The organism is Curtobacterium sp. PhB172 (assembly GCF_003752545.1).
GTDB lineage: Bacteria > Actinomycetota > Actinomycetes > Actinomycetales > Microbacteriaceae > Curtobacterium.
On record NZ_RKIF01000006.1, the window covers coordinates 485,715 to 542,952 of the forward strand.

The 57,238-nt window shown below is 72.4% G+C and carries 51 protein-coding genes and 5 tRNA genes (2 of these 56 only partly in view); 23 read left to right on the plus strand and 33 right to left on the minus strand.

The features are described from left to right. The 5 genes in view from EDF42_RS06585 to EDF42_RS06605 are tightly spaced (at most 59 nt apart) and all read left to right on the plus strand, a layout consistent with a single transcriptional unit that may run on beyond the window. Window positions 1-518 carry the 3' portion of a glycosyltransferase gene (locus EDF42_RS06585; RefSeq protein ID WP_123671789.1) on the plus strand. It extends 484 nt beyond the left edge of the window, so only the last 518 of its 1,002 coding nucleotides appear in the window; its start codon lies off the left edge, out of view; the stop codon is at window positions 516-518. Next, window positions 515-1,846, plus strand: a complete 1,332-nt coding sequence (locus tag EDF42_RS06590; protein WP_123671790.1) for a glycosyltransferase — start codon at window positions 515-517, stop codon at window positions 1,844-1,846. The genes EDF42_RS06585 and EDF42_RS06590 overlap by 4 nt, the downstream gene beginning before the upstream one ends. After that, window positions 1,843-2,463 (plus strand): SIS domain-containing protein, encoded by a 621-nt coding sequence (locus EDF42_RS06595; RefSeq protein WP_123671791.1) that lies wholly within the window; start codon window positions 1,843-1,845, stop codon window positions 2,461-2,463. The genes EDF42_RS06590 and EDF42_RS06595 overlap by 4 nt, the downstream gene beginning before the upstream one ends. A 59-nt stretch (window positions 2,464-2,522) precedes the next feature. Then, complete coding sequence (locus tag EDF42_RS06600; RefSeq protein WP_123671878.1) at window positions 2,523-3,905, plus strand: PfkB family carbohydrate kinase; 1,383 nt, start codon at window positions 2,523-2,525, stop codon at window positions 3,903-3,905. A 35-nt stretch (window positions 3,906-3,940) separates the two neighbouring features. After that, complete coding sequence (locus EDF42_RS06605; RefSeq protein WP_123671792.1) at window positions 3,941-4,645, plus strand: SDR family oxidoreductase; 705 nt, start codon at window positions 3,941-3,943, stop codon at window positions 4,643-4,645. Between the two features lie 339 nt (window positions 4,646-4,984). Here EDF42_RS06605 and EDF42_RS06610 read toward each other — a convergent pair whose 3' ends face one another. Beyond that, on the minus strand, window positions 4,985-6,082 hold the full coding sequence (locus tag EDF42_RS06610) for a glycosyltransferase family 9 protein (RefSeq protein WP_123671793.1): 1,098 nt from the start codon (window positions 6,080-6,082) through the stop codon (window positions 4,985-4,987). A 146-nt stretch (window positions 6,083-6,228) separates the two neighbouring features. On the opposite strand from EDF42_RS06610, the gene EDF42_RS06615 reads away from it, so the two are divergent. The 5 genes from EDF42_RS06615 to EDF42_RS06635 all read left to right on the plus strand — a co-directional run bounded on the left by EDF42_RS06615 (window position 6,229) and on the right by EDF42_RS06635 (window position 11,979). Next, complete coding sequence (locus tag EDF42_RS06615) at window positions 6,229-7,644, plus strand: aldehyde dehydrogenase (protein WP_123671794.1); 1,416 nt, start codon at window positions 6,229-6,231, stop codon at window positions 7,642-7,644. Beyond that, the gene (gene rfaE2, locus EDF42_RS06620) at window positions 7,641-9,224 is read left to right on the plus strand and encodes a D-glycero-beta-D-manno-heptose 1-phosphate adenylyltransferase (protein ID WP_123671795.1); all 1,584 of its coding nucleotides are present in this window, start codon (window positions 7,641-7,643) and stop codon (window positions 9,222-9,224) included. Before EDF42_RS06615 ends, rfaE2 begins: the two co-directional genes overlap by 4 nt. Before the next feature lie 93 nt (window positions 9,225-9,317). Next, on the plus strand, window positions 9,318-10,106 hold the full coding sequence (locus EDF42_RS06625) for a DedA family protein (RefSeq protein WP_123671796.1): 789 nt from the start codon (window positions 9,318-9,320) through the stop codon (window positions 10,104-10,106). Further along, window positions 10,103-11,320, plus strand: a complete 1,218-nt coding sequence (locus EDF42_RS06630; RefSeq protein ID WP_123671797.1) for a sensor histidine kinase — start codon at window positions 10,103-10,105, stop codon at window positions 11,318-11,320. Before EDF42_RS06625 ends, EDF42_RS06630 begins: the two co-directional genes overlap by 4 nt. Continuing rightward, a complete protein-coding gene (locus tag EDF42_RS06635) occupies window positions 11,317-11,979 on the plus strand; it encodes a response regulator transcription factor (RefSeq protein WP_123292794.1) in 663 nt (220 codons plus the stop codon). Before EDF42_RS06630 ends, EDF42_RS06635 begins: the two co-directional genes overlap by 4 nt. A 387-nt stretch (window positions 11,980-12,366) precedes the next feature. Here the strand turns inward: EDF42_RS06635 and EDF42_RS06640 are convergent, their stop codons facing one another. The 8 genes from EDF42_RS06640 to EDF42_RS06675 all read right to left on the minus strand — a co-directional run bounded on the left by EDF42_RS06640 (window position 12,367) and on the right by EDF42_RS06675 (window position 21,563). Beyond that, window positions 12,367-12,867 carry a Dps family protein gene (locus EDF42_RS06640; RefSeq protein WP_111084072.1) on the minus strand — a complete coding sequence of 167 codons (501 nt, stop codon included), beginning with the start codon at window positions 12,865-12,867 and terminating at the stop codon, window positions 12,367-12,369. A 128-nt stretch (window positions 12,868-12,995) separates the two neighbouring features. Further along, window positions 12,996-13,409: an SIP domain-containing protein gene (locus EDF42_RS06645; protein ID WP_123671798.1), complete on the minus strand. Its 414-nt coding sequence runs from the start codon at window positions 13,407-13,409 to the stop codon at window positions 12,996-12,998. 29 nt (window positions 13,410-13,438) lie between these two features. Then, on the minus strand, window positions 13,439-14,155 hold the full coding sequence (locus EDF42_RS06650; RefSeq protein ID WP_260235184.1) for a TetR/AcrR family transcriptional regulator: 717 nt from the start codon (window positions 14,153-14,155) through the stop codon (window positions 13,439-13,441). Next, a complete protein-coding gene (locus EDF42_RS06655) occupies window positions 14,152-16,221 on the minus strand; it encodes a CocE/NonD family hydrolase (RefSeq protein WP_123671800.1) in 2,070 nt (689 codons plus the stop codon). The genes EDF42_RS06650 and EDF42_RS06655 overlap by 4 nt, the downstream gene beginning before the upstream one ends. Then, a complete protein-coding gene (locus EDF42_RS06660; protein ID WP_123671801.1) occupies window positions 16,218-18,059 on the minus strand; it encodes an ABC transporter ATP-binding protein in 1,842 nt (613 codons plus the stop codon). The genes EDF42_RS06655 and EDF42_RS06660 overlap by 4 nt, the downstream gene beginning before the upstream one ends. After that, window positions 18,056-18,940 (minus strand): ABC transporter permease, encoded by an 885-nt coding sequence (locus EDF42_RS06665; protein ID WP_123671802.1) that lies wholly within the window; start codon window positions 18,938-18,940, stop codon window positions 18,056-18,058. Before EDF42_RS06665 ends, EDF42_RS06660 begins: the two co-directional genes overlap by 4 nt. Beyond that, window positions 18,937-19,965: an ABC transporter permease gene (locus tag EDF42_RS06670; protein WP_123671803.1), complete on the minus strand. Its 1,029-nt coding sequence runs from the start codon at window positions 19,963-19,965 to the stop codon at window positions 18,937-18,939. The genes EDF42_RS06665 and EDF42_RS06670 overlap by 4 nt, the downstream gene beginning before the upstream one ends. Beyond that, the gene (locus EDF42_RS06675; protein ID WP_123339597.1) at window positions 19,962-21,563 is read right to left on the minus strand and encodes an ABC transporter substrate-binding protein; all 1,602 of its coding nucleotides are present in this window, start codon (window positions 21,561-21,563) and stop codon (window positions 19,962-19,964) included. The genes EDF42_RS06670 and EDF42_RS06675 overlap by 4 nt, the downstream gene beginning before the upstream one ends. Window positions 21,564-21,718: 155 nt before the next feature. Between EDF42_RS06675 and EDF42_RS06680 the strand changes: the two genes are divergently transcribed. From EDF42_RS06680 to EDF42_RS06690, 3 genes are read left to right on the plus strand one after another with little or no spacing between them, the layout of a single operon-like run. After that, window positions 21,719-22,312: a molybdopterin-dependent oxidoreductase gene (locus EDF42_RS06680; RefSeq protein WP_123671804.1), complete on the plus strand. Its 594-nt coding sequence runs from the start codon at window positions 21,719-21,721 to the stop codon at window positions 22,310-22,312. After that, a complete protein-coding gene (locus EDF42_RS06685; protein ID WP_260235186.1) occupies window positions 22,309-23,148 on the plus strand; it encodes a ferredoxin reductase in 840 nt (279 codons plus the stop codon). Before EDF42_RS06680 ends, EDF42_RS06685 begins: the two co-directional genes overlap by 4 nt. Next, window positions 23,148-23,417 carry a DUF6510 family protein gene (locus tag EDF42_RS06690; protein ID WP_123339595.1) on the plus strand — a complete coding sequence of 90 codons (270 nt, stop codon included), beginning with the start codon at window positions 23,148-23,150 and terminating at the stop codon, window positions 23,415-23,417. The genes EDF42_RS06685 and EDF42_RS06690 overlap by 1 nt, the downstream gene beginning before the upstream one ends. A gap of 273 nt (window positions 23,418-23,690) precedes the next feature. On the opposite strand, the gene EDF42_RS06695 is transcribed toward EDF42_RS06690, so the two are convergent. Then, window positions 23,691-23,762 (minus strand) — tRNA-Gly (locus EDF42_RS06695). A gap of 166 nt (window positions 23,763-23,928) precedes the next feature. On the opposite strand from EDF42_RS06695, the gene EDF42_RS06700 reads away from it, so the two are divergent. Beyond that, entirely contained in the window at window positions 23,929-24,135 is a 207-nt protein-coding gene (locus EDF42_RS06700; RefSeq protein ID WP_111084081.1) for a hypothetical protein, read from the plus strand. On the opposite strand, the gene EDF42_RS06705 is transcribed toward EDF42_RS06700, so the two are convergent. Further along, complete coding sequence (locus tag EDF42_RS06705; RefSeq protein WP_260212668.1) at window positions 24,120-25,877, minus strand: 2-isopropylmalate synthase; 1,758 nt, start codon at window positions 25,875-25,877, stop codon at window positions 24,120-24,122. The genes EDF42_RS06700 and EDF42_RS06705 overlap by 16 nt on opposite strands. An 86-nt stretch (window positions 25,878-25,963) precedes the next feature. Between EDF42_RS06705 and EDF42_RS06710 the strand changes: the two genes are divergently transcribed. After that, window positions 25,964-26,632: a FadR/GntR family transcriptional regulator gene (locus EDF42_RS06710; protein WP_123339594.1), complete on the plus strand. Its 669-nt coding sequence runs from the start codon at window positions 25,964-25,966 to the stop codon at window positions 26,630-26,632. 62 nt (window positions 26,633-26,694) lie between these two features. Here the strand turns inward: EDF42_RS06710 and EDF42_RS06715 are convergent, their stop codons facing one another. The 3 genes from EDF42_RS06715 to EDF42_RS06725 form a co-directional block, all read right to left on the minus strand. Continuing rightward, a complete protein-coding gene (locus EDF42_RS06715) occupies window positions 26,695-28,074 on the minus strand; it encodes a hypothetical protein (RefSeq protein ID WP_148067635.1) in 1,380 nt (459 codons plus the stop codon). 36 nt (window positions 28,075-28,110) lie between these two features. After that, entirely contained in the window at window positions 28,111-30,168 is a 2,058-nt protein-coding gene (locus tag EDF42_RS06720; RefSeq protein ID WP_123671806.1) for a GMC oxidoreductase, read from the minus strand. 75 nt (window positions 30,169-30,243) lie between these two features. Beyond that, window positions 30,244-31,116, minus strand: coding sequence for an oxidoreductase (locus EDF42_RS06725; protein WP_123671807.1), 873 nt, complete (start codon window positions 31,114-31,116; stop codon window positions 30,244-30,246). Window positions 31,117-31,349: 233 nt separating this feature from the next. Between EDF42_RS06725 and EDF42_RS06730 the strand changes: the two genes are divergently transcribed. Continuing rightward, a complete protein-coding gene (locus tag EDF42_RS06730; RefSeq protein ID WP_260212667.1) occupies window positions 31,350-32,801 on the plus strand; it encodes an MFS transporter in 1,452 nt (483 codons plus the stop codon). Here the strand turns inward: EDF42_RS06730 and EDF42_RS06735 are convergent. From EDF42_RS06735 to EDF42_RS06755, 5 genes are all read right to left on the minus strand, one after another. Then, complete coding sequence (locus tag EDF42_RS06735; protein ID WP_123671880.1) at window positions 32,786-33,547, minus strand: SDR family NAD(P)-dependent oxidoreductase; 762 nt, start codon at window positions 33,545-33,547, stop codon at window positions 32,786-32,788. The two genes, EDF42_RS06730 and EDF42_RS06735, sit on opposite strands and share 16 nt — an antisense overlap. Before the next feature lie 147 nt (window positions 33,548-33,694). Beyond that, a complete protein-coding gene (locus tag EDF42_RS06740; protein WP_123671808.1) occupies window positions 33,695-34,222 on the minus strand; it encodes a hypothetical protein in 528 nt (175 codons plus the stop codon). A 91-nt stretch (window positions 34,223-34,313) separates the two neighbouring features. Continuing rightward, a tRNA-Val gene (locus tag EDF42_RS06745) sits at window positions 34,314-34,385 on the minus strand. 48 nt (window positions 34,386-34,433) lie between these two features. Beyond that, a tRNA-Cys gene (locus EDF42_RS06750) sits at window positions 34,434-34,507 on the minus strand. A gap of 82 nt (window positions 34,508-34,589) precedes the next feature. Continuing rightward, window positions 34,590-34,661 (minus strand) — tRNA-Gly (locus tag EDF42_RS06755). A 395-nt stretch (window positions 34,662-35,056) separates the two neighbouring features. Here EDF42_RS06755 and EDF42_RS06760 point away from each other — a divergent pair. The 5 genes from EDF42_RS06760 (at window position 35,057) to EDF42_RS06780 (ending at window position 41,505) form a co-directional block, all read left to right on the plus strand. Continuing rightward, window positions 35,057-35,129: transfer RNA gene (locus tag EDF42_RS06760), tRNA-Val, on the plus strand. Window positions 35,130-35,229: 100 nt separating this feature from the next. Next, complete coding sequence (locus tag EDF42_RS06765; RefSeq protein WP_123671809.1) at window positions 35,230-36,759, plus strand: DUF3375 family protein; 1,530 nt, start codon at window positions 35,230-35,232, stop codon at window positions 36,757-36,759. Next, window positions 36,756-37,544, plus strand: a complete 789-nt coding sequence (locus EDF42_RS06770; RefSeq protein ID WP_123671810.1) for a DUF4194 domain-containing protein — start codon at window positions 36,756-36,758, stop codon at window positions 37,542-37,544. Before EDF42_RS06765 ends, EDF42_RS06770 begins: the two co-directional genes overlap by 4 nt. Next, window positions 37,541-40,906, plus strand: coding sequence for an ATP-binding protein (locus EDF42_RS06775; protein ID WP_123671811.1), 3,366 nt, complete (start codon window positions 37,541-37,543; stop codon window positions 40,904-40,906). The genes EDF42_RS06770 and EDF42_RS06775 overlap by 4 nt, the downstream gene beginning before the upstream one ends. 299 nt (window positions 40,907-41,205) lie before the next feature. Then, entirely contained in the window at window positions 41,206-41,505 is a 300-nt protein-coding gene (locus tag EDF42_RS06780; RefSeq protein WP_123339586.1) for a hypothetical protein, read from the plus strand. 162 nt (window positions 41,506-41,667) lie between these two features. Here EDF42_RS06780 and EDF42_RS06785 read toward each other — a convergent pair whose 3' ends face one another. After that, window positions 41,668-43,131, minus strand: coding sequence for a peptide MFS transporter (locus EDF42_RS06785; RefSeq protein WP_123671812.1), 1,464 nt, complete (start codon window positions 43,129-43,131; stop codon window positions 41,668-41,670). A 215-nt stretch (window positions 43,132-43,346) separates the two neighbouring features. Between EDF42_RS06785 and EDF42_RS06790 the strand changes: the two genes are divergently transcribed. Beyond that, the gene (locus EDF42_RS06790) at window positions 43,347-45,482 is read left to right on the plus strand and encodes an acyl-CoA dehydrogenase (RefSeq protein WP_123671813.1); all 2,136 of its coding nucleotides are present in this window, start codon (window positions 43,347-43,349) and stop codon (window positions 45,480-45,482) included. Window positions 45,483-45,754: 272 nt separating this feature from the next. Here the strand turns inward: EDF42_RS06790 and csrA are convergent, their stop codons facing one another. The 13 genes from csrA to EDF42_RS06855 all read right to left on the minus strand — a co-directional run bounded on the left by csrA (window position 45,755) and on the right by EDF42_RS06855 (window position 56,338). Next, a complete protein-coding gene (gene csrA / locus EDF42_RS06795) occupies window positions 45,755-46,024 on the minus strand; it encodes a carbon storage regulator CsrA (protein WP_111084126.1) in 270 nt (89 codons plus the stop codon). A gap of 4 nt (window positions 46,025-46,028) precedes the next feature. Further along, window positions 46,029-46,961: a hypothetical protein gene (locus EDF42_RS06800; RefSeq protein ID WP_123671814.1), complete on the minus strand. Its 933-nt coding sequence runs from the start codon at window positions 46,959-46,961 to the stop codon at window positions 46,029-46,031. Then, a complete protein-coding gene (locus EDF42_RS06805; protein ID WP_123339582.1) occupies window positions 46,936-48,990 on the minus strand; it encodes a flagellar biosynthesis protein FlhA in 2,055 nt (684 codons plus the stop codon). The genes EDF42_RS06800 and EDF42_RS06805 overlap by 26 nt, the downstream gene beginning before the upstream one ends. Continuing rightward, window positions 48,987-50,180: a flagellar biosynthesis protein FlhB gene (locus EDF42_RS06810; RefSeq protein ID WP_123339581.1), complete on the minus strand. Its 1,194-nt coding sequence runs from the start codon at window positions 50,178-50,180 to the stop codon at window positions 48,987-48,989. The genes EDF42_RS06805 and EDF42_RS06810 overlap by 4 nt, the downstream gene beginning before the upstream one ends. Window positions 50,181-50,186: 6 nt before the next feature. Further along, the gene (locus EDF42_RS06815; protein WP_123671815.1) at window positions 50,187-50,945 is read right to left on the minus strand and encodes a flagellar biosynthetic protein FliR; all 759 of its coding nucleotides are present in this window, start codon (window positions 50,943-50,945) and stop codon (window positions 50,187-50,189) included. Beyond that, on the minus strand, window positions 50,945-51,220 hold the full coding sequence (gene fliQ, locus EDF42_RS06820; protein ID WP_111084131.1) for a flagellar biosynthesis protein FliQ: 276 nt from the start codon (window positions 51,218-51,220) through the stop codon (window positions 50,945-50,947). Before fliQ ends, EDF42_RS06815 begins: the two co-directional genes overlap by 1 nt. Before the next feature lie 9 nt (window positions 51,221-51,229). Beyond that, on the minus strand, window positions 51,230-52,048 hold the full coding sequence (gene fliP, locus EDF42_RS06825) for a flagellar type III secretion system pore protein FliP (RefSeq protein ID WP_123671816.1): 819 nt from the start codon (window positions 52,046-52,048) through the stop codon (window positions 51,230-51,232). Beyond that, window positions 52,045-52,620 carry a flagellar biosynthetic protein FliO gene (locus EDF42_RS06830; protein ID WP_123671817.1) on the minus strand — a complete coding sequence of 192 codons (576 nt, stop codon included), beginning with the start codon at window positions 52,618-52,620 and terminating at the stop codon, window positions 52,045-52,047. Before EDF42_RS06830 ends, fliP begins: the two co-directional genes overlap by 4 nt. A 7-nt stretch (window positions 52,621-52,627) precedes the next feature. Beyond that, window positions 52,628-53,332 (minus strand): flagellar motor switch protein FliN, encoded by a 705-nt coding sequence (fliN, locus tag EDF42_RS06835; protein WP_123292757.1) that lies wholly within the window; start codon window positions 53,330-53,332, stop codon window positions 52,628-52,630. After that, window positions 53,332-54,210 (minus strand): flagellar motor switch protein FliM, encoded by an 879-nt coding sequence (locus EDF42_RS06840; protein WP_123292756.1) that lies wholly within the window; start codon window positions 54,208-54,210, stop codon window positions 53,332-53,334. The genes fliN and EDF42_RS06840 overlap by 1 nt, the downstream gene beginning before the upstream one ends. 88 nt (window positions 54,211-54,298) lie before the next feature. Next, entirely contained in the window at window positions 54,299-55,228 is a 930-nt protein-coding gene (locus tag EDF42_RS06845; protein ID WP_123671818.1) for a flagellar motor protein MotB, read from the minus strand. Between the two features lie 2 nt (window positions 55,229-55,230). Next, entirely contained in the window at window positions 55,231-56,055 is an 825-nt protein-coding gene (locus EDF42_RS06850) for a motility protein A (protein ID WP_123339575.1), read from the minus strand. Window position 56,056: 1 nt separating this feature from the next. After that, a complete protein-coding gene (locus EDF42_RS06855; protein ID WP_123339574.1) occupies window positions 56,057-56,338 on the minus strand; it encodes a flagellar FlbD family protein in 282 nt (93 codons plus the stop codon). A 239-nt stretch (window positions 56,339-56,577) separates the two neighbouring features. On the opposite strand from EDF42_RS06855, the gene EDF42_RS06860 reads away from it, so the two are divergent. After that, window positions 56,578-57,238, plus strand: the 5' portion of a protein-coding gene (locus EDF42_RS06860) for a DUF4397 domain-containing protein (protein ID WP_123671881.1). The gene runs 179 nt beyond the window's last position; only the first 661 of its 840 coding nucleotides appear in the window; it begins with the start codon at window positions 56,578-56,580; its stop codon lies beyond the right edge, outside the window.

Below are 57,238 nucleotides of genomic sequence, written 5' to 3' on the forward strand. Positions count from 1 at the left end.
ACCGCGTCGTCGGCACCGACCTGCTCCCCCGCTTCGCGACCGTGGCCCCCGTCGACGTCTGGGGCATGGGCACCGAACGGCTGCCGGAGCTCGGCTTCGGCGACGCCGTGGTCGCCCGCGGTGACGTGCCCTCGGACCCGATGCACACGGCACTCGCCGAACGCCGCGCGTACGTCCACCCGAACCGGTGGACCTCGCTCGGCCTGTCACTCCTCGAGGCGATGCACCTGGCGATGCCGGTCCTGGTGCTCGCGACGACGGACGCGGCCCGCACGGTGCCGGGCGAGGCCGGCGCGATCGCGACCGACGTCGAGGAGCTGGTGCGGGCCTCCCGGATCCTCGTCGAGGACCCCGACGAGGCGCGCCGACGGGGTGCCGTGGCGCGAGAGGCCGTGCTCGCTCGGCACGCGCTCGGCCGCTTCACCGCCGACTGGGACGACCTGCTCGACGACGCCGTGACCCGCGGCACCGGACGCGACCGTGCCGCTGGCGCCGCGTTCGAGGGGAGCCTCCGATGAAGATCGCGATGGTGTCGGAGCACGCGAGCCCGCTCGCCGTGCTCGGCGGCGTCGACGCTGGTGGACAGAACGTCCACGTGGCCGAACTGTCCGGGGCGCTCGCGGACCGCGGGCACCAGGTGACCGTCTACACCCGGCGCGACGACGCATCAGCGCCAGTCCGGGTGCCGCTGCGTCCGGGGGTCGACGTCGTGCACGTGGACGCCGGTCCGGCACGGCACGTGCCGAAGGACGAGCTGTTCCCCTTCATGGGGACGTTCGCGTCGGTGCTCGCCGCGGAGTGGTTCGTGGACCGGCCCGACGTCGTGCACGCCCACTTCTGGATGTCCGGGCACGCGGCACTCGACGCCGTCGCGCAGGTGCAGGCCCGGACCGGCGGCACCCGCATCGCCGTCGCGCAGACCTTCCACGCGCTCGGCGTCGTGAAGCGTCGGCACCAGGGCTCGGCCGACACGAGTCCCGCGGAGCGTGAGTGGCTCGAACCGGCCGTCGGACGGAGCGCCGACCAGGTCGTCGCCACGTGCTCCGACGAGGCCTTCGAGCTCAAGGCCCTCGGCGTCCCCCTGCAGCGCATCTCCGTCGTGCCGTGCGGCGTCGACGTGGCGCTGTTCCGCCCCGACGGGCCCGTCGAGGAGCGCGACCGTCCGCAGCGGGTGCTCACCGTGTCGCGGCTGGTCCGGCGCAAGGGCGTCGGCACGACCATCGCCGCCCTCGCCGCCCTGGTCGCCGAGGGGCGCGACGTCGAACTCGTGGTCGTCGGCGGTGCCGGCGTCGCCGGGGCCGACCTGGTGGACGACCCCGAGTACCAGCGGCTCGACGCGCTCGCCCGATCCCTCGGGGTCCGTGACCACGTGACCTTCCGCGGACAGCTGGGACAACACGAGATGCCCGCCGTGTACCGGAGCGCCGACGTCGTGGTCTGCGCACCCTGGTACGAGCCGTTCGGCATCGTCCCGCTCGAGGCGATGGCCTGCGGTCGACCCGTCGTCGCGTCGAGTGTCGGTGGGCTCATCGACACCGTCGTCGAGGACGGCACGGGCCTGCACGTCCCGCCGCGCGACGAGGCCGAGGTCGCCGCGGCCGTCGGCTCCCTGCTCGACGACCCGGAACGCCGCGGAACCCTCGGCCGGGCCGGCCGTGCACGCGCGGAGTCGCGGTACACGTGGCAGAAGGTCGCCGCGGACAGCGAGCGCGTCTACGAGCGGCTGCTGGCCGGTGCCGTCGCCGTGGCCGCACCGACCACCACGGCGGGCGCACCGACGCGCACCGCCACCCACGCCGGACGGGTCCCGCCTGCCGCACAGCCGACCGAGAGGACCGCCCGATGACCATCGACCAGCAGCCCGGCATCGACGAGCACACCACCGCGAGTGCACGCATCGTGCTCGACCACGTCGCCGCCTCGGTCCCCGTGATCGCCTCGCTCGTCGACCACCACGACCACATCGCCGCCTGGGCCGACGACATCGCGGCCCGACTCGTGGCTGGTCGCCGCCTGCTCGCGGCGGGGAACGGCGGGTCGGCCGCCGAGGCGCAGCACCTGACCTCGGAGCTCACCGGACGGTTCGACGGCGACCGCCCCGCCTACTCCGCGATCTCGCTGCACGCGGAGACCTCGGCCGTCACGGCGATCGGCAACGACTACGGCTTCGACCAGGTCTTCGCCCGACAGGTGTCGGCGCACGCCCGGGCGGGTGACGTCGTCGTGCTGCTGTCGACCAGCGGCAGGAGCCCGAACCTGCTCCGCGCCGCCGAGGCCGCCCGCGCCGTCGGTGCCCGGACGATCGCGATGACCGGGCCCCGGCCGAACCCCCTGGCCGAGGCCGTGGACGACGCGATCTGCATCGCGGGGCTGCCCGCCAACGTGCAGGAGGCGCAGCTCGTGCTCGTGCACGCCCTGTGCCGGGCGATGGAGCCCGCACTGCGCCGCGGGGTACGGCGATGACGCCGCAGCGACCGGCCGCGCAGCGACCGGCCGGGCCCCACCGCGCGGAGGGTCGTCGCCTGCGGATCGTCGTCGTCGGCGACACGTTGCTCGACGTCGACGTGGCCGGCACCAGCGATCGGCTCAGCCCGGATGCACCCGTGCCCGTCGTCGACGTCACGACCGACGACCGCCGCGCCGGGGGTGCCGGTCTCGTCGCCACGATGCTGGTGCGTGACGGACACGACGTCACCCTGGTCACCGTCCTGGGAAACGACGCCCGCGCGCAGGAGCTCCGCGACCTGCTCCCCGACGTCACCGTGGTCGCCGGGCCCTCCGGTGCGCCGACGCCGGTGAAGACCCGCGTGCGCGTCGTCGACCACGCGCTCGTCCGCATCGACGAGGGCTGTGCGACCCCGCCCGTGCCCGAGGCCACCGACGCCATGACGGCCGCCCTCGACGGCGCCGACGCGATCGTCGTCGCAGACTACGGCCGCGGGGTCGCCGCCGCTCCGGCGCTGCGGGAGGCCCTCGCACGCGTCGCCGAGCACACCCCCGTGGTCTGGGACCCGCACCCGAAGGGCGCCGCACCCGTTCCCGGCATCACCGTGGCCACCCCGAACGCCGCCGAGGCACGCCGGTTCACCGACGTCGACGGCCACGGCGTGCCCGTCGCGACCGTGCCCTTCGCGACCGTGGCCGCCGCGGCCCTCGTCGAGCAGTGGGGCGTCGGCGCCGTCGCGGTGACGCTCGGCGACCGCGGAGCACTCCTCGCCGACGACCGTTCGGACAGCCGCTTCGTGCCAGCGCCCTCCGTCACCGCCGGGGACCCGTGCGGCGCCGGCGACCGGTTGGCGGCCGGTGTCGCCGTGGCGCTGGCCGGTGGAGCGGACGTCCCCGCCGCCGTCGCCGCCGGCGTGGTCGCGGCCTCCGAGTACCTGGCTGCCGGTGGCGTCACCGCGCTCTTCGCCGACGACGGCCCCGCGCCGCTCCGGGTGTCCGGAGCCGACCACGACGCGCTGCGCACCGTGCACGAGGTCCGGAGCGCCGGCGGCACCGTCGTCGCGACCGGCGGCTGCTTCGACCTGCTGCACGCCGGGCACGCCCGCACCCTGTCGGCCGCGCGGGCACTCGGCGACTGCCTGGTCGTGTGCCTCAACTCGGACACCTCGGTCCGGGCGCTCAAGGGTCCGGACCGGCCGATCATGACCCAGGACGACCGCGTCGAACTGCTGCTCGCCCTGGACTGCGTCGACGCCGTCGTGGTGTTCGACGAGCACACCCCCGACGAGGCACTCCGCCGGTTCCGCCCGGACGTCTGGGCGAAGGGCGGCGACTACACCGCGAGTGAGCTGCCCGAGGCCGCGACCCTCGCCGAGTGGGGCGGACGCGTCGTCACCGTCCCGTTCCACCCCGGCCGCTCGACGACCCGGCTCGCCGCGGCCCTCGAACACGTCGGCTGAGCCCGACGGATCCACGCCCCTACGGAAGGAAGTCCATGCCCGTCCCCACCACCCCCATCGGCCGCGTCCTCGTCACCGGCGGCGCCTCCGGACTCGGCGCAGCGGTCGTCGCCGCGGTCGTCGAGGCCGGCGGCACCCCGATCGTCCTCGACCTGCGCGTCGACGCGGTGTCCGAGGGCATCGACGCCGTGGCCGTCGACGTGTCGGACACCGACGCGGTCGAGCAGGCGGTCCGCCAGGCGGCCGAGCGTCACGACGGACTCGACGCGGTCGTGACCGCCGCGGGGATCGACACCCCGGCACCGATCGACGCGATCTCCTCCGGCAACTGGGAGAAGATCGTCGCGGTCAACCTCATCGGCACCGCCTCGGTCGTCCGCGCCGCACTGCCCGCCCTCGAGGCAGCGCACGGACGTGTGGTCACGATCTCGTCCTCGCTCGCCCTGCGCGGCGTCGGCGACGGCACCGCCTACTCGGCCTCGAAGTTCGGCGTCCGCGGCTTCTCGCAGGCCCTGGCCGCCGAGACCGCCGGCCGCATCGGTGTCACCAACGTGATCCCGGCCGGCATGCGCACGAACTTCTTCGCCGACCGCACCGAGCAGTACAAGCCGGGTCCGGACGCGCAGCTCATCGAGCCGGAGTACGTCGCGAACGCGATCCTCTTCGCCCTGTCGCAGCCGGCCGGCTGCGAGATCCGGGAGGTGTCGATCATGCCCGCGACGGAGCCGAGCTGGCCGTAGGCGCTCGCTGCGCGCCGCGCCGTTGCCTGGCGCGTTGGTCGTCGCCTCGGTGCGGCCGGGAGGCGCGGTGCCGGTCGTGCGCCGGGCCTCCCGTCCGGCGGTCTTGTCACGTTGCCTGCACGGTGCGGCTTGCGTCGTCTGGTGCGGGGTTGACGGCGTGGTGCGCGCTTGCAGCGCCGCACGCAGCGGTCAACCGCGCACGGGGTGGGGACGTGCGCACGGTGCGGCTTGCGTCGTCTGGTGCGGGGTTGACGGCGTCGTGCGCGCCTGTGGCGCCGCACGCAGCGGTCAATCGCGCACGGGGTGGCGACGTGCGCACGGTGCGGTCAGACGGTGCTGTCAGACGGTGCGGAGCAGGTCGGCGACGTCGTCGAGGACCAGCTGCGGGTGAACCTCGTCGACGTAGGACGGGTCGTGCGCGCAGCGCTCGGCCGTCCACCCCACCTGCGTGACGTCGATCCCGCAGACCGGGCAGCGCGTGACGCAGGACAGGTGCACGCGGTGGCGCCCGCGGTCGAACGGTCCGGCGTTGACGACGTTGCCGAACCAGAACACGCCGACGGTGGGCGTCCCGACGGCGACCGCCAGGTGCCGCGGACCGGAGTCGTCGCCGACCATGACGTCGGCGGCGGCGAGCACGGCGGGGAGCTCGCGGAGCGGCACGGCACCGGTCAGGTCGTGGACGCCTCCGGCGAGGTCGGCGGGGAGCGCGTCGACGATGGCGGTCGACGCCGGCACGTCGGACGCGTCGCCGACGAGCACCACGTCGTCCCCGGCGGCGAGCCGGACACGGGCGACCTCGGCGAAGCGCGAGGGGCTCCATCGGCGGCGCGGGTCCGTCGCTCCGGGGTGGATCGCCAGGAGCCGGGCGCCGTCCGCGGCGACGCCGAGCCGCTCGCGGACCGCCGCCCGCTCGTCGTCGGACACGCGCACCCGCGGGTCGAGCGTGACGGGGGCGGCACCCGCGAGCGACACGACCTCGAGGGCACGCAGGACCTCGTGCTGGTAGTACACGTAGCGCACCCAGCGCTCGAGGACCTCGGCGTCCTCGGTCGCGGTGCCGACGGTGTGCCGGGCGCCGAGCCGGAGCAGGAACGGGTTCGAGTTGCGGCCCCCACCGTGCAGCTGCACCGCGAGGTCGAACCGGCCGGACAGCCGCGCGAAGAAGTCCTCGGCATCAGGAGCGTCGTCGCCGGCGTCGCGGACACCCGGTGCGACCGGGAGCTCCTCGAAGGCGTGCACGGCGTCGTTCCGGCCGCCCAGGACCGCTGCCGCGGCGGGCGTGCCGAGGAGCGTGGTGCGCGCGTCCGGGTAGGCGGCGGCGAGGGCCTCGAGGGCCGGCACGGCGAACATCAGGTCGCCGAGGCCCCCTCCGCGGAGCACCGCGATCTCGGTCACGCCGTCGAACCGTTCTCCGCCCACACCGATCTGCTGCACGCCTCTCGTCTACCGGTCGGATGCCGGTGGGACGTCCAGCACCGGGCGGCGGACGGCCTACCGATGGACACGAAGCGCGGAGTCGAGTCGGCACACAGCGGTGTCCGAGCACCGTCTGACCCCCGTAAGCCCTCCGGAAGGACACCATGACGATCGCACCCGCTGCTGCCGACGCCGCCACGGACCTGGTGGTGACCGACCCCGTCGACGGAACGGTCGCGTCGACCGTGCCCCGTGCCTCCGAAGCCGAGGTCCGCGATGCGGTCGCCCGTGCCCGGGGAGCTGCCGGCCCCTGGGCGCGCACCGCCCCGGCCGAGCGCGGCGCGCTGTTGCACGCGGCGGCCGAGCAGGTGCGCGCGCACGCCCAGGAGCTCGCCGACCTGAACACCCGCGAGACCGGCAAGGTGCCGGGTGACGCACTCGGTGGGGTCGAGGCGGGCGTCGGGACGCTCGTGCAGTACGCCGAGCTCGGACCGGTGCACCGCGGCGAGGCCCTGCGCGGGCAGTTCGGGGCCGCCGACTGGGCCGTCCCGCACCCCCGCGGCGTCGTGCTCGCCCTGACGCCGTGGAACGACCCGGTCGCCGTGGCCTGCGGCATCCTCGGTGCCGCGATCGTCACCGGCAACACCGTGGTGCACAAGGGCAGCGAGCGGTCCCCCGCCACCATCGCGCGCCTGAACGCCCTGCTCGCCGAGGTCCTGCCCGACGGCGTGCTCGTCGGCGTGGACGGGGACGGCTCGACCGGCGAGCTGTTGCTCGCCCAGGAGGGCATCGATGTGTACGCCCACGTCGGGTCCACCGCGACCGGTGACCGGCTGTCGGAGGTCGCCGTCGTGACGCGTGCCCACGTGGTCCGTGAGAACGGCGGGAACGACGCGGTCGTCGTCGACGGCGACGTCGACCCGGAGTGGGCCGCCGCCCAGGTGGCGCTCGGTGCGTTCGCGAACACCGGGCAGATCTGCACCAGCGTCGAACGCGTCTACGTGCACCGTGACGTCGCCGAGCCCTTCGTCGCCGCCCTCGTGGCCGAGGCGGAGCGACGCACCGCCGCACCCGCGACGACCTACGGCCCGCTGGTCGACGACCGGCTGCGCAGCACCGTGCAGTCCCACGTCGACGACGCCCTGCAGCGCGGTGCCTCGGCGCGGACCGGTGGGGCCACCCCGGACGGCGTCGGGTCGTTCTACCCGGCGACGGTGCTCACCGGGTGCACCGACGACATGCTCGTGATGACCGAGGAGACCTTCGGTCCGATCGCGCCGGTCCGCGTCGTCGACGACTTCGACGAGGGGCTCCGGCTCGCGGCCGCCGACCGGTACGGCCTCGCCGCCACCGTCCTGACGAACGACACCGGTCACGCCCTGCGCGCCGCCGCGGAACTGCCGGTCGGCACCGTCAAGGTCAACGCGGTGTTCGGCGGGGCGCCGGGCGGCAGTGCGCAGCCGCGAGGTTCCTCCGGAGCGGGTTTCGGGTACGGCCCGCACCTGCTCGACGAGATGACCACCACCACGGTCGTGCACCTCGAGCCCGCCCCCGCACGCACCCCCGGCGGCACACGATGAGCGTCGACGTCCGCCTCGTCCGCGACCTGGTCGCCACGATCGACGACCGCGAACCGCTCGTCGTCGTGATCGGCGACTGCATCCTCGACCGGTGGACCGTGGGCGAGGCCGAGCGGGTCTCGCGCGAGGCACCGGCACCCGTCGTCCGGGTCACCGAGACGATCGCGGTGCCCGGTGGCGCCGCGAACACCGCGGTGAACGCCCGCGCGCTCGGCGCCCGGGTCCGGCTCGTCGGACTCATCGGCGACGACGAGGCTGGTGACGTCCTGCGCGCACGGCTCGAGACCGCGGGCGTCGACACCGCGTTCCTGGTCGAGATCGCCGGTGCGCGCACCACCACGAAGTCCCGCGTGGTCGGTGGCGACCGGGTCGTGGTGCGGGTCGACGACCTGGCCGGTACGCCGACCGCCGACCACAACGAACGGCTGGCGCGTGCCGTCGCCCGAGCCGTCCGCTGCGTCGACGCCGCGGTCGTCTGCGACTACGGGCTCGGCGTCCGTGCCGAGGACGTCGTCCCGGTGCTCGACCGCGACCGCCCGGGGTCGATCGTCGTCGACGCGCACGACCTGCCCCGCTGGGCGTCGTTGCGACCCGACCTCGTCACACCCAACGCCGGCGAGGCCGCAGCACTGCTCGGACGCGACCTCGGGACCGGCGCCGACCGGGTGGCCGCCGTCCTGGGCGCACGGGCCGACGTCCTCGCCAGGACCGGTGCCCGCGCGGCCGTCGTCACGCTCGACCGCGACGGCACCGTGCTGCTCGAGCCCGACACGGACGAGGGCTTCCGCACCCGTGCGGTGCCGGCCTCCGAGCAGCAGGCGTCCGGAGCCGGGGACACGTTCTGCGCCGCCGCGGCCGTGGCGCTCGCGGTCGACGCGTCCGTCCGTGATGCCGTGTCCGTGGCACAGGCCGCCGCCGACGTCGTCGTCCGCGAGGCCGGTACGTCGGTCTGCAGCGCCGCCGCGTTGCTCGACTCGGTGACGGCGCCGGCCGCGACCGTCGTCGACCACGACGAACTCGCGGTCGCCGTCGAACGGGCCCGTCAGGTCGGTCGTCGCGTGGTGTTCACGAACGGCTGCTTCGACGTCGTGCACCGTGGGCACACGACGTACCTGCGCCAGGCCCGGGACCTCGGCGACCTGCTCGTCGTCGCGTTGAACGACGACGACTCGGTGCGGCGGCTGAAGGGACCGGAACGCCCGATCAACCCGGCCGAGGACCGCGCCGGGGTGATCGCCGCCCTGGCCTGCGTCGACCTGGTGACGGTGTTCGCGACCGACACCCCGATCCCGCTCATCGAACGGCTGCGCCCCGAGGTCTACGTCAAGGGCGGCGACTACTCGCCCGAGATGCTCCGCGAGACGGCGGTCGTGCGCGGGTACGGCGGTGAGGTGGTCATGGTCGACTACGTCCCCGAGCACTCCACGACGGCCGTGGTCCGGCGCATCCGCGAAGCCGCGGCCGCATCGGCCGGGTCGGCGAAGCCACCCGCGGCGTCGGCCGGGTCCGCGGTGCCAGCCGCCGCGTCGGCCGGGTCGGACCCCGAGGGGACCACCGACGGAAAGGTCATACCGCAGTAGGGGGTCGTCGAGACCCCGGCGGGATGGCAGCGCTCCCAGCGCTCCGTAGCGTCGAACCCGTCGACGAGGTCCGTCGGCGGAGGGAGCGTCGCCGTGTTCGACCAGATCACCCCGTTCGTCGTCGAGTTGGCCGCGAGTCCGCTCGTCTACGTCGTGCTCGTCGCCCTGTGCTTCGTCGACGGCTTCTTCCCGCCGGTCCCGAGCGAGTCCGCGCTCGTCGCCGTCGCCGCCATCGCCGCGACGTCCGGCCAGCCCGTCCTGGCCGGGGTCTTGGTGGCCGCTGCCGTGGGTGCGATCGCGGGTGACTCGGTGGCGTACTGGATCGGTCGCCGGATCGGACTCGCCCGCCTGGCGCAGTCCCGACGGCCGCGGATCGCCGCGGCGTTCGCGTTCGCCGAACGGCAGATGCAGCGCCGGTCCGCGAGCCTGATCTTGGTCGGCCGCTACATCCCCGTCGGCCGGGTCGCGGTGAACACGACCGCCGGCGCGACGCGGCTGCCCTACCGTCGCTTCCTCGCCATCAGCGCGATCGCCGGGACGGCGTGGTCCGCGACCTCGGTCGGGATCGCCCTGGCCGCGTCGCAGGTGCTGCACGAGCCGCTCGTCGCCGCCCTGGTGTCGATGGTGGTCGCGGGCGGCCTCGGCATCGCGGTCGACCGGGTCATCGGTAGCATCAGCCGCAGGCGCGACGCCCGTGCCGCGCGAGTGGCCGCCGCGATCGTCCCCACGACCGACGTGCCCACGACCGACGTGTCCACGACCGACGTGTCCACGACCGACGTGCCCGCGACCGACCTGCCCACCGCGAGCACCACACCCGTCACGCACGCCCCGACCGCCACACCCCGCATCGTCCCCACCGGAGAGATCGTCCGACCGTGACCACCGCCCTGCTCCGCCCGCGACCGACCTGGCTGCCGCTGGCGACCCGGATCGCACTCGTGGTCGCGGTGGTGTCCCTGTTCAGCGTCGCCGCCCCGGTGACCTCGGTGTACTACGCCGTCGCCGTCCCGCTCTCCCTGCTCGTGTCGGCGGTGCTCGCGGTCAGCATCGGCATCGCCCCGTTCGTCCCCCGCACCGCCGCCGCCGCCCACCTCGTCGGACTCGTCGCGCTCGGCCTGCTCACCGCCCCGGTCGAGACGAGCCCGTGGCCGATCCCGGTCACCGGCATCATCGGCCTGAGCGTCCTGCTCGTCGTGCTCGGGGTCCGCTCGACGTGGCGGCTGACCGCGATCGTGTGGGCCGTCGCCGCCGTGCTGCCCCTGCTGCTCGTCGCCGTGACGCCGGGTCGCTGGGACCAGCCAGCCGTGTGGGCGACGAGCTTCGTCGTGTCCGCCGGCGACACGCTCCTGGTCGCCGCGGCCGCCGTCGTCATCGGGCAGCGCCGCAGCATCCGCCAGGAGCTCGTCGCCGCCCGCCGCGACGCCGAGCTCGAGCAGGCCCGGCGCCGTACGGTCGAGGAGCGCTCCCGGATCGCCCGCGAGCTGCACGACGTCGTCGCGCACAGCATGTCCGTCGTGCACATGCAGGCGGAGTCGGCCCCGTACCGGGTGGCCGACCTGCCGCAGGAGGCCCGCGCCGAGTTCGCCGCGATCGCCGAGACCTCGCGCACGGCGCTGCGCGAGATGCGCCAGCTGCTCGGCACCCTGCGCGGGGACACCGCCGCCGAACGCGCGCCGCAGCCGGACCTCGCCGACCTGCCCGCGCTCGTGCAGGCCACGCGCGCCGCCGGCATCCCCGTGGAGCTCGACGTCGACGTCGCCGACGACGTCGCCCGGCTCGCACAGCTCACCGTCTACCGGGTCGTGCAGGAGGCGCTCGGCAACGTCGCCCGGCACGCGCCCGGCGCGTCCACCGTCGTGACGGTCAGGAGGCACGGCTCTCGTCTCCGGGTCGAGGTCGCCAACACCGCTCCACCCGCTGGCACCGTGCCGGCCGCACCACCCGACGACGGTGGCTTCGGCCTGGCCGGGATGCGCGAGCGGGTGACCGCGCTCGACGGCACGATCGAGCACGGCCCCGTGGCGGACGGCGGCTTCACGGTCGTGGTGACCCTGCCCGTCCGCGTACCGGCAGCCGACGGGGGAAGCCGATGACGCGGGTGATGGTGGTGGACGACCAGCAGATGTTCCGCATGGGACTGCGGGCGATCCTCCAGGCCCAGGACGACGTCGAGGTCGTCGGCGAGGCCGCGAACGGTGCCGAGGCGGTGGTCGCGGCGATCCGGCTGCAGCCGGATGTGATCCTGATGGACGTCCGGATGCCGGAACTCGACGGGATCGAGGCGACCCGACGGATCACCGCGGCGCCGACGGACCGACCCGTCCGCGTGGTCATGCTGACGACGTTCGACATCGACGACTACGTGTTCGACGCCCTGCGGGCCGGGGCGAGCGGCTTCCTGCTCAAGGACGCGAGCGCCGACGAGCTCGTCGCGGCGGTGCGCACGGTGGCCGCGGGCGAGGCACTGCTCGCGCCGCGCGTGACCCGGCACCTGGTCGAGGCGTTCGTCGCCGGACCGGTCACCGCCGCTCCGCGCACCGAGGTGCTCGACGTCCTGACCGACCGGGAGCGCGACGTGTTCCTGCTCATGGCGCGCGGGCGGTCGAACGGCGAGATCGCGGGCGACCTGTTCATCGCGGAGCAGACCGTCAAGACCCACGTGGGGCGGGTGCTGGCGAAGCTGCAGTTGCGCGACCGGGTGCACGCCGTGGTGCTGGCGTACGAGGCCGGCCTGGTCCGCCCGTCCGCCTGACGCGCGACACGGCGCGCCGCTCACGTCCGCCGAGGTTCCGAAATCTGCACATCTCGCGCGCCGGAACGTCGGTTCGTGGAACCTCGGCGTCGCGCCGGCGGTGTGTCGCGCGATCTCGTCGGTGTCGCAGGTCCGGCAGGGTACAGGTCACGGGCGGGTGCTTGCGCGCGCAACCAGCGACGTCGCCGATGTCGTACGACATCGAGTACGTCGCAACTGCGCGCCCGCAACGGTTGCACACGCGGAGCGGCGACGAGGTCGTTGTCGAACGACATCGAGAGTGTCGCACGGGGTCGACGCGGGTCGCGGTGAGCAGACGCGACGACAGACGGACGGGAGGCCCGGTGCCAGCTGGCACCGGGCCTCCCGTCAGGGGGTGGTCGCGACTCAGGCGGCGAGGTGCGCCTGCAGGAACCAACGGTCCTTCGTCAGACCGCGCTCGATCTCGATGACGACGTCCTGGCTGTTGAGGTCGACCTCGTCGAGACCCTCGACGGCGCGACGGACCTGCAGCAGGGCCGCGTCGATCTGGGCGATGACCTCGGTGATGGTGACGTCGGAGTTCTGGAAGCCCTGCGACAGCGGCGGCAGCGTCGTGTTGGCGGCGACGGTCGCGATGCGCGAGTCGACCGGCAGGCCGAGGGCGACGATGCGCTCCGCCGCGGTGTCGGCGTAGGCCTGGGCGTGCTCGACGATGTCGTCGAGGAGCTCGTGCACACCGACGAAGTTGCGGCCACGGACGTGCCAGTGCGCCTGCTTGCCGTTGACGACGAGTGCCTCGAGGTCGATCACGACGGGGGCGAGGAACTGTGCCACTCCGGCGGCGAGCTCCGGCGTCGTCGAGAACGGGGACGTGGTGGTCGTGGTGCTGGTGGTGGTCGTGGTCATGTCTGAACCTCCTGCGTCGTGGTTACACCGGATCGCTGGGCCTGTCCTGACCAGTTCGGTGCTGCCGATGGACACAACCATGCCCGCTTCTCTTGTATGCCGCAAGGAAGCGGAGGCTGCCCTTACCGTCAGCCGACGAGCGTGTCGAAGCCGGCGTCGCTCAGCTCGATCTGGACGGCGGAACGCGCGCGCTCGACCCAGGGGCTGTCGGTGCAGCCGATCCAGACGCTCGTGCGCGGCTCGCAGTCGGCGACGCACCACTCGGCCGCCCAGCCGGTCAGGGCGTGTGCGAGGGCCTCGCCGTGGTCGGCGAAGACGAGTGGCGACACCGCCGAGGTGCGGGCGCTACGGACCAGCCACGTCACGGTCACGCGGGGCGGTGCGGGCAGGATGCGGACCTGCTCGTCGAGCGCGACCTCGACGAAGACCTGTCCGTACGCGTTCTCCGGCAGGTCTTCGAGCTGACGGCGGATCTCCGGCAGGTCCTCGACGCCGCCGGCGATGAGGATGCGTTCGCTGGGCTGTCGCCGGGTCCGTGCCATGCTGCAACGGTAAGGCAAGCCTTACCTCATCACAAGGCCTGCTGGCCGGTTCCGGCGATCTCCACAGCCGGCACACCGAGTTCGTGCGCCAGGAACGTCCACATCCACGACAGCGCGACGGTGTGCGTGAGCCCCGGAACGTCCTGGGCGATCTGCGTCGCGACCCCGTCGCTGTAGGCCGCGAGCTTCAGGGCGACGGTGTCCGGGTCGATCGGTCCGGCGCCGCCCGGGAACGTGCCGGCGTCGGCCCCGCGGCGGATCACGCGGACCAGACAGGCCTCCCAGACGCGGATCCGTTCGGCGTACTCGGCGGCCACCTCGGGCCGACGGGCGACCGCGGTCCAGTAGTCGGACCAGATCCGCCAGTGCTGCCGGACCTGTTCGGTGTCGTCGAACAGGGGCGCCACGAGCATCCGCAGCGCCTCGACGGGGTCGGACTCGGCGTCGACGGCGATGACGATCGCCCCGTAGAAGCGCTCCGTCTCGAGCACGACGACCTCGTTGAGGATCTCCGCCACGCTGCCGAAGTGGTAGGTCACCGTGCCGACGGAGACACCGGCCTCGGCGGCGATGTCGCGCAGCCCCGTCGCGCCGACACCGTTCCGGACGATCACGGCACGGGCGGCCGCGACGATCATCGCGCGCCGGACCTCGGGACGCTGCCGGACGCGCGGCGCCGCACCCGCTGCGGCGCCCGGTGCAGCCCCCGCCGCCGCTCCCGGTGCAGCCCCCGCCGCCCCGGTCACGCCGAGGTCCTCGGGACGTCGTCGACGAAGGTCTGCTCGGTGACCAGCACCTCGGGGACGTCCGCGCCCCCGTCACGGGCCCAGGCCCGCACGGTGTTCACGACGTGGAAGGCCTCGGCGTCGGCGGTGACCTCCGAGGACGTCTCGAGTCGTGCCGACCACTCCGGCTTCTCCAGGCCGATCGCCCAGCGCGACGACGCCACGGCCGAGTTCGGGTCGTCCGACCGGATGCGGTACGTCTCGCGGGCGTCCTCGCTGAAGACGAGCCCGTCGGGGTAGACCCGTCCGCCGCCGTACCCGGGGTCGACGTCGAGGGTCCACTCCCCCGTCTCGACGTCGTGCGTGACGGTGCGCTGGGGCAGCTGCTCGGTCGGTGCCAGGCGCTCGATCGCGAGCGGCGTCGACCGCTCGGGTTCGTCGAAGCGCACGTCGTCGTCGGTCTCGCGCGTCCAGACCGGCAGGCACACCTCGGACGCTGTCGGGTCGATCGTGACGGTGGCCTCGGTGCCGTGCGGCCAGACCCAGGGCCAGTACGACGACGACACCGCGATCCGCAGGCGGTGCCCGGCGGCGAACCGGTGACCGGTCGCGACGAGCTGCACCGGCAGGGACGCCGGTTCGCCTGGGACCAGCGGGTCCGCCCGGTCCATGCCGTCCCGCTTCGCCGCGTTGAGCACCCCGCGCGTCACGAGGGTCGACGATCCGTCGGGCGCGACGTCGCACAACCGCACCGTCAGGGTGGCGCGGGGCTGGTCGCTCGTGACCCGCAGGGTGACGAGTGCGTTGCCGAGCAGGTCGAACGCCCTGCCGACGGGCAGGTCGAAGCAGACGGAGCGGCCGTCCTCGGCACGCTGGTCGGGTGGCAGGTCGGTCGCGTTGCCGAACGGGAAGAACCGTCCGGCGTCAGCGCCGGTGTGCTGCGGCGACCGGACGACCACCGGCCCGTCCTCGCCGCCGCGCAGCGTCGCGAGGGGCAGCGCGCGCCGGTGCGTCGCCGCCGAGGGCCACGCCTCGGCGCCGACCCACCGGCCCCGTCGCGAGGCGTAGTACGTCGCCGGGGCCTCGCCCTCGTTGATCCAGGCGCGGAGTGCGGGGTCCTCCTCCACGCCGGTGTCGATCCCGCGCAGCCAGCGGTCCCACCAGCGCAGTGTCTCCTGCAGGAACCCGATCGACGGTCCGGGTGCGAGACCGCGGTCCGGGTACTGGTGCGACCACGGTCCGACGATGCCCTTGACCGGGGACTGCACGTTCGACACCAGTCGGAGCACGGCGTCGCGGTACGGGTCCGCCCAGCCGCCGACGGCGAGGACCGCTGCGCCGATGGTGCCGTAGTCCTCGGCGGCGCTACCGTGCCGCCAGTAGTCGTCGCGCTCCTGGTGCGCGAGCCACACCGGCGTCATCGGGCGGTTCGACTCCAGCCGCTCGCGCCACCGGTCGACCCAGCCACTGCCGACGACCTCGGGCCGCGGTGGTCGCGAGTTGAACGCGAACATCGTCGCGCCCCATGCCGCCATGTCGATGCCGAGCACCGCTCCGCCGACGTAGTGCACGTCGTTGTCGTACCGGTCGTCGGTGGAGCACACCGTGACGATGGCCTTGAGGGCAGCGGGCGCGCGCGCTGCCAGCTGCAGGGCGTTGAACCCACCCCACGAGATGCCGAACATGCCGACGGCGCCCGTCGACCACTCCTGCTCGGCGAGCCAGGCGATCACGGCTTCTCCGTCGCGGAGCTCCTGCTCGCTGTACTCGTCGTCGAAGAACCCGTCCGACGAGCCGCTGCCCCGGATGTCGACCCGGACCGAGGCGTACCCGTGCTGGGCGTACCAGGGGTGCCGCTCGGAGTCGCGCGGCGCGGTCCAGTCGTCGAGTCGGTACGGCAGGTACTCGAGCAGCACCGGTACCGGCCCGTCGGGCGACGCCGGTGACCAGATCCGGGTGTGCAGCCGGACGCCGTCGGGCATCGGGATCCACTCGTCGCGGACGGTCACGCCGTCCGGCAGCGAGTCCGGCACGCCGATGGCGGTGAAGGTCGAAGCGTCGGCGTCCACCGAGCGATCGTCGCTCATGCGTCCTCCCAGTTGCGGGTGCGGTGGCCGTCGCCGTGGTCCGTCCAGCCCTCGGTGTGCCGCCAGCGCGGCACCCCGTCGCCGACGTCGGGCAGCTCGGTGCTGCCCGGTTCGAGCGTCGCGGCCAGCAGGGTCGACGTGTACGGGTGGTTCGGGCCGGTGAAGACCCGCTCGGTCGGTCCGATCTCGACGATCCGGCCGCCGGTCATCACGGCGACCCGGTCGGCCACGCCCCGGACGACGGCCAGGTCGTGGCTGATGAACAGGCAACTGAGCCCGCGCGAGCGCTGCAGGTCGGCGAGGAGCGCGAGGATCCCGGCCTGCACCTGCACGTCGAGCGCGGTGGTGATCTCGTCGGCGATGACCAGGCGCGGCTCGGCGGCGAGGGCCCGGGCGATGCCGACGCGCTGCCGCTGCCCGCCGGAGAGCTGCGCCGGCAGCCGCTCGGCGAACTCCGGGCCGAGGCCGACCTGGGTGAGCAGCTCGCCGACGCGCTGCCGCGAGGACGTGCCCGTGAACAGCTTGAGCGGTCGCCCGATCGCCGCGCCCACGGTGCGCCGCGGGTTGAGCGACGTGTCGGCGTTCTGGAACACGAGCTGCACCGCACGACGGAGGTCCGGGGACCGTCCGGCGATCGGCTCGCGCAGGTCGCCGCTCACGGTCCCGTCGTCGAACGCGAACGTGCCCGACTCGGCCGGCACCAGGCCGGCCAGGGCGGTCGCGAGCGTCGACTTGCCGCTTCCGGACTCCCCCACGACCGCGAGCGTCTCACGTGGCGCGATCGTGAAGGACACGCCGTCGACGGCGGCCGGCAGGCCGCGTCCGTAGCGGATCACCAGGTCCTCGGCGGTCACCACGGGACGGACGATCGGTTCGGGAGGCACGGTTCGGCCGGCCGTGGAGGCGACCGTCGACGAGACGGTCGCCGTCTCGGGCACGCGATCCGTCCCTCCCCCCATCGGCACGGCCGTCTCGCCGCTGGCGCGTCGATCCGGAACCGGCGACGTGGGCCCAGGCCGTCGCCCGTCCGGCACCGCGGCCAGCAGGGCGCGCGTGTACTCGTGCTGCGGGGCGGCGAAGCACGCCGCCGTGGCGGCGTGCTCGACGATCTCGCCGTCGCGCATGACGGCGATCTCGTCCGCCATCGCCGAGACGACCCCGAGGTCGTGGCTGACGAGCAGGACGGCCATGCCGAGCTGCCGTCCGAGGTCCGCGATCAGGTCGAGGACGGCAGCCTGGGTGACGACGTCGAGCGCGGTCGTGGGCTCGTCGAGCACCAGGACGCGCGGGCGGGCGGCGACGGCCATCGCGATGGCGATGCGCTGCTGCTGCCCGCCGGAGAGCTGGTGCGGGTACCGGCGGACGATCGCGTCGGGGTCTGGCAGCCGGACCAACCGGACCAGCTCGGCGACGCGCTCGGGGCCGTCGGGTTCGCGGTGGGCGCGCAGGGCCTCGCGGATCTGCTCGCCGACGCGCATCGACGGGGTGAGCGCCTGGCCGGCGTTCTGCGCGACGACGGAGGCGACGCCGCCGCGGAGCTCGCGGCGGCCGGACGGCGAGAGCGCGAACACGTCGTCGCCGCCGACGCGGACCGAGCCGCCGACGATCGTCGAGCCCGCGCGGAGGTGCGCGAGCAGGGTCCGGGCGACGGTGGACTTGCCGCTGCCGGACTCCCCGACGAGGCCGAGGGTGCGCCCGGCGGGGATCGCGAAGGACACGCCGCGCACCACGGGGACCAGGCGCTTGCCGGCCGCGTAGGAGATCGCGAGGTTGTCGACGCGGACGATGGGGTCCGTCGCGGTCGCCGGTGCGGCCGGTGCGGTGTCGGTGTGCGTCATGCGCTCACTCCCTTCGTGGCGCGGTCGACTCCGAGCGACTTGCTCAGGCCGTCGGCTGCGAGGTTGAGCCCGATCACCAGGGTCGCCAGGGCGACGATCGGTGCGAGCGTGCCGAGCGGCACCACGGTCAGCGCCGTTCGGTTCTCCTGCACCATCAGCCCCCAGTCCGGCGTCGGTGGGTTGGCGCCGAAGCCGAGGAAGGACAGCGACGCGACGAGCAGCACGATCCACGAGGCCCGCATGGCGTACTCGACGAGCACCACGTCGAGGACGTTCGGCAGGATCTCGCGGAACACGATCGACAGCGCGCGTTCACCCCGGGCCCGGGCGGCCGTCACGTAGTCCTGCGTGATGACGGTGCGGGCGGCACCGCGGACGACGCGGGTCACGGCGGGCGCGTAGACGACGGTGACGGCGAGGACGATGACCCAGAGCCCGGCGTCGAAGACGGTGACGACGACGAGCAGGGCGAGGATCGACGGCACGCTGAGCAGGGCGTCGACGACGCGCATGACGGCCTCGTCGAACCAGTTGTCCGCGTACGCCGTGATGCAGCCGAGCACCGTGCCGACCGCGACCGCGATCGTCGTGGCCAGGAACGTCACGAGCAGGGCGTACCGGCCGCCGTTGAGCGTCCGCGACAGCACGTCGCGGCCGTACTGGTCGGTGCCGAGCCAGTGCGTCCAGGTCGGGCCGGCGAGGACGTCGCCGGCGTTCGTCGCCACCGGGTCGTACCCGGCGATGACCGGTGCGAGCAGGGCGAGCACGAGGTGCAGGGCGATGAGGCCGAGGCCGATGCTCAGCGCCGTCGACCCGCGCAGGGGCGCGAGGGCCCCGGCGAGGACGACGCGTCCGGGGCGGCGGGTGGCGGTGGCGGTCATGCGGCGGCCTTCCTGGTGCTGCGCGTCGTGCGGGTGCGCGTGCGCGGTCGCCGCTGGCGGGTCCGCAGCTTCGGGTCGAGGGCGAGCGCCACGAGGTCGGCGGCGAGGTTGCAGACGACGTAGATGACGGCGCTCAGGAGCGCGATCGCCTCGATCGTCGGCAGGTCGCGGTTGAAGACCGACTCGAGCATGAGCTTGCCCATGCCCGGGTAGTTGAAGACGTTCTCGACGACGACGACCCCGCCGAGCAGCCAGGCGACGTTGAGCGCGACGACGTTCAGCGTCGGCAGCAGCGCGCTCGGCACCGCGTGCTTCCAGACCACGCGGCGGATCGTCAGGCCCTTGAGCTCCGCCGTGGTGACGAACTCGGACGCCATCACGTCGATGGTCGAGGAGCGGGCGGTGCGCACGATGTAGGCGGCCATCGCCAGGGTGAGCACGATGATCGGCAGCCAGATCGTCGGCAGGAGCTCGCCGACCGTGGCGTCGCTCCCCCGCAGCACGACGGCGGGGAAGACCGGCAGGCCGATCGCGAAGAGCAGCACGAGCACGGTCGCGACCATGAACTCGGGCACGCTCATCACGACGAGGCTGACGATCGAGATCACCTTGTCGGACGGGCGACCCCGACGGACCCCGGCGAGGACGCCGAGCGTCAGTGAGACCGTGACGCCGACGAGCATGGCGGGCACGGCGATGAGCATGCTGTTCCGGAAGGCGGTGAACAGCGTCGGCGCGACGGCCTCGCCGCTGACGAGCGAGGTGCCGAAGTCGCCGTGTACCGCGCCACCGAGCCACTGCAGGTAGCGGAGCCACACGTTCTGGTCGAGGCCGAGGGTCTCGCGGAGCTGCTTCACGGCGTCCGGGGTGGCGTTCTGGCCGAGGAGCTGCTGCGCGACGTCGCCGGGCAGTGCCTGCACGGCCAGGAACACGAAGAGCGAGGCGAGCACGACCGTGAGCACGGCGATGCCGACCCGGCGGAGGACGGGGACGAGGACGTCCGACGGGGTGTTCCTGGTCGTCATCGGCGCAGTCCGATCCGGAGGTAGTCGAACTCGAAGCCGTACTCCGAGTAGTTCACGACGTCGCGGGACAGCCCCACGAGCCGGTCGCCGAACATCGGGGTCATGTCGGCCCCGTCCTCGACCACGAGCCGCTGGGCGTCCTGGTAGAGCGTCAGCCGCTTGGCGTCGTCCATCTCGGCGCGGGCGTCGTCGAGCAGCCCGTCGAAGGTCTCGTTCGACCACGCGCTCTCGTTGTAGGACGAGCCCGTGCGGAAGATCTGGTTGAGCAGCTGGTCGATCGGCCGGCCGGTGAACCAGTAGCTCACCATGAGCGGCTTCTGCATCCAGATCTGCGTGTAGTACGAGTCCGAGCTCGCGTTGCGGACCGTCAGGCGGATGCCCGCGTCGGCGACGGCGTCGCGGTAGGCGACGGCCATCGGCGTGAAGACCGACTCGTAGCTCGACGTGTAGATCGAGGTCCGGAACCCCTCGTGACCAGCCTGCTTGAGCAGTGCCTTCGCCTTGTCCGGGTCGTACTCGCGGTGGTCGTCGACGAACGCGGCGAGCTGCGGCGGGACGGGGTTGTCCCACCCGGGCGAGCCGGTGCCCTGCACGGCGGTGTCGACGATCTGCTGCGGGTCGTAGGCGAGCTTCATCGCCTGGCGGACCCGCGGGTCGCTGAACTCGTCGCTCGTGGCGAGCATCGGGATCGTGTACCACTGGGCGTTCTTCGACCGGGCGACGGTGGCGCGGTCGGACGCGGACACCACCCGAGCGGTCGCGAAGTCCAGGTTCGTCTGCGAGATCAGGTCGATCTGGCCGGCGAGCAGCGCGTTCACCCGGGCGGTGGTGTCCTGGATCGAGTAGAAGTCGATGCCGTCCAGCGCGGGCCGCCCGGCGAAGTGGTCCTCGAACGCCTCGACGCTGCCGGCACCGGCGGGGGTGAACGCGGTGAGCCGGAACGGACCCGTCCCGATCCCGGTGCGGCCGATGTCGGCGATCGCGGCCGCCGGCACGATGTAGCACTGGTACGCGGTGAGCAGCGACGGGAACTCGGCGTTCGGCTTGGTCAGCGAGAACCGCAGCGTGTACGGGTCGGTCGCACGCATCGAGTCGGCGTCCATCACCTCGCCGAGGACCCCGGCCTGCGGGCTGCCGGTCTTCTCGTCGAGGATGTGCCGGATGCTCGCGATGGCGTCGTCCGCGGTGAAGCGGCTGCCGTCGTGGAAGGTGACGCCACGGCGGAGCGAGAACGTCCACTCGGTGCCGTCGGCGTTCGCGGACCACTCCTCGGCGAGGTCGGGCACGGTGGTGCCCTGTTCGTCGAGCTTGACGAGTCGGTTGTAGAGCGCGCCGAGGTACTCGTACGCCGACAGGGAGCTGGCGGAGTCGAGGGTCTCGGCGGCCGAGGCGGCCGGGCGCGCGATGCGCAGGCGACCGCCGCGTCGGGCGACGCCGGTGGCCGCCGCCTCGGGGATGGTGGGCGTGCCGGCGTTCGCGCCGGAGCTGCACCCCGTCAGGGTGAGCAGGCCGAGGCCGGCCAGACCGGCGGCGCCGGTGAGGAGCGCTCGGCGGCTCGGGCCGCGGGCGTTCCGGGGTTCGGGGACGATGGGCTGCATTCGGGGTGGCCCCTCCTGTAATCGTTCCGGTGAACGATAGAGGGAACCCGGCGATCCCCCAACTCCTGCTCCTCGTCCTCCGGAGTGTTTACGAACTCGTTACACGGGCGCCGCCGGCACGGAGCATGATCGGACCATCCCGTCCGAGGAGGATCATGGCGACGTTCACCAGGGGGTTCGGTGGCCGTCGGGCCGACCGCGACGACACCCGCATCCCGCCCGGCCAGACCCTGGTGCGCGACTGGCCGGTCCTGTCAGCCGGTGCCACGCCCGACGTCGATCCGGCGTCGTGGACCTTCTCGATCCGCACCGAGAACGGTCTGCACACCTGGACGTGGGACGAGGTGCACGCGCTCGGCGTCGAGGACGTCACCGTCGACATCCACTGCGTCACCCACTGGACCAAGCTCGACATGCCCTGGCGGGGCGTCCCCCTCGACCGCCTGTTCGAAGACGTCGAGACGTCGCTCGACTACTGCATGGTGCGCAGCACCGGCGGGTACACGACGAACGTGCCGCTCGACGAGCTGTTGGACGGCAAGGCGTGGATCGCGTTCGAGGCCGACGGTGAACCGCTCGAGCCCGAACACGGCGGTCCGGCACGCCTGCTGGTGCCGCACCTGTACTTCTGGAAGAGCGCGAAGTGGGTGAGCGGGATCGTGATGCAGGCGGACGACGAGCCGGGCTTCTGGGAGAACGCGGGCTACAACCTGCACGGCGACCCGTGGAAGGAAGAGCGGTACTGGTGACGGTTCCCGACACCGACCTGTCCACCGACGTGTCCACGGATCCGTCCACGGATCCGTCCACCGACCTGGAGGCCCGGATCGCGCCCGCCACCCGGCCCGCGCCCCGCAGACGGCCGGCCTGGCACCCCGCGACGGTCGCCTCGGTGGAGCGCGAGACCCCGAACGCACGTCGGGTCGTCCTGGACGTCCCGACGTGGCCGGGGAACGACCCGGGCCAGCACCTGGACCTGCGACTCACGGCCGAGGACGGCTACCAGGCATCCCGCTCGTACTCGATCGCCTCGGCGGGTGACCGGACCGACGTCGTGCTCGCCGTCGACCGCGTCGAGGGTGGCGAGGTGTCCCCGTTCCTGGTCGACGCGGTCGAGGTCGGCGACGCGCTCGAGGTGCACGGGCCGCTCGGCGGCTGGTTCGTGTGGCGTCCCGGCGCGTCCGACCGTCCGGTGCAGCTGATCGCCGGCGGCTCGGGGATCGTGCCGCTCGTCGCCATGGTCACCGCGCACGCCGAGGCCGGGGACCCCGCACCGTTCCGGCTGCTCGTCGCCGTCCGGACCCCCGAGGACGTCTTCTTCCGAGCCGAACTCGACCGGGCCGTCGCTTCCGACGCTCCGCTCGACGTGACCACCGTGTACAGCCGGACCGCTCCACCCGGGTCCGCTGCGCCCGCGGGACGGCTGACCCGCGATGCGCTCGCCGCCGCGGTCTTCCCACCCGACGCCGGGGCGCTCGTCTACGTGTGCGGCTCGACGCCCTTCGTCGAGCAGGTGCTCCGCTGGCTCGCCGACCTCGGACACGACACCACCGACGTCCGTGCCGAACGGTTCGGGGGCAGCTGATGACGGTCGTCGACGGCAACGCCCTCGCGGGGGTCCTGTCCGAGGTGCTCGGTCCGGAGCCGACCGTGGCTGTGCTGTGTTGTGCGGGGTGCGGGTCCCGCGGATCGGTCGCACGCACCGCCGTGTACTGCTCGGCGATGGGCTCCGTCGCCCGGTGCCGGACGTGCGACACCGTGCTCGTCACCGTCGTCGAGGCCGGATCCGCGCGCTGGATCAGCCTCCCCGGCACCCGCGCCACGCTGGTCCGATTACCCGAGGACCTCGTCTGACGCAATCGCCGACCGCATGTCGTGCGGACTCCTTGCGGTTTTCCGCACCCCCGAACTGGGGTCCAATCCGACCACGACGATGCTCCGGATGACTCTTCGGGACATCGCTGGGCCACCCACCCGGCGTCTCCACTCGGGGCAGTGCGGCCTCTGCGTCCGGTGGGCGCGGGTACCCGAAGCCTGCGCCCCCGGATGTGCCCGCTCACGGCGCCCGGGTACGACAGAACCCCCGGTGCTGCTCTGTGAGCAACCCCGGGGGTCCTGTTCCGTCCGAGCGGATGACGAGATTCGAACTCGCGACCCTCACCTTGGCAAGGTGATGCGCTACCACTGCGCCACATCCGCAATCGCACGCCGTGTGGGCCGTGCGGAGTCGACTGTACCCGATCCCGGGCCCACGGACGTGTTCTGCGGCAGATCCGGGCGTGTCCGGTGTCGCGAGGCGCGGTCCGGCGCGGTCCGGCGCGGTCATCAGGCACGGTCATCAGGCACCGAGGAGTTCGATCGGAGCATGAGCTACGTGCACGACAACCCGGGCGGGACCGAGGCCCACGGCGTCGACCTGATCGACGGTGACACCCCCGCCATCCGCATCCTGGTGCACGGCGACCTGCCGACCACGATCGAGCACGAGGGGCGGACCTGGCTCGCCACCGGCGACGCGCACGACGACGGTGACGACCAGGCACCCCCGATCGCGATCTACCGCCCGGTCTGAGCCGAGCGGATCGCTCGTGCCGCCTGCAGGACGGCCTCCACGCTCGCGGCGAGCACCGAGCGGTGACGTCCGGCCGCCCAGTGCACCCCGGCGCCCTCGCGGTACTCGAGCAGGGTCAGTGCTGCACTGGCGCTGCCCGTCGTGCGCGACGTCTGGTGCAGCGAGACGATGTCGACTGCCGTACCGCACCCGGCGAGCAGTTCGACGACCGCCTCGACCGGACCGACGTCCACAAAGGCGCCGCGGCGCTCGACTCCGTCGATCCGCAGGGTGAGTTCGGTGCGCGCGCCGTCGCCGTGCGTCGCCTCGATCGCCACCAGCTCGACGTCCGCCGGGGCTCCGGCCGCCCGCTCGTAGCTCCGCTCGAACAGGTCGAGGAGTTCGGGTCCGTCGACCTCGGCCCCCGAACCGTCGACGTGCTGCTGGACACGACGAGCGAAGTCGATCTGCAGCCGGCGCGGGAGCTCGATGCCGGACGCCGTCTCGAGCAGGTGTGCGACACCGCCCTTGCCGGACTGCGAGTTCACCCGGATGACCGCGTCGTAGTCCCTGCCGAGGTCGGCCGGGTCGATCGGCAGGTACGGGACGCGCCACGCGGTCTCCGACTCAGGGCGCCCCGCTGCGGCCGCGCGTGCTCGGTGCTCGGCGAAGCCCTTGCGGATGGCGTCCTGGTGGGTGCCGCTGAACGCGGTGTGCACCAGGTCGCCGACGTAGGGGTGCCGCGGGTGCAGCTCGATGCGGGTGGCGTGTTCGACCGTCCGCCGGACCTCGTCGATGTCGGAGAAGTCGATCATCGGGTCGATGCCCTGCGCGTGCAGGTTGAGGGCGAGCGTGGCGATGTCGACGTTGCCGGTCCGCTCGCCGTTGCCGAAGATGCAGCCCTCGACGCGTTGTGCCCCCGCGAGCACCGCGAGTTCGGCGCACGCGATGCCGGTCCCCCGGTCGTTGTGGGGGTGCACCGACAGGATCACGCCGTCGCGCCGGGCCAGGTTGCGGTGCATCCACTCGATCTGGTCGGCGTAGACGTTCGGCGTCGCGATCTCGACGGTCGCCGGCAGGTTGATGACCACCGGGCGCTCCGGCGTGGCGTCCCAGAGCTCGGTCATCGCGTCGCAGACCTCGAGGACGAACTCCGGCTCGGTCAGGTTGAAGACCTCCGGGGAGAACTCGAACCGGACGTTCGGCAGGTGCCCCGCGAGCTCCAGGACGTCGCGGCCCCCGGCGAGGATCATCTCGCGCAGCTCGTCCCGGTCCTTCCCGAGCACGACGTCGCGCCACGTCGGGGCGGTCGCGGTGTACATGTGGATCACGACGTCGTTGGTGATCCCGCGGATCGACTCGACCGTCCGTTCGATCAGGTCACGCCGGGCGGGGGTGAACACGACGATCGTGACGTCGTCCGGCGCCAGGTCCGTGTCGGCGAGCAGCCGGACGAACGCGTGGTCCGTCTCCGACGCCGACGGGTAGCCGACCTCGATCTCCTTGTAGCCCATCCGCACCATGAGCTCGAAGAACCGCCGTTTGCGTTCAGGGTCCATCGGCTCCGCGAGCGCCTGGTTGCCGTCGCGCAGGTCGACGGGGACCCACAGCGGCGCCGCGGTGAGCGACCGCGTCGGCCAGGTGCGGTCGGTGAGCGGGACGGCGACGCGGTCGGAGACGTCCTGGTACCGGTACGACGGCATCGGGGACGGACGCTGTCGGTTCCACGATGGGGTCGCGACGTCGGGGGTGGTGGTGGTCATGAGGCTCCTCTGCAGCTGTCGCGACGACCGTAGCACCACTCCTCAGACAAGTAGAGGTGTTGCGTACGATGCGGCAGGATGGGCACATGACACCGGTCCGCCGCGAACCCCTCGCCGAACAGGCCGCCGACGCCCTGCTCGCCCGCATCCGCGACGGTGAGTGGGTGCTCGGCGACAAGCTCCCCGGCGAGACGACGCTGGCACCGCAGCTCGGCGTCGGTCGCTCGACAGTGCGCGAGGCGATCCGGCACCTCGCCGGTCGGGGCGTGCTGGCTTCGCGGCAGGGCGCCGGGGTCTTCGTCACCGCGCTCGACGTGCAGGACGGCCTCGACGACGTGGTCCGCCGCGCCGACATCGCCGCCGTGGTCGAGGCCCGTATCGCCATCGAGGTCGAGGCATCGTCCCTCGCCGCGGATCGCCGGACCCCGGCTGAGCTCCGCACGATGCGGCGCGCGGTCGAGCACCGGCAGGAACGACGCGCCTCGATCGAGCAGCACGTCGACGCGGACACGGCGCTGCACCGCGCGATCGTCGTCGCCGCCCACAACCCGCTGCTCACCGAGCTCTTCGACGGTTTCACCCCTCGCAGCCGCCAGGCGATGATCGAACTGCTGCGCATCGACGGGGTGTACGGCAGCGAGGCCGACCGCGACGTGCACGACGACATCGTCGACGCGATCGACGACCGGGACGCGGCCGCGGCCGCAGCCCTGACCCGGGCGCACCTCCGCAGCCTGACGGCTCGGCTCGGCTGAGCGCAGGCCGGCTCCCGCCCGGTCTGGACCACGCTCGGCGGCGGGCCGGGTGCCCGTCCGGGTCAGTGGCCCCGGACGTCGCCCGTCAGGATCGCGTGCTCGGCGCCGGCCGACAGCTCGTCGTGCAGCGCGTCCGCGAAGAACTCTCCCGCACCGAGGCTGACCAGGTGTGTGAGCGCACCGCCCACGTCGACCAGCCCGGGGTTCCACTCGTCGTGGAGGGACGCGCGGACGTGCCCGGACTCGTGCACGACGACGACCCCGATGTGGTCGTGGGCATCGCCGACCTCGAGCACGGCGTCGTACACGACGGGTTCGGTGTCCTCGCCGAGGGGCTCCAGGCGCACCTCGCCGATCCCGGGCCACTCGGTGCGGAACACGGGCAGGTCCGGTGCGTGCAGGTGCGGGGCGCGTTCGTCGGTCACGGACTCGATCTCCCCCGACGTCAGGTACTCGTCGACGACCTCGTGGATCCGGTCGTGCAGTCCGGGCTCGTACTGCCACCAGCGCTGGTGCACCGCCCGGAGCCAGTCCTGCGTCGCGGCGTCGGCCGAGGCCGAGGTCCCGACCAGCTGCGGTGCCGTGCCCGGCGATCCGACGACCTCGAGCTGCTCGTCGTGCGTCTCGACGGTGATGGACCCGGTGGCCTCGTCGGGGTGCACGCCGTGGACGTCCTCGGGGGCCGCGGCCCAGATGCTCGCCGGCAGCTTCGGCGGCAGGGCGAACGCCACAGCGATCGCCGGACGTGCCAACGCCTCGTCGAGCGCGTCGCCGAGGTGCACCTCGTCCGAGCGGGACCCCATGACGATGCCGCCGGTCGGGGGCACGGCGGCCAACCGTTCGAGGTCCTCGTGGTCCGCGTTCATCGATGCGAACACGGGGGTGTCCGCCCACTGGACGAACTCGCCGGCCGCACGGTCCTGGTCCTCGAACGGCACGTTCCAGACCGAGGGGTCCGCGAGCACCCACGACGCCGAACGACCGGCGGGGCCACGGCGCACGGCGTCGACCACGGCGGGGACGAGTCCGGGCAGCCCGCGGTACGCCGGACGCACGGTGAGGCGGTCGAGCGCGAGCAGGTCCGGCTTGCCGAGCATCTCGGCGGCGTGCGTCTGCAGCGACAGGAAGGTCTCGCCGGTGGCGTCCGGCACGACGATCGCCGCGGCGAAGTCACCGTCGACGTCGGACACCTGGTACCCGAGCACGAGTGCCTCGACCGACTCGGGCGATCGGCTCGTGTACGCGGCGACCTCGGCGACCGACACCGCTTCGGCCTCGTCGTCGGTGATGGGCACCCGGACGTCGATCACCCACCGGTCGACGTCCTGGCCGGGGTAGGCGTCGCCGTCCTCGTCCGAGATCGTGATGTGCACGAGCCGCAGGGAACCGTCCCACGCGTCGTGGACGTGCTGGGCGATGGCGGCTTCAGGGTCGTCGGTCACGGACGCCACCGTATCGGTGGCGGACCGGGCACGTGGTCAACCGTGCTGCGCGACCATCGCGTCGACACTCCGCATCGCGGTCGCCAGGATGGTGAGGACCGGGTTCACCCCGCCGTTCGTGACGTGCACCGAGCCGTCGGTCACCCGCAGGTTGTCGTGTCCCCACACCCGTCCGAACGGGTCGACGACCGACGTCGCGGGGTCCGTCCCCATCCGGAGCGTGCCGGCCTGGTGCTGGCCACCGCTCGTGCCCCGGACCGGACCGTGCAGCTCCGCCACGCGCGTGGCGCCGGCCGCGCGCAACCAGTCGCCGCTCCGGGCGCTGGTGTGGTCGCGAGCACGGACGTCCTCCGGGTGGACCCCACCGCTGAACGACGCCACCGGGATGCCGTACCGGTCCGTCACCGCGGGGTCGACCCGGACGCGTGCGTCGGCCGTGGTGACCTCCTGGATCGGCCCCATGATCCGCATGCTGCGCCGCGCCAGGTCCCGCATCGCGTGCTTGCCGTCGAGCCCGGAACGCGGCGCGAGCCCCGTGCCGACGAGGTACTGGTACGTGCTCGACGGCGTCGCGATGAACTCGTTCGCCAGGATCCCGCCACCGATCTGCCCGGGCACGCCGTGCCGGTAGTCGGTGGTGGCGATCGACGGCCCCGGTCCGAGACCGTCGTCCACCACGTCGTCGAAGACCCCCATTGCGCCGCCGTAGACGTGGCCCTGCAGGTGCCGGCCGACCTGGTCCGCGCCGTTGCCGATGCCGTCGGGCTCCTGGTCGCTCCGGCTGTTCAGCAGGAGCCGAGCCGACTCCACCGCCCCGGCCGCCACGACGACCTCGGCGGCGTCGACCTCGGCCCGCCAGTCGCGGCCGTCCGCGGTGCCGACGAGCGTGACGCCGACCACGCGGCCGGCACCGTCCGTACGCAGCCGGGCGACCCGTGACTCGAGCACGATCGACGCGTTCCCGGTGGCGAACGCGCGGGTCAGCATGGTGTTCTGGCTGCCGTTCTTGGCGTCGACCGGGCACGCGAAGCCGACGCACATGCCGCACTGCTCACACGCGCGGCGACCCAGGTACGGCGTCGAGTTGATCAGGAGCGGGACGTGCACCGTCGAGATGCCCAGGGCGTCCGCGGCGCCGGCGAGCCGGTCCCGCGCTGCCCCCGACGGCAGGGGTGGCATCGGTCGCGCGCGCGACCGTTCCCCGGACCACGGACCGTCGACGTCACCGCCGCTGACCCCGATCTCCCACTCGGCGCGCTCGTACCAGGGCTCGAGCTCGTCGTACCCGAACGGCCAGTCGGCCAGCGCGCTGCCGTCCGGCACGCCGTACGTCGACGCCATCGCGAAGTCGCGCGGCCCGAACCGCCAGGCCTGTGCACCGTAGACCCGCGTGCCGCCCCCGGCCGTGACGGCGTTGTTGTGCCACCCCGGCGACGAGGGACGGAGCACCAGGAGCTCGCGACCGTCCGCCACCGTCCGCGGGTTGCCGACGTCGGACGGCCCCGACCGCGGTGCAACGCCCCAGCTCGACCGCGGGTTCCGGATGTGGTCACGGCCGAGTTCCGCGGTGCCGGGCCACCCACCGGCCTCGACCACGAGCACGCGCCGCCCGGACTCGGCGAGCCCGCACGCCGCGACACCCCCGCCGGCGCCCGACCCGACGACGACCGCGTCGTACCGGTCGGCCAGCTGCGACGGGTGCACGACCGAGGGCGCTGCGGTCGGCACCGGTACCGGCACGCTCCAGCCGTCCGGCGGACCGGACTGCCACCCCACCATGTCCCAGGACCGCTCCCCCGCGTTCCCGCCGTTCCCCGCGTCGGCGTAGTAGCCCGCGGCCACGAGCTCGGCGAACCAGGTCCAGTCCGGATCCTGTTCGTCCCCCGCAACGTCCGCGGACGCGTCGACGACGGCACGGAGACGGTCCAGCCAGTCGGGCCGGTCGACCAGCACCCCGGCCAGGAACTCGAGCGCGCCGGCCTCGGACGCCGACGGGTACTCGTCCGCCGGCACCACCCGGTCGACCAGGGAACGGAGCCGTTCGTCGTGCGTGCGGAGGAACTCCTGCGCCGCGGTGGCCGCGTGGTCCGTCATCGGTCCTGCCTCTCGAGCAGCGCCGGTGCCGCCCCACGAGCACCGTAACGGACACGGCAGGGTCCGAGGCCGGGCTCAGCCGCCGATGCCCTCCAGGTCGAGCAGGTCGTCGTCGCTCAGCACGACGGCGGCCCCCTCGATGTTCTCCTGCAGGTGTGCCCGCGACGACGTGCCCGGGATGAGCAGGATGTTCGGGGACCGGCGGAGCAGCCACGCCAGGGCGACGGACATCGGCGTCGACCCGAGCCGTGTCGCCACGGTCGAGAGCACCTCGGACTGCAGCGGTGCGAAGCCGCCGAGCGGGAAGAACGGCACGTAGGCGACTCCCTCGGCCGCGAGCCGGTCGATGAGCGGGTCGTCCTGCCGAATGGCCAGGTTGTACATGTTCTGGACCGACACGATCGGTGCGATCCCCTGCGCTTCCGCCACCTGGTCCGTCGTCGCGTTGCTCACCCCGAGGTGCCGGATGACCCCCTGTCGCTGCAGGTCGACCAGTGTCTCGAACGCCGGGGCGATCGGCTCCGCGACCGGACCGTTCGCATCGCCCAGTCGCAGGTTGACCAGGTCCAGCACGTCGACGCCGAGCGTCTCGAGGTTGTCGTCGACCTGTGCGCGCAGCTCGTCGGGCTTCCTGGCGGTGGGCCACCCGCCGCGGGCGTCCCGCCGCGCACCGACCTTGGTCGCGATGACGAGGTCGTCGGCGTACGGGTGCAGCGCCTCGTTCAGCAGTTCGTTGACCACACGGGGGCCGTACGTCTCGGCGGTGTCGATGTGCGTGATGCCACCGGCGACGGCGTCCCGGAGCACGGCGACGGCTTCGTCGTGGTCCTTCGGTGGCCCGACGACCCGGGGGCCGGCGAGCTGCATCGCGCCGTAGCCGAAGCGTGCGACCGGCCGGTCGCCGAGGGTCCAGGTGCCGCCGGGCAGGTGAGGGGTGGTGGTGCTCATCAGATCTCCTTCGAGGGCGTGCCGACGCCGAGGGCGCAGCGCAGCGCACTCCTGACAGCCTGCTCGCGTGGGCAGCCGCTCGGACGACACCGACGCGCGTTCCGGCCCACTTGCAGCGGACGCCCCACTGGACGTACGCTCCTGCCAGAGGGCAAAACGCCTCGTCGCTCCGGCGGCCAGGCACCCACACGCGGTCTCGGACGAGTCGCCACTTCTTCATCGAAGGAGTGCACGTGTCCACCCGTTCCCCCGCCCGGCTCCGCGACGCCGGGATCGCCCTCGCCGGCCTGTCCGCCGTCTTCCTGTTCGAGATGCTCGACAACTCGGTGCTGAACGTCGCGCTGCCGAGCATCGGCCGTGAACTCCACGCGTCGACGACCGGCCTGCAATGGGTCACCGGCGCCTACTCGGTCGTGTTCGGCGCCCTCATGCTCCTGTTCGGTGCGGTCGCCGACCGGTTCGGCCGACGCCGGGTCATGCTCGTCGGCCTGGTGCTGCTCGCGCTCTCCGCGCTGGCGACCACGCTCGTCACCACGACCGGCGAACTCATCGCGGTCCGCGCGCTCATGGGGCTCGCGGCGGCCATGACGACGCCCGGGTCGATGGCCCTGGCCTTCCGGCTCTTCGACACCGACACCCTGCGGGTCCGGGCGCTGACGGTCATCTCCACCGCGGGCCTGGTCGGGCTCGCGGTCGGTCCGACGGCGGGTGGCTTCGCCCTCGCGGTGGCGCCGTGGCAGGCCCTGCTCCTGGTGAACGTGCCGATCGCGGCGCTCGCGTTCATCGGCATCCGAGCCGGCGTGCCGGCTGACCGACCGGAAGACCTGCACCCCGACCGGATCGACGTGACCGGCGCGCTGTTCGGGACCACGGCCCTGGTCGCTGCACTCGGGACGCCCACCCTCTTCGCGCAGGCGGGCAGCGCCTCCTGGCCGGGGTGGACCGGGGTCGTCGTGACGGTCGCGGCGGTGGCGGCCTTCGTGCGGCGGGAGCGCACCGCGGCACAGCCGCTGCTCGACCTGCGCCTGCTCGCCCGTCCGCTCGTCGCGAGCGGTCTGGCGTACAAAGCGGCCTCCGGCCTGGCCGTCTCCGGCCTGTCGTACCTGGTGACGCTGCAGCTGCAGTTCGCCTGGGGCTGGTCACCGGCACTCGCCGCGATCGGGACGCTGCCGCAGGTGGTGGTGCTCCTGGCGTCCGGACGCTTCGTCGGCCCGTTCGTGCAGCGGGTGGGCCTCGGCCGCGCGGCCTGGCTGAGCGCCGGCGCCGTCGTCGCAGGACTCGCGCTCTTCACGGTCGGCGGCCGTGCCGGGTACGGATGGGTCGCCGCGGCACTCGTGCTCGTCGCCGCAGGGATGCGGGTCGTCGGGGTCGTCGCCGGCAACAACGTGCTCCAGGGCCTGCCGTCGAACCGGACGTCGGTCGGTGCGGCGCTCGTCGACACCTCGAGCGAGCTCGCGACCGCGGTGGGCATCGCGGCGACCGGGACGGTGCTGGCGGTGCTCGTGCCGGGCAGCATCGCGACGACGTCCTGGACGGCTGAACGCTTGGCCGCGTTCGAGGCCGGGATCACCGTCGCGGGCATCGTCCTGACGGTCGTCGCCGCCGTGCTCGTCGCCGTCGGCATGGCCCGCGCGACGACCCGCGCGGGCACGCCGGTGGCCGAACCGGCTCAGACGGCGCTGTAGCCGCCGTCCGCCACGAGCACGGATCCGGTGATGAACGACGCCGCGTCGCTCGCCAGGAAGACGACGCTCGGCGCGATCTCCTCGGGCAGGGCGAAGCGCTGCTGCGGTGCGTCCTCGATCCAGTACCGCCGGAACTCCGGGGAGTCCACCGGGGCCATCTCGGTCTTCACGTACCCGGGGGCGACGGCGTTCACGCGGATCCCGTACTGCGCCCACTCGACCGCGAGCGACTTCGTCAGGTGGTGCACGGCCGCCTTCGACGCGTTGTACGCCGGCTGCCACTGCGGCCGGTTCACGATGAGGCCCGACATGCTGCCGATGTTCACGATCGAGCCCGAACCAGCATCGCGCATGTGCGCGCCGACCGCCGTCGACGTCTTCCACAGTGCGCGGACGTTGAGGTCGAACACGTCGTCCCACTCGCTGTCGGGGACGTCGAACGCGTCCCGGTGGTGGCACGTACCGGCGTTGTTGACGAGCACGTCGATGCGGCCGAGGGCCGTCATCGCCTCCTCGGTCGTGCGCGCCACCTGCTCGCTGTCGGTGATGTCCGCCGTGATGGTGACGAAGTCGTGGCCGGCGTCTGCGGCCTCGGCGGCGACCCGGGCGTTGCGCTCCGCGGAGCGCCCGACGATCGCCACGCGGGCGCCGGCCTCGGCGAGGCCGAACGCGAACGCCCGGCCGAGTCCCTGGTTGCCACCGGTGACGAGGGCGGTCCTGCCGGTGAGGTCGAAGGGTGAGGTCATGGTGCGGGCGCCTTCCTGAGCGGGGTCGGCGCGGTGCACCGCGCCGACGAGGTACCGCCCTGCGTACACGACCCGGCCGGGAGGCGCGGCGTGCGTCCGCCACGCACCGCACCTGCCGCGCTGGTCACGACCACCGCGCCCGGTCGCTCAGTGCGGGTCGGTCGCGGTCCGCCGGTCGAGCTCGACGAGCATCGCGGCGGTGTTCCGCAGCACCTTCGGTGTCTGCACGAGGGTGACGACAAGGCACACGAGGAACATCGCCGCCGCGAACCAGAAGACCGGCCGCCCGGTGACGGCGAGGGACACCTCGAGGACCATCGCCAGCACGAACACGACGGGTCCGAACCACCGCTGTCGGCGGTACTGCTGCTGGTAGTGCTCGAGCGCCTGGCGCCACTGCGCCGGGTCGGCATCAGCGGGCAGTTCGCCGCGTCGCACCGCCCGACCGAGTGCACGATCACGCGCTGCCGGGCCGACGCTCCGGCGCTGCCGAGCGATCCAGAGCCCGAAGACCACGCCGAACGCGGCGCCGGTCACGGCACTCGCTGTGCCTCGGATCCAGACGGGAACGTCGGCGGGCATGGTGACGAACGTCGACAGGTACCAGAACCCGCCGAACGCGACCGCGAGGACGATCATCACGGCCCACAGCGGCCACCTCCGCATCGAATCCATCTCGCCATCGTGCCAGCCGAGCGCGGCGGTTGCCCGCAACGACGAAAGCCCCCGGCCGGACCTGGTGGTCCTGCCGGGGGCTTCTCGGAGGTGGGCGATACTGGGATCGAACCAGTGACCTCTTCCGTGTCAGGGAAGCGCGCTACCGCTGCGCCAATCGCCCAGATTCCCTGTCTGAACCGGGGTTCGTACAGGATCTGGAGGGTGTTGCTGGAGGTGGGGACGGGATTCGAACCCGCGTGGACGGCTTTGCAGGCCGCTGCCTAGCCTCTCGGCCACCCCACCATCGAGGTTCACGTCTCCGTGAGTACCCGAACGGTGGGATACCCTCTGGTGAGTCGTGGGACTTCGAAAAGCCCCACACTCGAGCGGATGACGAGATTCGAACTCGCGACCCTCACCTTGGCAAGGTGATGCGCTACCACTGCGCCACATCCGCATTTGTCTTTCCGCTGTCGCGGCGACGACGTAAACTCTATACGAACCCAGAGGCATCCACCAAAATCCTTCCCGTTCACCGGGCGTGTCCCCCGAGTTCATGCGGATCCGGCCGGTACGGCACCCTTCGCACGGTGGGCCTTTCGCCATCTGGTGCGCGGTTGCGTGCTTCGTGGCCGCTTACGGCGCCGCACCGTGCGATCAAGCTCGCACCGGGGCGCCGACACGGCACCGTGCGACCGGGGCGCCGACACGGCACCGTGCGACCGCGTGCCGACACGGCACCGTGCGGCCGCTGCGCAGCGCGCCGCCGCACACGCGCCACACCCGGGGCGCGCGCCGTGTTCGATGCACCGCCGGACTTCCGCTACTATCGACTCGCACGAACAGTGCAGGGGGCGATTGGCGCAGTTGGTAGCGCGCTTCGTTCACACCGAAGAGGTCATCAGTTCGAGTCTGGTATCGCCCACCCTTGAGACAGAGCCCGACGCAGCAGCGTCGGGCTCTTGTCATCTCACCGGGCCGCATCATGCGGGCCACACCATCAGCACGATCGGACGAAGGGGCGCATGACCGACGTCGACCTCGAGTTCGCCCGGGTCCGAGCGGTCCTCGACCGTCCGACCCTGCGCCTCATGTCCCGCCCGACGAGCGCGACGGTCCTCGCCGTGTTCCGCACGGTGTTCGACCGCGACGTCCAGTACGTCCCCGCCGACCGCATGCACCTGCAGGTCGAGGAGCACGTCGCCCGCCTGCAGGCATCGGGTGCACGCGTGCCCGCGAGCGAACAGCACGAGCAGAGCGAGCAGGACCCCCGACCGAACGGCCGCGCCCTCTGCCGCGAGTGGGTGGCGGCACAGTGGCTGGTCCGCTCCAACTCCCCCGACGGCGACGAGCAGTACTCCCTGACGAGTCACGCGCTCGAGGCCCTGAGCCTCGTCGATGCCCTGTCCGCCGACCGTGCCCTGATCAGCGAGAGCCGGCTCGCGATGATCGTCGACGCCGTGCACCGCTGGGCCGCCCGCGCCGAGCCGGACCCGGACGTGCAGATCCGCCGCATCGACGCCCAGATCGCCGAACTGCGGGCCGAGCGTGAGCGCCTCGAGCACGGCGACGACGTCGTCACCGTCGAGGACGACCGGATGCGCGACGGGTACACGAACATCTCCGACCTGATCCGGCAGCTGCCGAGCGACTTCAAGCGCGTCGAAGAGGCCGTCGCGACGATGCACCGCTCGATCGTCGAGGACTTCCGGCAAGAGGTCCGCCCGATCGGTGAGATCCTCGACGACTACCTCGCGCGCACCGACAACCTGATGCAGGCGACGCCCGAGGGCCGCGCGTTCGAGGGTGCCTTCGAGCTCCTGCGCGACGACGCCCTGCTGCTCCGCCTGCGCGACGACATCGCGACGATCCTGTCCCACTCGTTCGCCGACGGGCTCGGAGCCGGTGAGCGTCGCGCGTTCCGCAACACGGTCACGATCCTGCGCCAAGGCATCGAGGACGTCCTCGCGCAGCGGCGCCAGCTCACCGCCACGCTCCGCGACCAGATCGTCGCCCACGACGTCGTGCGCGACCGCGAACTCGACGCCGTGATCCGCTCGATCAACCGCGGCCTGGCGACGCTGATGGACCAGGGCGGTGCGCGCGACCGCATCCCGCTCCCGCTGTTGCCGGCGTCTGCCGAGGTCGGCACCCTGCGCGAGCGCTTCTACGACCCGGACGCCGAGTCGGTGCCGCCGCCCATCGAGGAACCCGACGACGACGTCTTCGAGGACCTCGACGTCGAGATGCTCCGCAAGCACGGCGGCCCGCTCCTGACCGAGCTGCGTGCCGCGCTCCGGTTCGCCGAGGCCGACTCGAGCGTCGACGCCTTCCACGGGCTGCCGCCCGAACAGCGTCGACCGGTCGAGCTCTTCGGCCTCGCTCACCTGCTGACGGGGCGCGACGACTTCGAGTCCGCCACCCACGTCGCGGAGCACCGCACGGTGCGTCCGGACGGCAGTGCGGTCACCTTCCACATGCCCACCGCTGCGCTCGCTGCCGAGCACGCGCCGGCCGGCGATCCCCACGACGACAACGCACAGGAGGCACGGTGAGCGACACGACGCCGGCACCGGTCGACGAGACCGTCCCGTACGACGACCCCGCAACGGTCGTGCAGGACGACGAACGCGACGAGTCCAGCTTCGCCCTCTTCGAGGGCGACGAGGGTCGGCTCGACGCGCACCAGCGACGTGCGCTGGTGGCGCTGCTCCGGCACTCGTACGTCAGCTCCCGCACGCACCCCGACGAGTGGCGTGCGGTGCTCGACGCCGAGTACCAGTTGCGGTCGCGTCTGAACGACCTGTTCCTCGAACTCCACGTCGACCGTGACCGCGAGGTCGCGTGGAAGCGCCAGGCCCGTTCGGAGAGCCAGCGCCGCACGTTCCCCACGTTGCTGCGCGACCTGCCGTACACCCGCGAGGAGACGATCGTCCTCGTCTACCTTCGGATGCGCCTGCGCGCCGATGCCCGACCGGGTCCGGACCAGGTGGTCGTCGACCGCTCGGAGATCCTCGGGCACGTCGCCGGGTTCCGACCGGCGACCGCGACCGACCGCACGCGCGACGAGGGCCGGGTGGCGAAGGCCGTCGAGCGCCTCGTGACGGCGCGCATCCTGATCCGCACCTCGGACCCGGACCGTTTCCGGGTGGCGAGCGTCGTCGAGGTGCTGCTCCCCCTGGAGCGCCTGCTGGAACTGGACACGTGGCTGCGGACCACCACCGCGCACGAAGACGCGACCGACCAGGGCGGCGAGCCGACCGACGGAGCCGCCACGGGCCTCCCGGCAGACGGCGAAGCCGAGACCGACACCGACGACGACGGCGAGACGGAAGCATGACCGACACCTTCCAGATCCCCGCGCTGTTCGACACGGTCGCGCAGTGGCGCGCCGAGTCGATGCAGGTCGTCAACTGGGGCGGCTTCCACGGCCACCGGCAGGTCGAGCTGTCGGGCACCGCGACGCTCATCTCCGGCGCATCCGGCACCGGCAAGTCCACCCTGATGGACGCGTACCTGGCCGTGATGATGCCGTCCGACGTGCCGTTCAACGGCGCCTCGAACGACGCGACGACCGGGCGCGCACGCAGCGCGGACCAGCGCAACCTGCTCACGTACCTGCGGGGCAAGGTCGACACCCGCCGTGACCCCGAGTCCGGTGCCCTGCGCGACGTGAACCTCCGCGGCGACGACCAGACCACCTGGGGTGCGGCCGCGGTCACGTTCCGGAACGACGACGAGCGGCGCTTCACGGTGCTGCGGGCGTACATCGTGCCGAAGCGTGCGCGGGGCGTCGGCGACATCCAGATGACCATGGCGACGGTCGACGACACGTTCGACCTGCGCCGGCTCGAGGAGTTCGTGCCGACCCGCTTCCACCACCTCGAGCTGACCGGGCGCGTACCGGGGCTGGTGATCCGCGACACCTACCAGGAGCTCGCGTACACGCTGCAGACCCGGCTCGGCATCGGCGACTCCGGCGGCGGGAACCGGGCGATGCGTCTGCTCGCGCGCATCCAGGCCGGGCAGCACCTGCCGACGGTCGACGCGCTGTACAAGTCGCTCGTGCTCGAGACCCCGGGCACCTACGAGGCGGCCGACCGCGCCCTCGCGCACTTCTCCGCGCTCGACGAGGCGTACGAGGCGATGGACACCGAGGAGCGCAAGGTCCGCATCCTCTCCCCGATCACCGACCTGCACGACGAGATCGAACGCTCGAAGGCCGCGGCCGAGGCCCTGGACGGCATCGCCACCGGCGCCGAGGTCTCCCCGTTCGCGCACTGGACGGCCTCGCGGAAGCGAGACCTGCTCGACGCCGAGGTGGACCGCAACGGCCGGGAGCGCACGGCGTCCCGCGCCGAGGTCGCCGCCGCCGAGGCCCGGCACGCCGCCGTGGAGATCGAGCTGCGTGACGCCGAGGCGCGGCTGCGCGACCAGGGCGGCAACGCGCTCGCCCAGCTCGAGGACCGCATCGAACGGCTCACCCGCGAACGCGACGCCGTCGTCCGGACCCGGGCGACCTTCGACGAGCGGACCGCCGTGCTCGGAACGTCCGTCGCGACCGAGGCCGACTTCACTGCCGCGCAGCGCAGCTCGCACGAGTTCCTCGGGTCGTACGCTGCTTCGCGCTCGTCGTTGGACGACCGCCGCGACGCCCTGACGCGCGAGGAGTACCCGCTGCTCGACCGGGAGCGCTCGCTGCGCCAGGAGCGGCAGTCGCTCGAGCACCGACAGGGCGCGATGCCCCTGCCGATGCACGAGGCCCGGCTCGCGATGGCCCGCGCCGCCGGCATCGACCCCGCCGACCTGCCGTTCGTCGCCGAACTGCTCGACGTGCAGCCCGGCGAGGAGCGCTGGCGCACGGCCATCGAGTCCGTGCTGGCCCCCGTCGCCCGCACCCTGCTGGTCGACCAGGACCGCCTCGGCGCCTTCAGTGAGGCGATCGACGCACTCCGCCTGCCCGTCCGCGTGCAGTTCGAGGGCGTGCCGACCGGACCGCACCTGGACCTCGACGGCGATCCCGCGATGGTCTCCGGCAAGCTCGCGATCAAGCACTCGCCCTTCAGCACCTGGGTGCGGGAGCGGATCGAGTCGGACCGCACCGACGCCCGTTGCGTCACCGACGCCTCGGAGCTCGGTGGTGGTGGTCGGCGCGTCACCGAGTCCGGCCAGCTCCGCGACGGCCGGCGTGGTGCGCACGGTGACCGCCGCCAGGCCAACGTCATCGGCTTCACGAACGAGGCCCGCGTCGCCGCCGTCGAGCAGGAGCTCGCGTCGATCGCGCAGGACCTCGCCACGCTCGAGGCCCGTCGCACCGACGTGGCACAGGACCTCACCGCACTCGACGTCCTGCGCGCCGCGCACCAGCACGTCGTCGACGTGACGTGGGACGCCATCGACGTCGAGGGCGTCGAGACGTCGCTCGCCCGCCTCGACGAGGAACGCCAGGCGCTCCTCGCCGCCGACGACGGCCTCCGGACCCTGCGCGCCTCGGTCGCCCGCCTGCGGAAGTCGCTCGACGAGACCGCCGACCGCCGCTCCGCTGCACGGCTCTCCGTGCAGCGCCTCGAGGAGCGGCACGCCGTGCTCGTCGACGGCCAGGACGCCGCCGCCGAGATCCTGTCGCGTTTCGACGACACCCCCGAGTCGTTGCCCGACGACGAGCAGTCGCGACTCCTCGCCGAGACGTTCGCCGAGGTCGGTGCACCGGACGGTGTGGACGGTTTCGACGACGCCACCCGACGGCTCCGACGCCGGCTGGAGGAACGGCTGTCGCAGGCACTCGACGGTGCCGCAGCGGCCTCGACCTCGTTGACGCTCACGTTCCAGCGGTACCAGGACGCCTGGCCGGACCCGAACCTCGGCACCGGCGTCGCGTCGTACCCGGACTACCACGCCATCCTCGACCAGATCGTCGCCACCGGCCTGCACGCCCGACGCACCGAGTGGCGTCGGCGGCTGTCGCAGTGGAGCGGCGAGGACCTCGTGCCGCTCGCCGGGGCCTTCGACCGGGCCGTCGTCGAGATCGAGGAGCGCCTCGAACCGGTCAACGAGATCCTGCGGGACCTGCCGTTCGGCGCGAACCGCGACCGCCTGAAGATCCAGATCCGGCGGGTCACCCGCGAGGACGTCACCGCGTTCCGCCGCGAGCTCCGCGCCCTGTCCGCCTCGGTCGACGCCGAGCTGACCGACGACGTGCTCGAGACCCGGTTCCGCCGGCTCCGGCGCTTCATGGCCGTCATCCGCCCCGACCCCGACGCCGCCCGTGGCCGCACCACGCAGCGCGACGCCGTGCTCGACGTCCGGCGGCACATGGAGATCACGGCGGTCCGCTACGACACGTCGGGCAACGATCTCGGTGTCTACTCGTCGCTGGGTGACAAGTCCGGTGGCGAGACGCAGGAGCTCGTGGCGTTCATCGTCGGAGCGGCACTCCGCTACCAGCTCGGCGACGAGACACGGCCCCGGCCCCGGTTCGCCCCGGTGTTCCTCGACGAGGCGTTCATCAAGGCGGACTCGGAGTTCGCCGGTCGTGCGGTCACCGCGTGGCTCCGGCTCGGGTTCCAGCTGGTGGTGAGTGCGCCGCTCGACAAGGTCACGGCGCTCGAGCCGTCGATGGAGCGGCTGCTCTCGATGCGCAAGCACCCTGAGACGGGCCACTCGTCCATCACCGAGATCGCCCGGGTCCCCGCCGACGCCTGACGGGGCGGGGGTGTCGTCCCCGAGGTTCCGAAATCTCGGAACCTCGGGCGCCCCCGCGGGCATCCGTGGAACCTCGGCGGCACGCACGCGGCATGTCGTGGAACCTCGGCGTCGCCCCGCCGTCCACGTCGCCCCCGTCACGTCCCCGACGTGTCCGAGCTCGTCAGGTTCCGAGATCTCGGAACCTCGGGCGCTCGCGCGTGGATCCGTGGAACCTCGGCGGCACGCACGCGGCATGTCGTGGAACCTCAGCGCGCGGGACGGAGCGGGTTGATCGGCGAGCACGCTACGGTGATGCCGTGTTCGGACGCCGCTCCCCCAAGCCCCGCCCCGACGACGCCCCCGGTCTCGGCATCGGCGCGCTCGTGCAGGTCATCGACTCCACGGAGGGCGGCGAGCGGTGGGCCGACGAGCCGATCGGCGTGATCGTGGCTCCCGGCGGCAACCAGATCGTCGGCTACCCCGGCGTCGGCGAACCGCTGTCGTGGACCGTCGCGTTCGAGGAGCCCGTGTACACGAAGGACGGCCGCGGCCCCTTCGAGCGCGCGACCGTCCTGAGTCGTCAGTTGGTGCCGATCACGACCGGCAGCGGCGAGTAGCCCAGCGGGCTCAGTACTCTTCGGAGCCGCTCTTCATCATGGCCGCGACGGCCATGCAGCACCCGACGCCGCCGAGGACGCCGACGCCGATGATGATCCCTGCGATGAGTTCGAGCATGGGTGGTGACTCCTTGATTGCTTCGGCGTGTGGCTCCGCTCAGGTTACCGGATGCCGCGCATGAGCCGCAGCACCGGCTTGGCCAGGACGAGCAGGACCACGCCGACCGCGACGGCGACGAGACCGAGCACGGCGAAGTACGGTGCCTCGTTCGCCGGGTCGTAGTACTGCGACAGCACCCCGGTGACGGCGGTGCCGAGCGACACGGACAGGAAGAACAGCGCGACCATCTGCGTCTGGAACTTCGGCGGCGCGAGCTTCGTGGCGACGGACTGCCCGACGGGTGACAGCAGCAGCTCGGCGAGCGTGAAGACGAGCAGGATGCCGACCAGGGCGAGCAGCGGCGTGCCGTTCTGGCCGGAGCCGACGAAGGGCAGGAACAGCAGGAACGCGACGCCCATGATGCCGGTGCCCAGGCCGAACTTCGTCGGGGTCGACGGCTGTCGGTCGCCGAGCTTGGTCCAGAGCGCCGCGAAGACCCCGGACAGCACGATGATGAAGACCGGGTTGATCGACTGCACCCACGAGACCGGCATCTCCCACCCGAAGAGCGAGCGGTTCAGTCGCTCGTCGGAGTAGACCGTGACGACGGTGAACTGCTGCTGGTAGAGCGACCAGAACACGGCGCTGCCGATGAAGAGCGGGATGAACGCGAGCACCCGCGAGCGCTCCTGCGCCGTGATGCCGCTCGTCAGGATGACGACGAAGTACCCGATCGTGGCGAGGATCACGATCGCGACGACCACGGTCGGCAGGTTGCCGACGTTCAGCAGGCCGGTCAGGACGGCGACCGCGATCACGACCAGGGCGACGACGACCCCGACCCCGATCAGCGGCAGGCGTCGGCGGTCGACGGGGTTCGTGACGTGGCGGACCGTGTCGGGCAGGTTCTTCCGACGGATCGCGTACTGCACCAGGCCGGCTGCCATGCCGACGGCGGCGAGCCCGAAGCCGTAGTGGAAGCCGAGCGAGCTCTGCAGCAGGCCGGTCAGGAGCGGCCCGAAGAACGCACCGAGGTTGACGCCGAGGTAGTAGAGCGAGAAGCCGGCGTCACGGCGGGGGTCCTCGCGGCTGTAGAGCCCACCGACGATCGTCGTGGCGGTCGCCTTGAGTCCGCCGGAGCCGAGCGCGATGAGCACGAGCCCGACGCCCACGCCGGCCACCCCTGGGATGAGCGCCAGGGCGATGTGGCCGAGCATGACGACGATCGCGCTGCCGAACAGTGTGCGGTCGGCACCGAGCAGCCGGTCGGCGATCCACGCGCCGATGATCGTGAACAGGTACACGGCGCCGCCGTACGCGCCCATGATCCCGGTCGCGATGCCCTTGTCGATCCCCAGGCCGCCCTGCGTGACCGTGTAGTACATGTAGATCAGGACGATGCCCTGCATGCCGTAGAACGAGAACCGCTCCCAGAGCTCCACCGCGAAGGGCGTCGACAGCTCGAACGGCTGTCCGAAGAAGGTGCGTTTGGGCTGGGGATCGTGTCCCGTGGTGGAGCCTGACATGTCGGCCAGTCTGCCCCGCGGGCCGGTGGTGCGCCCAATCGTTGATGGGTGCTCATCAAATCGATCGACGCGTGCAGTTGGAGGGTTCCCACCATCGTGGTCGGTCCGTGCCGGGCAGCGTTGTGCGGCCCGCACGGCGTTCCGCCGGCTCCCGGCGGCGGTGTCTAGCGTGGGGAGCGCAACACCGGACACCGCAGTTCAGGAGGACTCCGACCATGGTCGACACCGCATCCGCGCAGCACACCGGCACGCCCACGGCGAAGCACGACGCCGGCGTGAACCCGGGCACGAACGCCAGCGAGAACTCGGGCGAGAACGCGAGCAAGCACACGAGCGAGAACCCGAGCAAGCAGACCGACATCCGCATCGACGTCGACATGGTCGAGACCCTCCTGCTCGGCCGCTGGGCCGAGGACCGCCGGATCTCCCGCCGCCTCGTGCTCGACCCCGCACTGCACAAGACCGAAGGACTCGGCACCATCGAGCACCGGGCCCGCGCGTTCGAGCAGCTGCAGATCCTGGTCGACGCCGGAGCCATCCAGCGCCCGTACCCGCCCGAGCTCGGCGGCCAGGACAACCACGGCGGCAACCTGGCGGCGTTCGAGGAGATCACCACCGCCGACCCGTCGCTGCAGATCAAGGCCGGCGTGCAGTGGGGCCTGTTCGGCTCCGCGGTGCACCACCTCGGCACCGCGAGGAACCACGAGGAGTTCCTGCCCGGCATCATCGGGTTCGACGTCCCCGGCTGCTTCGCCATGACCGAGACCGGCCACGGTTCGGACGTGCAGAACATCGCCACGTCGGCCACGTACGACCCCGCAACGCAGGAGTTCGTCGTGCACACGCCGTTCCGCGGGGCGTGGAAGGACTACATCGGCAACGCGGCCCTGCACGGCAAGGCGGCCGTCGTCTTCGCGAAGCTCATCACCCAGGGCGTCGACCACGGCGTGCACGCGTTCTACGTGCCGCTCCGTGACGACGACGGCGCGTTCCTGCCGGGCGTCGGCGGCGAGGACGACGGTGTCAAGGGCGGCCTGAACGGCATCGACAACGGCCGGCTGCACTTCGACCACGTCCGCGTCCCCCGCACCAACCTGCTGAACCGCTACGGCGACGTCGCCGAGGACGGCACCTACAGCTCGCCGATCGACTCGCCCGGACGCCGCTTCTTCACGATGCTCGGCACCCTGGTGCAGGGCCGCGTGTCGCTCGACGGCGCCGCGGTCGTCGCGCAGAAGATCGGGCTGCAGATCGCGCTGACGTACGCGATGCAGCGTCGACAGTTCCCGACGGCGGGCGGTGTCGAGGGCGTCCTGCTCGACTACGGCCGGCACCAGCGCCGGCTCATCCCCCGTCTGGCGACGGTGTTCGCGCAGTCGTTCGCGCACGAGCAGCTGCTCCGCACCTTCGACGACGTGTTCAGCGGGCGCGCCGACACCCCGCAGCGCCGCGAGGACCTGGAGACCCAGGCCGCCGCGTTCAAGTCGCTGTCGACGTGGTCCGCCCTCGACACCCTGCAGGAGTGCCGTGAGGCCTGCGGCGGCGCGGGCTTCCTCGCCGAGAACCGCCTGACGAGCCTGCGCGCCGACCTCGACGTCTACGTCACGTTCGAGGGCGACAACACCGTGCTGCTGCAACTCGTCGGCAAGCGGCTGCTCACCGACTTCCGGAAGCGGGCGCCGCGCGATGCCGCATCGACCGCGAAGTTCGTCGCCTCGCAGGTGGGCGCGAAGCTCGCGGACGCCTCGGGCCTCCGCCGCCTGGGCCAGACCGTCGCCGACCGCGGGTCGCTCGCCGCGAGCGTCACGGACCTGCACGACCCCACCACGCAGCGCGCGCTGCTCGCCGGCCGCGTGGACACGATGGTCACCGAGATCGGGCTCCGGCTGAACACCGCCGGCAAGGACCGCGCCCGCCAGGCCGTGCTCCTGAACCGGTCGCAGCACGAGCTGATCGAGGCCGCGCGCGCCCACGCGGAACTCATGCAGTGGGACGCCTTCACGGAAGGGCTCGACGCGGTCCCCGAGGGCGACACCCGCCGGGTCCTCGTGTGGCTGCGCGACCTGTTCGCGCTCGGCCTGCTCGAGCAGCACCTCGACTGGTACCTGGTGCACGGCCGCCTGAGTGCGCAGCGTGCCCGTGCGGTGTCGGCGTCGATCGACCGGCTCGTGGCCCGGCTCCGACCGGTGGTGCCGCAGCTGATCGAGACCTTCGGCTACGAGCCCGGCCACGTGCGGGCGCCGATCGCGCTCGGCGAGGAGCAGGCGCGCCAGGACGAGGCCCGTGCGTGGTTCGCCGCCGAGGCGGCAGCAGGACGACTCCCCGAACAGGAGAAGAAGCCCCGCGCGTAGCCGCCCGGTGCGGACGGTCCGGCCTGGAGGCACGGGTCGGGTCGTCCCCGCCGGCGCCACTCACAAGGAACGGCGTTCCGTCCGGTCCGCGCCCCGCCAGCGTCGTCGCGCCCCGAAGAGTCGGGGCGCGATGCCCGCCACGGGGCGCGATGCCGCCACGGGGCGCGATGCCCGCCACGGGGCGCGCCCGCACCGGGGCGCGCTCGCCGACGACGGTGCGACAACGACCGCGCCCGGACGCGCAGCCCGCGACCGCGTGCGCCCGGCCCGGACTACGCCCGGTCGGCCCCGCCGCGGTCGCCGAGCGCGGCACGCAGCCGTGCCTCGGCGTCGTCACCGGAGGCACCGGTCGCGCCGGCAGCCGCAGCGGCCTCGGCGTTCGCCTCGGCGACCGCCCGCACGACCTCTTCACGCTGGATCTTCACCCCGCGTGGTGCGTCGATGCCGATCCGGACGCCGTCGCCCCGGGCGTCGAGGACCGTGATGACGATGTCGTCACCGACGAGGATCCGCTCGCCGACCTTCCGCGTGAGTACCAGCACCCGCTCAGCCTAGCGACAGGACGGGGACCCCCAGCAGGTCGACGGACTCCGGCGTGGCGGTCTCCGCCGCGCCGATCGCGACGACACCGGCCACCGGCAGCCGTGCGGCCACCGCGGACACCATGGCCGCGGTGTCCTCGGGCTTCCGTCCGACGTCGACGACGACCCAGACCTGGTCGGCTTCGATCCCCTCGCCGGTCGCCCGGTCGTCCCACGCGGCGACGGCGAGCACCGCGTGGCCGTCGCGCACGCCGTCGGCACGCGCGAGGATCGCCGACCGCCGGTCGGCGGCGTCCGTCGGCCGCAGCGCGTGCCGGACGGCGAACAGCCCGGCAGCGGCGTCGACGTCGTTCGCCCGGCCGACCAACAGGACCAGGTCACCATCAGCTGACCGCACTGCCGGCACAGCGGATCGCACGGCAGGCGCCGTGGACCGGGCCGCGCGCCGGCCGGGCGCGATGTCGGGGACGGTGGTCGGGCCTCCTGGCAGGGTGTCGGTGACGGCCTGGAGGCGCGGGTCGACGTCCGCAGGGCCGTCCGATTCCGGCAGGGCGCGCGTGGGGCGCGGGGCGCTCCCCGTGATCCCGTCCGCCACGAAGCCGTCGAGCACCGACGCGAACGCGTCGGCACGCGTGGCCTGGGTGCCGTCACCGCGTGCGATGCGGGCCTCGGCCGCATCGGCGTCGGCGAGCAGCGCCGCGATGCCGATCCGCTGGACGGGTGAGTCGGCGATCACGACGCGTGCGGTCGGGGTCTCCCCCGGTTCCGGCACCTCGACGGTGGCCTCGACGTGCGCCTTGCGGAACAGCCCGCCGATGCCCGGCGTGGTGACCCGCTCGGCGGCGACGATCCTCGCGCCCGCGCCGAACTCGGTCCGGACGGCGTCGCGGACCTCGTCGAGCGTCGCGCCGTTACGCTGCAATCGGGTCGGCGGCACGGACCACTCCCACGGTCTCGATGGTGGAGCCCGCGGCGGTGGCCTCCTGGTACGACAGCACCGGGAGCCCGTTCGACTGGGCGGCGACCATGCGGTGCACGGCCGGGCGGAGCTGCGGGGCGCAGACGAGGACGGCGGACAGGCCCTGGTCCTCGATGCTGCGCACGGCATCGCGGACGGAGCCCAGGACCTGCTCGATGCGGTGGGCGTCGAGGACGATCTGGCTGCCCTGTTCGGACGGTCGCAGGCCCTCGAGCATCGACTGCTCGAGCAGCGGGTCGATCATGATGACGCGCAGGGTGCCCTGGTCGGTGTGGCGGGCGGCGAGGGCGGGGCCGAGTGCGGCGCGGGCCGCCTCGACCAGCCCCTCGGGGTCGGTGGAGGCCTTGGCGCGCAGGGTCAGCGCCTCGCAGATCCGCCCGAGGTCGTTGATCGGCACGCGTTCGGCGAGCAGGCCCTGCAGCACGCGCTGGAGTTCGGCCATCGAGAGCATGCCCGGCACGAGTTCCTCGACCGCGGCGGGGTTGACCTGCTTGACGCCCTCGGTCAGGACCTTGACGTCCTCGCGGGTGAGCAGGCGGGCGGCGTTGTCGCCGATGACGGCCTGCAGGTGCGTGACGAGCACGGACACCCGGTCGATCACGGTGGCGCCGGTCATCTCGGCGGCGTGCCGGAGTTCGGCGGGCACCCACTTGCCGGTCAGGCCGAACACCGGCTCGACCGTCGAGGTGCCCGGCAGCCCGTCCAGGTGGTCGCCGAGCGCCAGGACGCTGCGGGCCGGGGCGGTGCCGCGGCCGGCCTCGACGCCGGCGATCCGGATGGCGTAGGTCGACGGCGGCAGGTCGATGCTGTCGCGCGTGCGGACCGGCGGCACGACGATGCCCATGTCGACGGCGATCTTCCGCCGCAGCGCACGGACGCGGCCGAGCAGGTCGTCGGAGGCGCCGGACACCATGTCGACCAGGTCGGGCGCCAGCAGGATCTCGAGGGCGTGCACGCGCATCTGCTCGATGAGGTCCTCGGGGGTGTCTCCGGAGGGCGCGGCGGCTTCGAGGGCCTGCTGCTCGGCGGCGGCCGACTCGGCGTTCGCGGCGTTCCGGCCGATGCGCCACGCGGTGAACAGCAGGGTCGCACCGACGAGCAGGAAGGGCAGGATCGGCATGCCGGGGATGAACCCCATCGCGATGGCGGCGACGCCGGCGATCATCAGGGCGTTGCGCGACTGCGACAGCTGCGTGGCGGCCGAGGCGCCCATCTCGGACTCCGCGCCGGAGCGGGTGACGATCATGCCGGTGGAGACGGCCATGAGCAGGGCCGGGATCTGCGTGACGAGCCCGTCGCCGATCGTCAGGATGCCGTACTTCGACAGGGCGTCGGTGGCGGACAGCCCGTTCTGCAGCATGCCGATCGCGATGCCGCCGATCAGGTTGATGATGATGATCAGGATGCCGGCGATCGCGTCGCCCTTGACGAACTTCGAGGCGCCGTCCATCGCGCCGTAGAAGTCCGCCTCGGCGGAGACCGCGGCACGGCGGTCCTTCGCCTGCTGGTCGGTGATGAGCCCCGCGTTCAGGTCGGCGTCGATCGCCATCTGCTTGCCGGGCATGGCGTCGAGGGTGAACCGTGCCCCGACCTCGGCGACGCGCTCGGCACCCTTCGTCACGACGACGAACTGGATGACGATGAGGATCAGGAAGATCACCGCGCCGATGATGATCGACCCGGACACGGCGACGTGGCCGAACGCCTGGATGACGTCGCCGGCGAAGCCCTCGCCGAGCACGAGCCGGGTCGACGCCACGTTCAGGCCGAGGCGGAACAGCGTCGCGACGAGCAGCAGCGACGGGAACACCGAGAAGTCGAGCGGCTTCTTCACGAACAGCGTCGTGAGCAGGATCACCAACGCCAGCAGGATGTTGATGATGATCAGGAAGTCGAGCAGGAACGACGGCACCGGCAGGATCAGCAGCAGGATGATGCCGACGATGAACACCGGGACGACGAGCTTCGGCAGGTCCTTGCGGTTCATGCGGGGAGTCCTTCGGTCGGGGTCTCGGCGATGCGCGGTGCGCGGAGCTTGCGGGGGCGGAGGTCACCGGTCACCGTGGCCGGGTCGATGACGCTCGCGACTTCGTCGGGCGTGGTCGGCCGCGGCGGTGCGTGGGTGCCGGCCGCTGCGCCGCGGGCCTTCAGGGCCATCACGAACGACAGCACCCGGGCGACCGGCGTGTACAGGTCGACGGGGATCTCGTGCCCGAGCTCGCACGCGGCGTGCAGCGCTCTGGTGAGCGGGACGTCGCGCACGATCGGCACACGGTCCTCCTCCGCCCGGGCACGGATGACGTCGGCGACGGGCCCGGCGCCCTTCGCGACCACCCGGGGCGCGGCCTTGCCCGGCTCGTACTTGAGCGCGACGGCGTAGTGGGTCGGGTTCGTCATGACGACGTCCGCGGTGCCGACCGCCTGGATCATCCGGTTGCGGCTCATCGCGAGCTGGCGGGAGCGGCGCTGGCCCTTGACGAGCGGGTCGCCGTCGCTCTTCTTCTGCTCGTCCTTGACCTCGCGCTTGGTCATCATGGTGCGCTTGCGGTTGCGGCGGATGACCACGAGCACGTCGATCGCGGCGAGGACGAGCCCGGCGGCGATCGCGGCGCGGAGCAGGGTGCCCGCGCCGTCCGCTGCTGCCTCGAGCACAGCGGACAACGGCAGCGAGCCGCTGGTCATGAGCACGGGCATCAGGCCCTGCACGGCGAACCAGAGCACGAGGCCGACGACCGTGGTCTTCAGCAGCGCCTTCGCCCCGTTCCAGAGCGCCTGGACGCCGAACACGCGCTTCAGGCCCGCGATGGGGTCGAAGTGCGACGCCTCGGGCGCGAGCTTCCGGATGTGCACCCCGCCCTGCGCGACGGCGGCCGCGGTGACGGCGACGAGCACCACCGCGAGCATCGGGCCGAGGGTCGCACCGACGCTCGCCATCGCATCGCCGAACACGTGGTTCATGGTGCCGATCGTCGGGTTCGCGATGACGGACTGCACGGCGACGAGCTGCGCCGTGCCCGCTGCTGCCGCGTTGCCGATCATCGACGGCACCATGAGGGCGACGACGGCGATGCCGATCCACGCGCCGAGGTCCTGGGACCGGCCGAGCTGGCCCTTCCGGTGGACCTCCTGCATGCGCTTCTGGGTGGCCTTCTCGGACTTCTCACCACTGTCGGACACGGCGCCTCACCCCCGTCCCGTGATCGCCTGGACGGCGTCGCCGGTCAGCGACGACACCACCGAGGGCAGGGCCATGAAGAGCGCTCCGGCGAACAGGACGGTCAGCCCGATCTTGATCGGGAACCCCATCTGGAACGCGTTGAGGGCCGGTGCGACACGGGTGAGCAGCCCGAGGCCGACGTCCGCCAGGAACAGCACGACCACCAGCGGCCCGGCGATCTGCAGCGTCGCCAGGAACATCTGCGACATCGCCGCCACGAGCAGGTGGGCCAGACCGTCGACCGCGAACGTGCCGGTGAGGGGCACGGCATCGAAGGAGCGCACGAGTCCCCCGACGATGAGCTGGTACCCGCCCGAGGTGAACAGGAGCGCGAGCGCCGCCATCTGGAACAGCCGGGTGAACTGGGCGCCGTTGACCTGCGACTGCGGGTCGAACGCCTGCGCCAGGGTGAACCCGCCGAACAGGTCGATGAGCGCACCGGCCGACTGCACCGCGGCGAACACCAGGAACACGAGGAAGCCGAGCGACAGCCCGACGACGAGCTGGGTGAGCAGCGCGAGCAGGAAGGGGCCGGTGTCGAGCGACTCGTAGCCGACGGCGACGCGGGGGGCGACGCCGATCGCCAGACCGAGCCCGAGGATCACCTTCACGGTGCCGGGGAACGCCCGGTACGAGAACGGCGGCGCGATGACGAAGAACGCGACGAGCCGGACACCGGCGAGCATGGTCGCCTCCAGACGGTCGGCGTTGATCGCGAGGTCCATCAGCCGCTGCCGAGGAGCTTCGGGATCATGTCGAAGGCGACGTGCGTGAACGCCACCATCTCCGAGATCATCCAGTTGCCGCAGACGACCAGGGCGATCGCGACCGCCACGGCCTTCGGCACGAACGAGAGCGTGACCTCCTGGATCTGGGTCACGGACTGGAAGAGCGAGATCGCGAACCCGACGACGAGCGACGTGACGAGCACCGGAGCGGCGAGCTTGCCCGCGACCAGGAGCGCCTGGAGGACCAGGTCGATGACGGCCTGCTGGTTCATGCCTGCCCCCTAGACAACGTGGTAACTCTCGATGAGCGACGTGATGATGAGGCCCCAGCCGTCGACCAGGACGAAGAGCAGGATCTTGAAGGGCAGCGAGATCATGACCGGCGGGAGCATCATCATGCCCATCGACATGAGTGCCGCCGAGACGACGAGGTCGATCACCAGGAACGGGATGAAGATGACGAACCCGATGATGAACGCGCTGCGGAGCTCCGAGATGATGAACGCCGGGATGACGGTCGTCATCGGCACGTCCGCCATCGACTTCGGGTTGTCGAGCCCCGCCGCGCGGGTGATCAGGGCGACGTCCTCGTCACGGGTCTGGTGCAGCATGAAGGTCCGCAAGGGTTTCGTGCCGATCTCGACGGCCTGGTTGAAGTCGAGGTGGCCGGCCAGGTAGGGCTGCAGGGCGTCGTCGTTGATGTGCCCGAGCACCGGTGCCATCACGAACAGCGACAGGAACAGCGCCAGGCCCGCGATCACCTGGTTCGGCGGGATCGACTGCAGCCCGAGCGCGTTCCGGGTCATCGCGAGCACGACGAAGATCTTCGTGAACGACGTCATCATGAGCATGAGCGCCGGGGCGACGCTGAGCAGCGTGATGCCGATGAGCGTCACGACGGCCGACGACGGGGTGCCGTCCGGGCCGTTCAGGCTGACGCTGAAGTCGCCGTTCGCGGGAGCGGTCGGCGTCGCGGGGGCGGTCGGTTCGACGACGCCGGCGGCGTGGGCGCCGGTCGCGGTGAGCATGAGGAAGCCGGCGACGACCGCCAGCCCGAGCAGGACGAGGGCGGCGGTGCGTCCGGTGCGGACCGCGGTCACCCGGCGCGCCGATTCCGCAGGGCGGCGGCCGCCTGCCGCCAGGTGTCGACCGACAGGATCGAGCCCTGCAGCTGCTGCGCGGTCGGCACCGTGGTGCGCTGCGGACGACGGTTGCGCGGGCGCATCGGCAGGGCCTCCGGGAGGTGAGCCCCACCAGCCGGTTCCGGATCGACGCGCCCGCGGCGCTCCGGCCGTGCCTGGGGGGACGTGGGGGCGTCCGCCTGCAGCGCCAGTTCCTGACCGAACACGTCGGCCGACGGGGCGGGACGCACGGGCAGCTGCACGGGTCCGGTCACGATGGTGAGCTCCGGAGCGGGCGCCTGCGCGCTCGTCAACAGGCTGACGCCCTGCTCGGAGACCCCGAGCACCAGGCGCTCCCCCTCGACGTCGACCACCACGACGCTCGCCTTGCCGCCGAGGCCCTGGCGACCGACGACCTCGACGGTCGCCGCACGGCGTCCGGAGGTCTTGCCCGCGAAGCGCTTCTTGCTGGCACGGTGCAGCACCCACATGAGGGCGAGCACGACGCCGAGCGACAGCGCGACGCGGAGCGTGATGAGGAGGGTGTCCACGCGGGGCTCAGAGGGATTCGGCGACGTCGAGGATGCGGGTGATCCGGACGGCGTAGTCCTGGTCGACGACGACGACCTCGCCGTGCGCGATGAGGCGACCGTTCAGCAGGACGTCGGCGGGCGCACCGGCGCTGCGGTCGAGTTCGACGACCGCGCCGGGCTCCATGCCGAGCACGTCGCGGACCGACATGCGGGTGCGGCCGATCTCCACGGTCAGGGTCATCTCGACGTTGTTGATGCGGCCGAGGTTGCCGGCGGGCACCCCGACGGGCGCGGCGGCGGAGACCGTGCCGTGCTCGCGCACCCGGATGCCGAACCAGCCGCTCGGGACACCACCGGCGGTCAGCTCGAACACCACCGTGTCGGGGTCGGCCAGCAGCGCGGCCGCCGACTCGCGGCTCGCCTCGCCGAGGACCCCGACGCCGAGCACCGACGCGGCGGCCTCGAGCGACGGACGCAGCACGTCGGTGACGGCCACGATCCCGTGGTCGGTGCCGCCGGCAGCGATGACGGCCTCGAGGTCGGTGAGCACGAGGGCCAGATCGGCCGACAGGCCGCCGACGAACGACGCGACCACGGCGTCGGTCGCCGCTTCGAGCACGACCGGGGTCGCGCCTCCCGGCAGCAGCAGCGCACCCAGCGGGACGGCCGTCGGGAGCTGCGCCGCGAGCGACTCGGCCGCGGTGGTCTGGAGGGTGGTCGTTTCGGTCATCAGTGCTGCTCCGTGCTCGTGGTGGTGACGACGATGCCGGCGAGGCGCGAGCCGTTCGCGCCGACCGCGGCGGTGCCGACGGGTTCACCGTCGACCGCGATGGTGAGGGGGCGGTGCTGCGGGTGCGGCAGCGGCAGGACGTCGCCGACCGCGAGCCGGAGCACCTGCGTGGGCAGGACCGTCGCCGGGGCGAAGCGCAGGCTGACGCCGACGGGGACGCCCGCGAGCTGCGCGTCGAGCAGGGCCTGGGCGTCGGCGGGCGACACGTGCGCGGCGGCCTCGCCGAGCTGCGGCAGCACGGCCTCGGCCGGCAACGCGAGTGTGCCGGGGGCGACGCGGTCGCCGACGCGGATCGAGAACGCCGCGACGATCATCAGGTCGCCCTTCTGGGCGGCCTGGGCGAACTGCGAGTTGAACTGGAAGCCACCGGCCGTGACGTCGTGCGCGAGCAACCCGCCGAACGAGTAGCGGAGGTCGTCGAGGGCGTCCTCGACGATCTTGCGCACGAGGGCCTGCTCGATGGGCGTGAACGTGCGCTCCGGGGTCGGCAGCGGCTTCGAGGCACCGAGCGCGTGCGAGACCCAGGTCAGCGCGGCGTCGAGCGGGACCTGCAGGACGCCCTTCGGGACGACGTCCGCGATCGGCAGCAGCACCATGCCGGTGAGCGCGGGCAGCGAGGCGGCGTACTCGTCGTACGTCACCATCTGCACCTGCTCGCAGGTGACCTGGCTGACGGCACGCACCTTCGCGGTGAGCTGCGTGCCCCACTGCCGCGCGAAGGTCTCGAACGCGAGCTCGAGGACCCGGGCGTGCTCGCGGGCGAGCGTCGACGGACGCGCGAAGTCGTACACCTCGGGCGCTGGCAGGGTCTCGGTCACGGGTGCGTCTATCGGTCGCCTGTGCGGCACCCGTCAGTGCTGTACCCCGTACTGGGGATGCGGGGTCTCCAGCCCCGTCGGTCGTGCGTCAGCCCTGGCGTGCTCCGTCCTGCGCCTTCGCCAGTGCCGGCATCAGCGCGCTGACGTCCTGGTCGGCGTTCGACAGGACCACGATGTCGACCCGTCGGTTCAGGGCGAGGTCCTGGTCCGTCCCGCCCTTCGCGAGCGGCCGGCTCGACCCGAAGCCCACGCTCTGCACGTGGTCGCCCGGCATCCCGCCACGCTCGACGAGGTCGCGCAGCACCCCGGTCGCCCGGGCCGCGCTGAGCTCCCAGTTGGTGGCGTACGGCGCCGTCGAGTTCCGCTGGTCGGCGTGTCCCTCGACACTGACGTCGTGGTGGCTCGTCTTCAGGACCGGGGCGATCGCGTCCATGATCGACCTCGCCTGGTCGGACAGGTCCGCGCTGTTCGTGCCGAAGTAGGTCTCACTGCCGACGAGCCGGACGATCAGGCCACGGGCGTCGACGGTGAACTGCACGTTCGCGGTCTGCCCCGCCTTCGCGAGGTTCTGCTTGATCGCCTGCTCGATCGCCGTGAGGTCGTCGAGCTCCTGCTGGGCGTCGGCGAGGTCCTGCTTCGTCGCGGTCACCGGCACGACGGTCGACGCGGGGTCGACGTTGGTGTCCTTCGTGCCGGACGACGCCGTCGAGTGGTCGGCCTGCGACTTGTCGGTCGAGTACCCGGATCCGTCCTCCACCTGGTCCTTCGTCACCACCGTGCCGCTGGCGGTGTCGACCTTCTGCGACTTCACCTCGCCGAAGCCCGTCGCCAGGGAGTTCTTCAGGGCGATGTACTTCTCCTGGTCGACCGTCGACATGGCGAACAGCACCAGGAACATGCACATCAGCACCGTGATCATGTCCATGTACGAGGCCATCCAGCGCTCGTCGGGGTGCTCGGCGTCGTCGTGGCCCTTCTTCGCACGACCGCGGCCACGGCCACGGGGGTTCGCGCTCATCGTCAGGCCGCCAGCTGCTGGTCGTCGGCGTCCGCGTCCTGCTTGTTCTTGCCGGCCTTGCTCTTCGAGGTGTCGGTGCGCGCTGCCGGCGGCACCATCGCCTTGAGGCGTTCACCGAGCAGGCGCGGCTGGCTGCCTGCCTGGACCGCGAGCAGCCCTTCCATCAGGAGCGTCTGGCGGTCCGACTCGAGCTGTGCGAGCTTCCGGAGCTTGCCGCCGATCGGCAGCCACATGAAGTTCGCGGTGAGCAGGCCCCACAGGGTCGCGACGAACGCACTCGCGATGAGGGGGCCGAGCTCGTCGGGTTTGCCGAGGTTCGCGAGCACGTGGGTCAGGGACACCACGGTGCCGATGATGCCCACCGTCGGGGCGAAGCCGCCGAGCCCCATGAAGAACGCACTCGCACTGCGCGTGGGGGCCGCGTTCGACTCGATCTCGTCCTCGAGCAGGATCCGCAGCTCGTCGCCGTCGGTGCCGTCCGCGATGTTCTGCAGCGCCTTCTTCATGAACGGGTCGTCGTGCTTGTCGGCCTCCTGCTCGAGGGCGAGCAGACCGTTCGACCGAGCCGTCTCCGCCAGGCCCACGACGTCGTCGATGACCGACTGCGGCGGGGTGACCTTGCCGGTGAACGCCTTCGGGACGGCCTTGAAGCTCGCGATGGCGTCCTTCAGCGTGGTGCTCGCGATCCCGCAGCCGATGGTGGCTCCGAACACGAGCAGCATCGGCGCGGGCAGGAACAGGCCGGCGAGCTCGACGTGCTCCATCTCGACCATGCCGAACAGGGCGCCGAAGGCGAGCAGGATCCCGATGATCGTCGCGATGTCCACGTCAGCGACCCCCGTCCTGCGTGCGGAGCGGAGCGACCGCGGCGAGCGTCGGCTGGGGGCCGGTGGCGTTCCGCGTGTTCGGCAGGTCGGTGCCGTAGGCCATGCCGACGATGCGGGCGCGGTACCCGGCGATCAGGTCGATGACGTCGGCCATGGACTCGCGGACGATGTACTTCGCCCCGTCGACCATGATGAGCGTCGTGTCCGGCGTCTCGTGGATGCGCTCCACGAGGTCGGGGTTGACAGCGAATGCGCTGCCGTTGAGTCGTGTGACGACGATCATGGCCCGTCCTGGTTCTCGATCGTCCCGCCGCCGTCCGTGGGGCGGGATGCTGCCCGTCCGTGGGCCTGCACGGAGGTCTATCGGCGGGTGGGGCCGGGGCGTTAGCAGCGGTCTGGCGGCGGCTCGGCTGATCCGCACGGATCCGGTGCATCCGATCGGGGTCCACGGCAGGTAGTGGGGGTACGACGTCGATGACGACGCCGTCCGCTCCGGCCCGGACCGGCCCGAAGGAGAACGCCATGCGCAAGACACTCGTCACCGGCCTGAGCGCCGGTGTGCTGTTCGCGGCCGCCGCGGTCGTACTGCCCGCGACCGCCGCGACCGCCGCCACCGGTGAGGCGACACTCTCGGTCCTCCACGCCGTCCCGGACGTCACCGTGGACGTGTACCTCGACGGGAAGCGGGCGATCGACGACTTCACTCCCGGCACCCTCGCCGGTCCGATGATGGTGCCGGCAGGTGCACACCAACTCGCCATCACCGCCTCGGACGCCGCCGACGCGTCGAAGCCGATCATCGGACCGGCGGACGTCTCGTTCGACGCGGGCGGCAACTACACCGCGGTCGCACACGACGCGGCGGACGGATCACCGACCGCCACGGTGTTCACCAACGACACCTCCGCCGTGCCCGCCGGCCAGGGGCGTCTCGTCGTCCGGCACGTCGCGGCCGCACCCGCGGTCGACGTCCTCGCCGGCGGGAAGGCCGTCGTCACGAACCTGTCGAACCCGGACGAGCAGGCACTGGAACTGGCGGCCGGCACGGTCTCGGCGACCGTCGCCGCGACCGGGACGACCGACCCCGTGATCGGCCCGGCAGACGTCGCGGTCACGGCCGGCGCCGACTCCATCGTGTACGCGTGGGGCAGCCTGGACGACTCGAACCTCGCGCTCGCCACGC

Coding starts and splice junctions, on each gene's coding strand:
- EDF42_RS06710 (WP_123339594.1), top strand. CDS start 25,964: ATGACACCGGTCCGCCGCGAACCCCTCGCCGAACAGGCCGCCGACGCC.
- EDF42_RS06765 (WP_123671809.1), top strand. CDS start 35,230: ATGACCGACGTCGACCTCGAGTTCGCCCGGGTCCGAGCGGTCCTCGAC.
- EDF42_RS06805 (WP_123339582.1), bottom strand. CDS start 48,990: ATGAACCGCAAGGACCTGCCGAAGCTCGTCGTCCCGGTGTTCATCGTC.
- EDF42_RS06845 (WP_123671818.1), bottom strand. CDS start 55,228: ATGAGCGCGAACCCCCGTGGCCGTGGCCGCGGTCGTGCGAAGAAGGGC.
- EDF42_RS06705 (WP_260212668.1), bottom strand. CDS start 25,877: ATGACCACCACCACCCCCGACGTCGCGACCCCATCGTGGAACCGACAG.
- EDF42_RS06615 (WP_123671794.1), top strand. CDS start 6,229: ATGACGATCGCACCCGCTGCTGCCGACGCCGCCACGGACCTGGTGGTG.
- EDF42_RS06660 (WP_123671801.1), bottom strand. CDS start 18,059: ATGACGCACACCGACACCGCACCGGCCGCACCGGCGACCGCGACGGAC.
- EDF42_RS06675 (WP_123339597.1), bottom strand. CDS start 21,563: ATGCAGCCCATCGTCCCCGAACCCCGGAACGCCCGCGGCCCGAGCCGC.
- EDF42_RS06605 (WP_123671792.1), top strand. CDS start 3,941: ATGCCCGTCCCCACCACCCCCATCGGCCGCGTCCTCGTCACCGGCGGC.
- EDF42_RS06690 (WP_123339595.1), top strand. CDS start 23,148: ATGACGGTCGTCGACGGCAACGCCCTCGCGGGGGTCCTGTCCGAGGTG.
- EDF42_RS06735 (WP_123671880.1), bottom strand. CDS start 33,547: ATGACCTCACCCTTCGACCTCACCGGCAGGACCGCCCTCGTCACCGGT.
- EDF42_RS06785 (WP_123671812.1), bottom strand. CDS start 43,131: ATGTCAGGCTCCACCACGGGACACGATCCCCAGCCCAAACGCACCTTC.
- EDF42_RS06595 (WP_123671791.1), top strand. CDS start 1,843: ATGACCATCGACCAGCAGCCCGGCATCGACGAGCACACCACCGCGAGT.
- fliN (WP_123292757.1), bottom strand. CDS start 53,332: ATGACCGAAACGACCACCCTCCAGACCACCGCGGCCGAGTCGCTCGCG.
- EDF42_RS06855 (WP_123339574.1), bottom strand. CDS start 56,338: ATGATCGTCGTCACACGACTCAACGGCAGCGCATTCGCTGTCAACCCC.
- EDF42_RS06700 (WP_111084081.1), top strand. CDS start 23,929: ATGAGCTACGTGCACGACAACCCGGGCGGGACCGAGGCCCACGGCGTC.
- EDF42_RS06725 (WP_123671807.1), bottom strand. CDS start 31,116: ATGAGCACCACCACCCCTCACCTGCCCGGCGGCACCTGGACCCTCGGC.
- EDF42_RS06590 (WP_123671790.1), top strand. CDS start 515: ATGAAGATCGCGATGGTGTCGGAGCACGCGAGCCCGCTCGCCGTGCTC.
- EDF42_RS06645 (WP_123671798.1), bottom strand. CDS start 13,409: ATGGCACGGACCCGGCGACAGCCCAGCGAACGCATCCTCATCGCCGGC.
- fliQ (WP_111084131.1), bottom strand. CDS start 51,220: ATGAACCAGCAGGCCGTCATCGACCTGGTCCTCCAGGCGCTCCTGGTC.
- EDF42_RS06740 (WP_123671808.1), bottom strand. CDS start 34,222: ATGGATTCGATGCGGAGGTGGCCGCTGTGGGCCGTGATGATCGTCCTC.
- EDF42_RS06670 (WP_123671803.1), bottom strand. CDS start 19,965: ATGACGACCAGGAACACCCCGTCGGACGTCCTCGTCCCCGTCCTCCGC.
- EDF42_RS06635 (WP_123292794.1), top strand. CDS start 11,317: ATGACGCGGGTGATGGTGGTGGACGACCAGCAGATGTTCCGCATGGGA.
- EDF42_RS06665 (WP_123671802.1), bottom strand. CDS start 18,940: ATGACCGCCACCGCCACCCGCCGCCCCGGACGCGTCGTCCTCGCCGGG.
- EDF42_RS06790 (WP_123671813.1), top strand. CDS start 43,347: ATGGTCGACACCGCATCCGCGCAGCACACCGGCACGCCCACGGCGAAG.
- rfaE2 (WP_123671795.1), top strand. CDS start 7,641: ATGAGCGTCGACGTCCGCCTCGTCCGCGACCTGGTCGCCACGATCGAC.
- EDF42_RS06815 (WP_123671815.1), bottom strand. CDS start 50,945: ATGGACCTCGCGATCAACGCCGACCGTCTGGAGGCGACCATGCTCGCC.
- EDF42_RS06775 (WP_123671811.1), top strand. CDS start 37,541: ATGACCGACACCTTCCAGATCCCCGCGCTGTTCGACACGGTCGCGCAG.
- EDF42_RS06640 (WP_111084072.1), bottom strand. CDS start 12,867: ATGACCACGACCACCACCAGCACCACGACCACCACGTCCCCGTTCTCG.
- EDF42_RS06680 (WP_123671804.1), top strand. CDS start 21,719: ATGGCGACGTTCACCAGGGGGTTCGGTGGCCGTCGGGCCGACCGCGAC.
- EDF42_RS06655 (WP_123671800.1), bottom strand. CDS start 16,221: ATGAGCGACGATCGCTCGGTGGACGCCGACGCTTCGACCTTCACCGCC.
- EDF42_RS06720 (WP_123671806.1), bottom strand. CDS start 30,168: ATGACGGACCACGCGGCCACCGCGGCGCAGGAGTTCCTCCGCACGCAC.